The organism is Kordiimonas lipolytica, from assembly GCF_001550065.1.
Genome location: NZ_LRUB01000012.1, coordinates 173015 through 215202 on the forward strand (window position 1 = coordinate 173015; position 42188 = coordinate 215202).

Sequence of the window (42188 nt, forward strand, 5' to 3'; positions counted from 1 at the left end):
GACACTGGGTTGTTATAGATCATGATCGGCAACTCGGTCGCCGCCGCAACTGTCTGGTAATGAGTGATCACCTCCCGCGGCTGCGCCTGATAAACCATGGCCGGGAGCAACATAAGGCCATCAATGCCGATACGCTCCACATCCCGGGCATAACCCGCCGCCAGCTTCGATGTATATTCCGCTGTACCGGACAATAGCGGCACGCGGCCATCCACAACTTCTTTCGCCGCTGCGATTACCTGGCGCTTTTCATCTGCAGAAAGCGATACATTCTCACCCACGGTACCAAGCGCGATAATGCCGTGAACGCCGTCCTTGATAAGGCCATCGATCACGCGCTGCGTGCTTTCGATATCCAGGCTTTCGTCATCTTTGAACTGAGTGGTTGTTGCAGGGAATACTCCAGACCAATCAATCATCTTCTTGTCTCCAGACTAGGGAACGCCTGCATTTCGGCGTTCTATAGGGTTTTGTTGACGGCCGGTTTTTATGCGGCCTGTTTCAGATTTGAATTGTGTATATTGTATACAATATGCTATTTCAAGCCTGTTTCTTATGCCCTGGTATGTTTTTTCGAAAGGCCTCCGATGGACAATCCCGCCCCCCTTAGCCAAAAGGTACTCACCCACACGTATGGGCTTGATTGCGAAATTGCCGTCATCGGTGCCGGGATCATTGGCGTATGCATAGCCATTGAGCTGCAGGCGGCAGGCCATGATGTCTGGCTTATTGACCGCAAAGGCGTGGCCGAGGAATGCTCCTATGGGAACGCGGGCCATATTGCGGTCGAACATATCTTTCCGCTGTCTTCCCCCGCCACGCTCATGCAAGTGCCGAAAATGCTACTTCAGCCCAACGGGCCGCTTTCTATTCGAGCTGCCTACCTGCCACAGCTGATGCCGTGGCTGATGCGCTTCCTTTGGGCGGGGCGACCTGTGCAGGTGCGGCGGGGCACAGAGGCCATCGCGGCCTTGAACGCCCGCGCACTGCCGGCATACAGAAGCCTGGACGCACGCTTTGATCTGGGTGGCCTGCTGGTTGAGGACGGCACGCTTGTGGTATTTGAAAGTGAAAAAAACCTCTCAGCCGCCTCACGCGAACAACGCCTACTGACGGATTTCGGCGTGGAAACGGCGCTGATGGACGCCACAGAGCTCAAGGCCTTTGACCCGTCACTAAGCCCTGCGCTGAAGGGCGCCGTATGCTTCCCCGCCTCTGCGCACGTTACCGATCCGGCGGCGCTGGTGCGCATGCTGGCGAGCCGCTTCACCCAAAGGGGCGGGCATATTGAAAGGCAGGCCGTTACCGGCATGGACCACAGCCCCACCCATTTGGGGCTGACCACAAGCAGGGACCGGGTGCGCGCGCAGAAAGTGGTGATTGCGGCAGGCGCCTGGTCCCACCAGCTGGCGCGCATGCTGGGGTACAAGGTCCCCCTGGAGACCGAACGCGGCTATCACCTGATGCTGGACGAGCCCACTGTGATGCCGCGGGTGCCCACCACCTATCACGAGCGCCGCTTTGTCGCGACCCCGATGGACGCGCGGCTTCGCCTTGCCGGACGGGTGGAGCTTGGCGGGCTCCAGCTGCCGCCCAATATTAGGCAGGCTCATGCGCTGATGCCGCAGGGACAAGACTTGCTGCCGGACCTTCAGGCCCAAGGCGCCACGCCCTGGATGGGCTTTCGCCCCACGTTGCCGGACAGTCTTCCGGTAATCGGGCCTGCGCCTAGGCATAAAGGCGTCTATTTCGCCTTCGGCCATAACCATATGGGGCTGACCCACGGGGCGATTACAGGGGAGTTGATGCGGGACTTGATTGGCGGAAAGGTACCAGGAATTGACCTGACGCCCTACCGGATAGACCGGTTCTAGAGGCTATTCTTCCGCCACAACAGGGTCGACATAATCGCCTTCGCCCAGGCCTTCGAGCGAACTTGCGAAGCGTTCCACGGTCTTGCCCGCCTTTTCAGCATTGTCGAATTCGGCTACATGGAAAAGCGCGTCGCCTTCATTGACAATCGGTAGGTTGGTGCGCCCGATGACAACACCTTCTTTGGTGGCCTTGATTTCGCTTTCCTCATCCCCCAGCCAGTCACTCAGGTGCGCCAGCCGGTCGCCTTTTTCAACATGACTGCCGAGCGCGATCGGGTTCCTGATCAGGCCCGAACGTTTCGCCCGCACCCAGTGGGAGGTCTCTGCCTCCACCGTCACATGCGGGCGGCGCTTGATCGCACGCTTGATCATGCCCACAGCCCCCAGAACGTTCAGAATGCCGCGCACACCGGCAGAGACTGCCAGCTTTTCAAACCGCAGCGCTTCGCCTGCCTCATAGAGAAGCACAGGCACGCCTTGCTCCACCGCGTGGCCGCGCAACGACCCGTCCCGAAGCGTGGCATTCACGATCACGGCCGTGTTGAACGCGCGCGCCAAACGGGCGGTTTCCGCGTCCTCCATGTTGGCGCGGATATGCGGATAGTTGGTGCGGTGATTGGCGCCGGTATGCAGGTCGATGCCATAGTCGGCGCGCTCAAGAATTTCTGTGTTGAACACATGGGCCACGCGGGCCGCAAGCGAGCCGTGCTCAGAGCCGGGGAACGACCGGTTCAAATCGCGCCGGTCAGGCATATAGCGGGTATGGTTGAGGAACCCGTATACATTGACCACCGGCACACAAATGAGCGTGCCGCGCAGGCGATTGAGCGCCTTCTGTTTCAGAAGCTGGCGAACGATCTCGATCCCGCCGATCTCGTCGCCGTGGATGGCCGCCGAGATGAACATGGTGGGGCCATCTTTCCTGCCATGCACGATGTGAACCGGCATGGAAAGCGGTGTGTAACGGCTTTGGCCCGGCAGCTCCAGCGCCAATGACGCCCGACTGCCCGGCTGAACCTTATGCTTCCCGAACGTAAAAGGCGCACGGCGCGCGGCGCGCTCGCCGCTCATGGGCTTAGCCCTTCCCTTTGGTTTGGGTACGGTTCGGGCCTGCCTTCTTCTCGATGCACTCGATGATCTTGCCCGCAACATCAATGCCCGTGGCTTTCTCAATGCCCTCAAGCCCCGGCGAGCTGTTCACTTCCATGATCACCGGCCCGTGGTTGGACCGCAGCATGTCCACGCCCGCGACATTCAGGCCCATGATTTTGGCCGCGCGCACAGCGGTGGACCGCTCTTCCGGCGTGATCTTAATGGTGCGCGAGCTGCCGCCCCGGTGGAGGTTAGACCGGAACTCACCCTCTGCGCCCTTGCGCATCATTGACGCCACAACCTTGCCGTCGATCACCAGGCAGCGAATATCAGACGCGCCTGCTTCCTTGATATATTCCTGCACCAGAATGTGCGCCTTCAGCTTGCCGAACGCCTGGATCATGGACCGCGCCGCATCACGCGTATCTGCCAGCACAACACCCACGCCCTGCGTGCCTTCAAGAAGCTTAATCACCACAGGTGTGCCGCCAACCATATCGATCAGGTCATCCGCTTCGCTGGTGCCGTTTGCAAATGCTGTTACCGGCAGGCCAACGCCGCGACGCGACAGCAGCTGAAAACTCCTGAGCTTGTCGCGCGAACGGGTAATCGCCACTGATTCGTTGAGCGGATAAACACCCGCCATTTCAAACTGGCGAAGAACTGCAGTCCCGAAGAAGGTAACCGATGCGCCAATCCGCGGGATCACGGCATCATAGCCCTTAAGAATATCGCCTTTATAGCGCATCTCAGGCCGGTGCGAGGCGATATTGATATAGACCTTCATTGTGTCGATGGGGTCCATCTCATGTCCGCGTTCCTTTGCTGCCTCCATCAGGCGCTGGTGCGAATAAAGATCAGGGTTACGGGTCAGAAGTGCGATACGCATGATTTCTTCTTCCTTGGCATTAGCAATTAAAGTTCGGGTCGTCCGGCTCTCCGAGCCCATAGGACAGACCGCTGTCTACTAGACAAAATCCCTTGAGCGCCTGGCGCCCGATCAGCATCCTGAAACCCATGTCGTCCCGGTTGGTGAGCGTCAGCTCAACCTTGCGGGAGATCGGTCCCAGTTTCAAAAGCGTCTTCACAACATAGCGAATCTCTTCATGCCCGCTTGAGCTTCTAACCGCCCGCTCATCAACAATCGGCGCTTCACAGCGGATTTCAGGCCGTTTGTGTTTCTGCACGGGGTGCAGGCGAAATTCCGCCCAAGGGGCGCCATCCTTCATGAATTTCTTCACGCGGTAGGCATGGATGGCGCTTGTCTTGGCACCTGTATCGATCTTGGCCTTGATACGGTCCACGCCCAGATCCGGAAGGGTCGCCCATTCGCGCCAACCGATGATCAGTTTGCTTCGCATTCCCGTGCCTCCACGCATGCCCCGAGGGTGGGACATCCGCCCCGCTCAATCAATGGGAAATTCAAAAATTCAATTTTTGGAAAACTCGAAACAGATGGGACCGTTTGGTCTGGTCACCTTTTCACGCCCCCATTATCCGAAACAGATAGGGTTTGGAAAGGGAAAATTACCAAGTGAGGGGGAAAAGGCGACGACGAGTACGGATCTCTATTCCCTGAGGCCTTTTTCTGGCGTATGAAATTCTTTGGTGCCTGTGGGTCGCACAGCACCTTTTGGGGCTGCCTAGCGGCAGGAAATAGCGCTGAGAGGCGCTTTTTTGAGAGTTACACACTATGCAGAATGGGTCCTTCATCGAATGGGGCAGACCTGTACCTTGGTTTCACGCACCGACAGCCACAAACTCAAGGTTCAATTTTTCCAGCTTGGGCGGGCGCTTTGTAATGCTGGCTTTCATTGGCGACAGCAGCGACCCGAAGGGGCGTGCTTTCTCCAATGCCCTGACAGAAGCAAACTTGCCGAAGAATGAAAATGAACTGGTCCTGTTTGCCGTCAGCCGCGAGGAACAAGACCTGCATAGCGACAGCCTGAAGCCCCTGTTCAAACGGGGCCGCGTTTTCCATGACCCGGACATGGAAATTGCAAAATCATACGGCACGACGCAGGAAACGGAAGAAGGCCTGGCGTTCACAGGCGCCTGGTATCTTCTTGACCCAACACTGCGCGTCTATGGCAGGGGCGCGCTGGAAGAAGTCGACAGGCTTATCGGCATGATCAGGTCCCTGCCCCGGGCCAATGACCATGCGGCGACAAACCAGGAACCCTGGGCACCGGTTTTGCTGGTACCCCGCGTGCTGACACCCAAGTTTTGCAGACACCTGATTGACCTTTACCGACAAGGCAACCCGAACCAGTCAGGTTTCATGCGCGAGATAGAAGGACGCACCGTGCCGGTGATGGATTCGAGCTTCAAGCGCCGCAGTGACGCGCACATCACGGACGCAAAAACACGCAACACAATCAATCGCGCCATCGCGCTAAGGCTGAAACCGGAAATCCAGAAAGCCTTTCAGTTCAACGCCACTCGGATCGAACGTTACATTGTCTCGCGCTACGCTGAGGAAGACAAAGGCTTCTTCAAGCGCCACCGCGACAATACCACAAGCGGCACAGCGCACCGACGCTTTGCCGTCAGCATCAATTTGAACGCGGAAGACTATGAAGGCGGCGAACTGATGTTCCCTGAATTCGGCACCCGCACCTATAAGCCGCCAACCGGGGGGGCTGTGGTCTTTTCCTGTTCGCTCCTTCATGAGGCGACACCGGTCACAAAGGGGGAGCGCTTCGCCACATTGCCATTCCTTTATGACGACGCGGCAGCGGAAATCCGCGATCAGAACCGCGACAAGATCGAGAGTGAAACATTGGTTGTGGGTTAGGATGAGGGCGGACAAAACCCCGCCCGAACTTCCCTAAAAAATGCAGGCGCCGAAGGCGGGGAGACGCTCGCCCGGCGCGGCGCCATTGAGGCTGAAGCGTGCGCCACCTGACACACCTGCTACCGGCCAGTCCTGTGGCTTTCCTGAAAGATTGAAGACGCACATGAGGGTTTCTCCCTCATGGGTGCGTTCAAAAGCCAGCACGGGCTCGGGGGCCTCCAGGAACCTGATCCCCCCTTTGATCAACGCAGGTTCGCCCTTGCGGTATTTGAGGAACGCCCGAAGGGCATTCAGCACTGAGGCTTCATCGCCTTCCTGAACACTCACCGCACGCGCCGCGTGGCGTGGGTCCACCGGCAGCCAGGGCTCGTGACTAGAGAAACCTGCATGATCGGCATTTGCTTCCCACGGCATGGGGGTCCGCGTGCCGTCACGGCCAAGCGTTGATGGCCAGTTGGCAATGGCTTCCGGATCTGTCAGGCGCTCGAACGGCACATGGGCCTGTGGCAGCCCGAGCTCCTCCCCCTGATAGAGGCATACACTGCCACGCAAGCTGAGGATCAGCATATTCAGCATTTTGGCAAACGCCGGATTGTCTTCGATTGCTGTCTCAGTCGCCCAACGGGAGACCGCGCGCGGCCTGTCATGATTACTGAAGGTGAAAGACGGCCAGCCCATGCCCGGCGCGTCCGGCCAGGCCTCAACCGCCTCGCGGATCACCTTCGCTGATAGGGTGTCTGCCTCAAGAAATTCGAAGCTGTAAGCTGTGTTAAGGCCCGTTTCCCCGCGGGTGAACAGTTGCATCTCTTCCAGCGCGCGCTCGCCGCCCACCTCGGCCACGGTGAAGGTGCCTGGATATTCATTCATCAGCGCGCGCACGCGCTCAAGGAATTTGGGGATGTCTGCGTGGCTCTGATTATAAAGATGCTCCTGCAGGTCAAACGGCTTGTCCCCCCGATATTCATAGGCCTTCGGGTTGTCCCGAAGTTCCGGGTCATGCATCATGAAATTGACCGCATCCATGCGAAAACCGTCCACACCGCGATCAAGCCAGAAACGCCCGGCTTCCAGAAGCGCATCCTGCACGTCTGGATTATGCACATTCAGGTCTGGCTGGCTTTCAAGGAAATTATGCAAGTAATACTGGCCCCGGCCCTCGTCCCATGTCCAGCTAGAGCCCATGAAAACAGACATCCAGTTGGACGGCGGGCCACCGTCAGCCTTGGCATCAGCCCAGACATACCAGTCAGCCTTGTCGCCCGTGCGCGCCTTGCGGCTTTCCTGGAACCAGGGGTGCTGGTCCGACGTGTGGCTATAGACCTGGTCGATGATTACCTTCAGGCCAAGGGCGTGCGCGCGGGCAAGCAGCGCGTCAAAATCCGCCAATGTGCCAAAGATTGGGTCGACATCGCAGAAATCGGCAACGTCATAGCCAAAATCTTTCATGGGCGAGGTGAAGAAAGGCGACAGCCAGATGCCGTCGACCCCCAGCGACGCGATATGATCCAGCTTGTCAGTGATACCCTTCAGGTCACCGACGCCGTCACCGCTCGCGTCCATGAAACTGCGCGGATACACTTGATAAATTACCGCCCCGCGCCACCAATCGGTGTCCGCCTGAGCTGCCTGGTTCACGCCATTATCACTTTTATTATGCTGCGCCAAAGCCATCAACCAAACTATCCCGTTACTTCCCTACCCTGCCGGGCTGCCTTCCTGGGCCTACTCGTCCTTCTCGCGTAGGATCGACATAAACATATATTTGCACATTTTTGCAATCTATTTTCAAATTTTTTCACAAAAAATTCGACATTCACAATGAGGGATAGTAGCCAGAAGTCCGCATATCTCCATTATAAACAATAGTTTACATAAATTCCGCACCTAAACCCTGCTAAAGCACACCGCTGCGGAGCTGCCCAGAACATCGAGCATCTTTGCAATTTTTGTTGCAATTTTCATTTTTTGCTTTATTTTGCAAAAAAGATGGAATCAGGGGCAGCCGCTTGGCACCTTCCACGTGCTTCCTCCCCTCCCTTGGCACCCCTGGTTCCGCCAATCGTTTCGTTTCCTCGGAAGCTGATGGCCCTGCTGTCCCGGGCATAGGCTTCCAACAGTTTAGGGGCCTCTTTGTGGGCCACAGGCTTGGGGCAGGTGACCTCCCACTCCATGCCTACCACAAGGAGCACATCTTCACCCCGGCAGCGCAGGCTGACCGGGGTGCTTTTTTTCAGCAACAGAATGTTTGAAGAGCTACGCCACAGCGGCGCCGACAAGCGCCGCATATTCGGCTGTGATCAGGTGCACCGGAATGGTTTCCACATAGGCTGACTGTGCGCCCTTGGCGACAAAGCGGCGCAGAAGATCGCTTGGTCCGACCATGTCGGCAATCTTCGGCAGGATGCCGCCGCCCAGGAACACGCCGCCCCTGGCGCCATGCACCAGCGCAATATCACCGGCCGTCGACCCGACGATAGACAGGAAAAGCTGCACAGCGCGCGTGCAGGCAGGCGCCCCGCCTTCAGCGGCGAGCTTTGTGATTTCCGCAGGACTCAGGTTGCGGTCTCCGCCGCCGCCATAATCCACCAGGAATCGGTATATACGAGCGATGCCTTCGCCGCACAGGAAGCTTTCGACAGACACATAGCCAAGCTCGGCCCGCAGGTGCTCGGTCAGGTCATGCTCAAGGCGTGACCCAGGGGCGAAAGCCATGAAGCCGCCTTCGGTGGACACAGTGTGATAACCCTTGCCGTTCGGCACCAGAAGCGCCACACCAAAACCGGTACCCGGCCCCATGACAGATATGGGGGCATCCGGGTCTGCCTCACCATTCTTGAGCGTGACATAATCCACACCCTCCTCAAGGAACGGACAGGCGCGGGCAAGCGCACCGAAGTCGTTGACAAACTTGACCACCTCCAGGCCGTGGGTGCTCTCAATTTGATCGGCATCCACTTCCCAACCCAGGTTGGTCAGTCGGCCCTTCTTTTCCGTGGTTGGCCCTGCAATGGCCAGTTTGGCCTCGCGCGGGACAGGCGATTCGATTTTTGCGATATAGGCACCCAGCATCTGGCTGAGGCTGCCAAATTCGCGGCAAGAGAAGACAATCACCTGGTCGATATCCGGCTTGACCTGCCCTTCACGGAAGGTCGCAATGCCGAACCGGCCATTGGTGCCACCGATATCGGCAACAATACATCTTTTGGTCTCTGTCATACCCCTTCCCTTTCGGGTGCGGCATCGACACCAATCGCCACCGCAAAAACACCGCGCATCAACAGCCCTTTCCCATCAGCCGGGATGCAAAAAATCAAAACTGAACCTTCACTAGTAGCCAGAAAAGACAGCGCTGTCAATCACAGGTGTTCTCTTTAAATTTATGGGGTTGAGGCAGGCGAACTTCCCAGAACGGCCTTCTAGCGAAAGCATAGAAACTGCAGTGGTCAGCTTGGGCACCCTGAGCGGGGCACTTAAGGGCACTACCGGTGGCCGAAAGCGCGAAAAAGGGCACTATGGCCTGTGCCCTTTTGAACCATGCCGTACGAAAATGGGCACTATGGCGCGACAAAATGTGCCCATATGCCTCAAGGGGCTTGATCTTGTGCCCAGCCTTTGCTCATGTTGCCTACATCAGATAGAGGTGGCACCACAACTTCAGGCCGCCCAAGGGGAGACAGTTTCAGTGCGGTCGGTGTCAATCTTGTTGGTTTTGATGCTTGCGGGGTGCGGCGCATACGGCGCCAAACCGCTTCAGACGCCCGAGGCGCAGGCACTGAATGCCGGCAGCCTGAACGCCTATCATCTCTCGCTCTGGCCTGGCCAGTGCGCTTTGGTGTTGCGGCCGCGCACGGAAGATGGCACCCCTGCACAAGCCCCGATATTTGCCCAGACAGAGGACAATGTCACCATGGTTGTGGAAGGCCGCCAAATGACACTCAGGCGTTCCGAAACTTCTGAGGAACGTGTGGCTGATATCCCGCGTGGGCAAACCTTCACTGCCCCAACCCTGAAGGCAAAACTTATGCTTCGCCAGAGTGTTAGCGAAACAGGCGCCCCCCTTCAGGGTGTCCTCTCCCTGACCAAGCCGAACGGTTGGTCCACTGTGATACCGGTGGATGGTGGAAGGCAGTGCAGGCAATGATGGCGGATGTTGATCCAATCAGGTGCGACCTGTTTGTCATTGGCGGCGGCATCAATGGCACCGGCATCGCGCGCGACGCCGCGGGGCGCGGACTGAAGACCGTTCTGGTAGAACAGACCGACTTCGCGGCAGGAACATCGTCGGCCAGCTCCAAACTGATCCATGGTGGCCTCAGGTACTTGGAACATTACGAATTCCGCCTGGTTCGGGAGTCCCTCAAGGAGCGGGAAACACTGTGGCGTATGGCCCCCCATCTGGTGCGGCCGCTCAGGTTCATCCTGCCGCACCATAGGGGCCTGAGGCCGGCATTCATCCTGCGCCTGGGGCTTTTTCTCTATGACCACCTGGGCGGTCGGAAGCTGCTCAGGAAAACCAAAAGCCTGAACCTCAGGAAAGACCCAAAGGGCACGCCGCTCAAAAGCCGATTCAAAAAGGGGTTCGAATACTCCGATTGCTGGGTGGATGACGCCCGGCTTGTGATTGCCAACGCGCTCGCCGCCAAGCGCCGGGGGGCTACGCTTCTCAACGGCCACCGCTTCCTTGATGCTGTGCGGGAAGACCGGGATTGGCGCATCCGCGTTGAGGCGCCAGGCGGAAAAGTTATTGAATTTCAAGCAGATGCACTTGTAAACGCAGCCGGTCCGTGGGTTGAAAAAACGCTGCGTGACTGTATCATGTCTGAAGACGCACACAGCCACGCGCGGCTGGTGAAAGGCAGTCACATTGTGGTTCCGGCGTTTTATGACGGGCCGCGGTGCTATACCTTCCAGAATCCGGACAAGAGGGTCATTTTCGCGATCCCCTATGAGGAAAAATATACACTTTTGGGCACAACCGATGTGCCCTTTTCCGGCGACCCGGCAAAAGTGGAAGCCAGCGAGGCTGAGATCAATTATCTGTGCGCTGCGGCCAGCGAATATTTCGAAAAAAGCGTGCAGCCTGAGGACGTTATCTGGTCCTATGCCGGCATCCGACCGCTTTATGACGACGGCGAGGTGAACCCTTCCGCCACCACCCGCGACTATCACCTTGACCTGGACACCCGCGAAGACACGCTGCCCCTGCTGTCTGTCTTTGGCGGCAAGATCACCACCTATCGCTGCCTGGCGGAAGAGGCGATGGAAAAGCTTTCGCCCTTCCTGACGTTCTCCCTGGATGACTGGACGGGCTATACACCCCTTCCCGGCGGCAGCCTGCCAGAAGACGTCACCCCCGCCAAAGCGCTCAAGCATTTCAAGGCGGAGATGCGCACCCGCTTCAGCTGGCTTGAGGGCGAAACCGTCGACCGCATGTGCAATGCCTACGGCAGCCGCATCCGGACAGTCCTGGAAGGCACCGAAAGCCTTGACGGCATGGGCACCCATTTTGGCGCCGGGCTCTATGAAGCCGAGGTGCGCTATCTGATGCGCGAGGAATGGGCCCGCACCGCAGAGGATATCCTGTGGCGCCGGTCAAAGCTGGGCTTGCGCCTGAGCAAGAACGAGCAAGCCGCGCTTGCAGCCTGGATGTCCGCAAACACGGACTAGGTACTAGGCAAACGACCGAGCGGCGGCCACAGCCTTATACCACTTGCCGAGCATCGCCTCCCGCTGGCCGAAGCCGCCTGCTGGAACAAAACGCCTCTCGCGCTGCCACTGGGCTGTGAGATCACTGAAACCTGAATAGAGCCCGGCCTGCAATCCCGCCAGATAGGCAGCCCCCAGCGCTGTGGTTTCCATCACCTTTGGCCTGTCCACCGGGAGCGCCAGCAGGTTTGCCAGCATCTGCGCCAGCCAGTCATTGGCCACCATGCCGCCATCAACCCTGAGAACCTTTGGGCTGATGCCGTCTTCCGCCATGGCGCTAAACAGGTCATGCGTTTGGAAGCACACGCTTTCAAGCGTCGCCCGCACGATCTCTGCCCGGCCGGTCGCGCGGGTCATGCCGAAAAGGGCGGCGCGCACATGCGGGTCCCAGTGAGGCGCGCCGAGGCCCGTGAAGGCCGGCACCATATAGACGCCGTGATCATCCCCGGCCTGCCGCGCCAATGCTTCACTGTCGCGCGCATGGTCCAAAACCTTGATACCATCCCTGAGCCACTGCACGGCTGCGCCCGCGATGAAGATGGAGCCCTCAAGCGCGTATGTTGCCTTGCCCCCTATCCGGTAAGCGACAGTGGTCAGCAACCGGTTCTTCGACGGCACAAGATTTTCGCCTGTATTCATCAGCACGAAGCACCCGGTGCCGTAGGTGCTTTTGATCGCGCCCTCCTCGAAACAGCATTGCCCCACGGTTGCTGCCTGCTGGTCCCCCGCCACCCCCAGGATGGGAATAGACCGCCCAAACAGGTCGGCCGTCGTCTCGCCAAAATCGGCGCAGCTGTCCAGCACCTCAGGCAACACATTTTCGGGCACACCGAATATTCGCAACAGACTTTCGTCCCACTCTTGCGTGCGGATGTTGAAAAGGCTGGTGCGGCTGGCGTTGGTGGCATCGGTGACATGGCGTTTGCCGCCAGTCAGTTTTGCAATCAGGAAACTGTCAATGGTGCCCCAGGCGAGCTTGCCTGCGGCAGCGTGTGCGCGCACGCCGTGCTCATTTTCCAGCAGCCAAGCAAGCTTTGTGGCGGAAAAATACGGGTCCAGCAGCAGGCCCGTTTTGTCCTGCACTTCGAACTCATGGCCTTCGTCCTTCAGCCTTTGACACACGCCTGCTGTACGCCGGTCCTGCCAGACAATTGCATTGTGAACCGGCTTTACACCGTCCCGTTCCCACAAGACGGATGTCTCGCGCTGGTTGGTGATGCCGATGGCCTTGACCGTAAAGCCTTTGGCTTCCGCCTCATTAAACGCGGCTTGTGCTGTCTTGATGCTGGTGTCCCAGATCTCATTCGCGTCATGTTCTACCCAGCCGTCAGCCGGGAAAATCTGGCGGAATTCCTGCTGGGCCACGGCGACAATATCGCCATTCAGGTCAAACACGATGGCACGGCTGCTGGTCGTGCCCTGATCCATCGCCAAAATACAATCCGGCATATGCCCCCCCTAAACAAAGTCTTCAACGGCCAAAAGAAAACCGGCCCCTGCCTCCACTGGACTGCAGTGTGGCAGAAGCCGGCTTTCGCATCAATATGATGCTGTTTGGCCTTAAAGCGCCTTGAAACGAATGGCGATGCCGCCACCTGCCGCCATCGGCAGTTTCAGGCTGTCAGCCGCCGTGACGCGCTTCTTCTCGATCACCATGGCGTATGGGTTGGTATCCCAGTCTGCGTCATCACCATCGCGGTAAATCTGCGCCTCATAGGCCCGGTCCGCATCAAGGAAGTCGAGCGAAACATCCAGCGTGCGCGCGTCCTCATTGGTGACGCTGCCAAGGAACCAATCATCCCCGCCGCGCTGTTTGCGGGCAAAGGTAGCATGCTTGCCAATGTCACCCGTGAGCGCCTTGCTCTCTGACCAGTCCGTTGGCACGTCGCGGATAAACTGGAAGGCATCCATGCGCGCTTCATAGTTTTCAGGCAGGTCAGCTGCCATCTGGATCGGGCTGTAGATCACCACATAAAGCGCCAACTGTTTGGCAAGCGTGGTCTGCACCCGGTTGTCCGGCTGTTCTTTTTCATAGTGCAGGTCGAAAATACCAGGCGTGAAATCCATCGGGCCGGACAGCATGCGCGTGAACGGAATAACAGCCGTGTGTGAAGGCGGGTTCGGCGGGCTGCCCCAGGCGTTATACTCCATGCCGCGCGCACCTTCGCGCGAAATCCAGTTCGGATAGGTGCGGCGAAGGCCTGTGTCCTTGATCGGTTCATGCGAGTTGATGGAAATCTTGCGCTTGGCGGCTTCCACCAGAACCTTTTCATGATGGCGCGACATCCACTGGCCGTCATGCCATTCATAGAAGACCTTGCCGCCTTCTTCGCGGGCAATTTCACCCGCATCGGCCACATAACCGGTTTTCACCTGGCGAACGCCCATCTTTTCGTAAAGATCGAACGCCTCTTCCAACTGGTTTTCATAGTTGGTAACACCGCCGGAGGTTTCGTGGTGGCCGATGATGCGAACGCCGCGTTCCTTGGCGTAGGCCGCAAGTTTCGGAAAATCGAAATCCGGATAGGCTTCGGTGAAATTCATCAGGTTCCAGTTATTGAACCAGTCACCGTCCCAGCCGATGTTCCAGCCTTCAACCAGCACGCCCTTGAAGCCGTATTTCGACGCGAAATCGAGATACTTCATTGTCTCTTCGGTGGTTGCGCCATGCTTGGGGCCAGAGCCCCAGGTGTTGATCGCCAGGTGCATGCCCCACCAGATGCCGACATACTTGCCGGGCTCCACCCATGACACATCACCAAGCTTGTTGGGTTCATTAAGGTTCAGGATCAGGTTCGAATCCAGAAGGCCGGTTGCAGCTTCTGTGATCTGCAGCGTCCGCCAGGGCGTTTTAAATGCGCCGCTTAGCTTCACTTTGGCGCCGTCCGCCCAAGGGGAAAGGTCCGCCTTGAAAGTCTGGCCTTCGGTGCGCAACAGCGACATGCCGGAATAATCAACCAGCGCTGCTTCATGCAGGCTGACATGCAGGCCTGATTCTGTGCGGAACGTCATCGGCGTATGCGCGATGGTTACCTCAGAAAGCGGGGTTTCATTGTAGATATATTCATACCGGTTGAACTCGCGGGACGGTATCCACCACGCAGTCGCCGCTTCGGCCACTGAAATTTCAGTCAGCTCGTCCATGATCTCGGCCTTGCCGAAATCGCCTTCATAGCGAAAGCCGACGCCGTCGTCATAGAGGCGGAACACCACGGTGGCGCTGCGGCCATTCCCTGCCGCTTCGGCGACCGTGGCCCGCATTTCATTAAAATGGTTGCGAATGAACTGACGCTCACCCCATGGCTGCTCCCATGTTTCATCCGAACTGCTGGCGGTGACGCTCTTGATCTCCAGATCATCTGCAAACGGCGCCTGGGTGCGGAACTTGAAACCAAGCCTGGACGGCGCGATGACGGGCTGGCCGTCACGTTCGATGCTGTAGAAAGCGCCCTCGGGGCCTGCCTCCAGAAGAACGGTCAGCTTGCCGTCCGGGGATGAAACGCTTGCAGGACTTGCACTGACGGCGAATGCCACACCCAGCACAAGAATCAAGAGCGCAGAAAATTTACGATGCATGAAAATGCCCCTCACTGTTAACCGGATATGGGCGCGACCATAGGGCCGCGACGTCCGGTGTACCTTCCCAATATAACAGCTGTGCTTCGCCCAGGGGCATGGGTCATTTTGATTATTGAAAGCACATATATTTTCCAGCCTGACTTTTATCATGACTGTCATGCATGAGTCCTATAGATGAAAGACAGCGCTGTCAATATATCTGCGAAGGCCCTATTGCGTCCCTCGAAGCTTGCCAGCATACTGCGGAAAACGAAAGACAGAGGGGACAACCATGACCAAACGCCTACCGGAAGTGCTGGAAGAAATGCGCCAGGCGCTTCTGGGCCGCAAACCCGGCCACAGCTGGGCTACAAGCGCAAGCGACGTCTATAGCGCGACACTTGGTGGCCTCAAGAATTTCAGTGGCGACACGCTTGGCAAAACTGCGCAGAATTTCAACGAAGCCATGCCCTATATCGAGCGCGCGGGCTATGACGTGACGGAAATTGAGGTCGGCCTGGGGCTTGACCCCAAGATCGTGCCGCACCTGCACCTTCGGGAACTGATCAGCGACGAAGAAAAGGCAGCCCTGCTAGAAGAAACCAAAGACAAGAAACTGATCAATACGATCCTGAGCTCCCTGTTCCGGGCCAGTGCCGCCAGGAGCAAATTGAATTTCAAACGCTTCCATTTCACCAGTATTGAGCTGGAACTGAGCATCCTGCCGACGGTTGTTCTGAAGTTCAGCCCGAATGAGGAAACCGCAAAAGTAAAGCCCGAAGACCTTTTGGAGCATATCGAGAGCCAGGCGGAGAATCAGGCAGAAAACCGGACAGAAAACAAGCCAGGGGAATAGCAACTATTGCTTGAACGGGATGTCCCGTGCCAAAGTGTCACATTGATTTGAGGCTGTATTTTCAGGATATGGTCGTTTGCCGCATCTGGAACATGCGTTAGGGATAACAGAGGATATCATGGCCCAAACAGCCACTGCATACCGGGACGAAGCGCCGATTGCCGCGCTTCTTGAAGGTCAGCCGCTTTTCCGCGGCATGTCCCCAGAATTGCGCGCGACATTCGCGCAAGCCGCGCAACTGCAATCCCTGAACAAAGGCAGCGTTCTGTTTCTGCAGGACGACGAGGCCGAGTGGTTCTATCTGATCATATCCGGCTGGGTGAAGCTTTTCACCGAAACCATGGACGGCGATGAAGCCGTTATTGATATGGTTTCAAATGGCCACCTGATTGGAGATTCGGCGATCCTGGAAGACAGCATCCACAGCTTCGGTGCGGCCGCCGTGGAACCTGTGAAGGCCCTGCGTCTGCCAAGCAGCCTCTTGAAACAAGCCATCACCGATGACCACAAGACAGCCCTAGCCATGCTTGGCGCTCTGTCGCGCCACCGCAAGCGCCAGTCGCGGGAAATTGAAAGCCTGACCCTTCAGAATGCGTCCCAGCGGATTGGCTGCTTCCTGTTGCGCCTGTGCGACCCAAACGGCCAAATGCCGCTTGAGCTGACACTGCCTTACGACAAGTCACTGATCGCGGCGCGCCTGGGCATGAAATCAGAGACTTTCTCGCGTGCACTCAACAAGCTGCGCAAGGAGACCACCCTGTCGATCAAGGGATCGATGGTGACAGTGTCTGATCTTGATGAATTGTCCGTATATGTTTGCAGCGCTTGCTCCAACGAGTTTCCGTGCAAGGACCTGCACGGCTAACGCCTGCTTTTGACCGAAGCAGTTTCAGTCAATCCCTTTTCAGCCAGGTCATTTCCGGATAGTCAGCCAGTCCCAGTCGATCAGCGACGGGTTATCGATATATTTGTCGGGGTGTGCGACCACATCCTCCAGATAGCTCGCGCTCAAGCGCATGACCGGTGGGTCTTCGGCGACTTTTCCGGTCGGCTCGCTATTGATCTTGCAGGCCTCAAGGGTCACGCACTTATGTGCCTTGGGGGCGTCGTCAACAACGGCAAGTTCAACAGTCCGCCCTGACAAAGCCTGCTCCCCGGCCTGCCATATCTGGCTATAGGGGAACCGGTCCCGGTTCTTTTGCATCGCCTGATTGCAAATCTCCAGATACTGCTCAAGCAGCCCATCGTAGGCACCGGAATTTCCATTTTTCGACACAGGGACCCTCCAACTGTCACTTCTGGGCCAAATAATCATAAAAAATCGGGCATGTAGTTGATTTTCGTCAAATGACGAAAGCGCCCTGAACGCTATAGCTTTTCTTGGACAAAAGACTGGAGAAGCCCACAATGCATGATCGTGAGACCTTGCAGCAATCACTGCTGAAACGAAACAAGCAGGTACCGCGTTACACAAGCTACCCCACAGCCCCGCACTTTTCAGAGGCGGTGAATGGGGAAAGCGTGGCAGCATGGCTTCAGGAACTCGATGACAGCTGCGACCTGTCGCTCTATTTCCATGTGCCCTTCTGCCGCAAGATGTGCTGGTACTGCGGCTGCAATACCAAGGCCACGAAACGCTATTCTCCGGTCGACCAGTATTTAGAGTATCTCCTGAAGGAAATCGACCTCGCCGCCGACAAGCTTTCGGGCGGCCAGACAGTGAAGCATATCCATTTTGGCGGCGGGTCACCCTCCATGCTGAAACCGATGGATTTCGAGCGGTTGATGGCTGCCGTGCGGTCACGCTTTTCCGTTGCGAAAGACGCTGAGATTGCCATCGAACTGGACCCACGGGAGGTCAGCGAAGCCAAGGTGGCGGCCTATGCCATGGCGGGTGTCACGCGCGCCAGCCTCGGCGTACAGGACTTCCATGAGGACGTGCAGGTAGCAATCAACCGGCGCCAGCCTTTCCATGTCATCTATGATGCGGTCAACCTTCTCAAGGCCTACGGCATCAAAAGCATCAATATGGATCTGCTCTATGGCCTGCCGCACCAGACGGCAGAGTATCTGCGGGAAAATGTTGATTTCGCTTCTGCGCTTGGGGCGGACCGCATCTCGCTCTTTGGCTATGCCCATGTGCCCTGGATGAAAAAGCATATGCGGCTGATTGAAGAAAGTGCCCTGCCCGACGGCCCTGCGCGCCTGAAGCAATTTGGTGTCGCCAAGCATCATCTGGAGCGGCGCGGCTATGTGGCTGTTGGCCTCGACCATTTCGTGCTGCCACGCGACCCCATGGCCAAGGCGCTTGAAGCCGGAACACTCAAACGCAACTTCCAGGGCTATACCACAGATGCCGCCAGTGCACTCATTGGCTTTGGGGCCTCGGCGATCAGTTCCCTGCCCCAAGGCTATGCTCAGAACACACCTGCAACACGCAGCTATTTTGAGGCGCTGGACGCAGGCCGGCTTCCGTCCGCAAAGGGCAAGGCGCTTTCTGGCGACGATAAGATCAGGCGCAGCATCATCGAGCACCTGATGTGTTATTTCGAGCTGGACCTGATCCGCTTCTGTAAAGAGCACGATTTGGATATCGGCCAGTTCGATGAAGCCATCGAACAGCTTCAGGGCCTTAAGATGGAAGGCCTCGTTACCTTGAGCGAAGGCATGATCCGTATCCCGCGCGAGGCACAACAGGCCGTGCGGCTGGTTTGTGCCGCCTTCGACACCTATCTGACCATCAGCCCAGCGAGACACGCGCAGGTCGCTTAAGTTTCCTCACCTGCGCATAAAACTCAGCCGCCCCATCTCTGGAGCGGCTGATTTTTTGTCTGGTTAGTTGTGGCTGTCTTAGAAGCGACGGCCAAAGCCGATACCGAATACCCATGGGTCCAGATCAACGTCTGCTGTTACCGCCCCGCCGTTGATGCTGACGTCTGTGTTGAGCCAAAGCTTCTTCACGTCCAGGTTAAAGAACCAGTCGTCGTTGACATCAATGTCGACACCTGCCTGAGCGGCCAGGCCAAAGCCATTGTCATAGTTGATGCTGGTCAGGTCACCTGGGTCGCTGCTGTAGAAGAAGGTGTAGTTCACACCCGCACCCAGATAAGGGCGTACGGAGTTTTCCGCATTGAAGTGATACTGCATCAACAGGGTTGGCGGCAGTGCCCACGTATGGCCCAGATCAAGATCACCAAGATCTGTACCTGTGGCGGTTACATTGTGCTTGCTTGTCGCCAGAATCAGTTCCGTGGACCAGTTTTCCGTCCAGAAATAGCTGATATCCAGCTCTGGCACCAGCGAGCTATCCACATTGGCTTGGCCGCCAATAGACGTGGTGCTGCTTTCGTCAGGCGCTACATCAATCAGACGCACCCGAATTTGCCACGGGTTTTTCACGTCGTCTGCCATGGCTGCGCCAGCTCCAAGCTGGAGGGCTGCGGCGCAGGTCAATACTTTCACAAAATTCGAGATACGCATGTCTTTTTCCTCGTGTGTTTCCATCGGGAAATTGATAGGAAATCGTGCGGCTTCTGCCCTTGATAAAAGTCAAGTTTTTACTTTTAAATCAAACCGATACGCTACTTTGGGTGCGACATTTCGTCCGCTTCGTCCTCGTCATCATCGAGGAGGATCCGGTGCGCTGCGCCTTCCAGGTCATCATACTGATTGTTCCTGAGGCTCCACAGGAAGCCGGCAAGACCGGCAAGGCCCAGTGTGAGGGCAATAGGGATCAGATAAAGCAGTATATCCATTTAGCCATCCTTGCGCAAATTGAGCCGGAAAGCATTCAAAATCACAACAAGCGACGAACCCGACATGGCCACCGCCGCCACCAGTGGCGTCACGAAGCCAAGCACGGCAGCCGGAATGGCGATAACATTATAGATAGCGGCCAGGGCGAAATTTTCCTTCACCAGCCGCGTGGAAAAAACAGCATGATCATAGGCCGTCAGCACAGGCCTGAGCCGGTCACCCTGAAAGACAATATCGGCGGTATTCTGTGTGATGTCGATCGCACTGGAAGGCGACATGGACACAGCCGCCGCAGACAAGGCCGGGGCGTCATTCAGCCCGTCGCCGACCATCAGCACGGTGCGGCCGCTGTTCTTCAGGTCCGCCAGATAATCGCATTTACCTGCCGGCCTCACACCCGCTTTCACCTTATCAATGCCAACAGCCGCGCCTACTTCTTGCGCCACTTCCGGCCGGTCGCCGGACAACAGATGCACATCAAGCCCGCGCGCCTTGAGCGCCGCGACCGTCTCACCCGCATCAGTCCGCAATTGATCGGCGAACTGGAAACGGGCCTTGGGCACACCGTCCACCGCCAGCCATAGCTCAAGCACGGCATCGCCTTCACCGGATGTCCCGCCACACCACGCTCGACTACCAAGCCTGACCTCAGTGCCGGCCACCTGCGCCTCCATGCCGTGACCCGCCACTTCCTGAGGGTGGACCTCTGTGACATCGCCGTCATAGGCATCTCTAAGGGCCCGTGCGAGCGGATGCTTGCTGTGAGCCGCAAGAGACGCGGCAAGCGCGAAATCCCCGGCCGAGGCATCATGATCCTTCAGTTCCGGGTGCCCGACGGTCAGGGTGCCCGTCTTGTCAAACACCACCGTATCGATGCCTGTCAGCTTTTCGAGCGCGTCACCGGATTTCAACAGCACACCGGCCCGCATCAGCTTGCCGCTGGCCAGCACCTGCACCACAGGGACAGCAAGCCCAAGCGCACAAGGGCACGTGATGATCAGGACCGTCACTGCGTGCAGAAGCGATTCCTGCCACGGGGCAGACATGAGAAGCCACCAACCAATGAAGGTCAGCGCGCCCATGGCGTGCACAACGGGGGTATATAGCCGCGCCGCCTTGTCCGCCAGCCGGACATATTTCGCCCGGCCCTGCTCTGATGTTTCCATCAGCTTGACGATCTCGCTCAGGAGGCTTTTTTCGCTGGCTTTGGAAACCCGAACCTGCAGGGGTGCCGACAGGTTCACCGTGCCGGCGAACACTTCCGACCCCTCGGAAACGACTTCCGGCACAGTCTCGCCGGTAATCAGCGACATATCGACAGCGGAGGCACCGCGTTCGACAACCCCGTCAGCCGCAATCGATTCGCCAGTCGCCACAAGAACAAGTGTGCCCGGCTTCAATTCCTTGATCGGCACCTGGGTCACCTTGCCGCCTTCCAGCACCGTCGCCACACCAAAAAGGCGGGATAAAAGCTTTGATGCCGACTCGCGCGCCTTGCCTTTGGCACGGGCATCCAGATAGCGGCCGATCAGCAGGAAGAAGAGCAACATCACGGCGCTGTCGAAATAGACATGCTCACCCTGGCGCAAGGTTTCCGATATGCTCATGACACACGCCAGAATGACGGCGAGCGAAATAGGCACATCCATATTGGTATGTTTTTCCTTCAGAACCGCCCAGGCAGACCGGAAGAAAGGTTGGCCGGAATAGATAACGGTCGGCAGGGCAATCAGGGCAGACACCCAGTGGAACAGTTCCTTTGTTGCAAGCCCCATGGTCTCTGAACCTGTGGACCACAGGCCGATCGAGATCAGCATCATATTGCCTGCTGCAAAACCCGAAACCGCGATGGCGCGCAGAAGCGTACGCTCCTGACTGGCGGCCACGGTATCGTTATCATTGAGGGCATGCAGCTTATAGCCAAGCTTGGTCACAACACTGCCGAGCGTGTCGCCGCGTTCGCGCGGACCGTCCCATGTTACGGTCAGTCGCTCGGTTGACATATTAACCCGGGCGCCTGTCACGTCCGGTTCAGACGCCAGGGCATTTTCGATCAAGCGAATGCAGGAGGCACAGTGAATGCCTTCCACGCCCAGTGAAAGCGTATAGCTGCCATCTTCATTATCGTGGGCGAGCAGGGAATATGCGGCCTGATTATCAAGCGTGCTGGCGGCAGCGTGTGCGGCCTCACACCCCGGGCAACAAAAGTCTGCGCCGCCGCTGGTTTCGGTGCCGCACTGTTTGCATAGCGTTACTTCGCAACAACTACCCGTTTTGCTTGCTGATACTGCTTCTGTTGCCATTCGACAAAAATCCGTACTTCCCACTGGCCTGGCTCGGGGAAACTCACCGCGGCTTCGTATGTACCGGCGCCCGACTGTTCCAGGTTCAGCTCAAAATCCATTCCAGCCTGTGTTGGACGGCTGATCTCGGCCCGGACCGATGCACCATCGATGAACCGTGATTCGGCGTCGCTGAGGGTAAGCATAAGGCTGGAGCCTGCTACAAGGTCAAGCTCTGTCTGCCACCCAAGCGCATCCTGCTTTTCGGCGGCGGCTACAGTCTCATTATAGCGCAACCCTTCCTCATACGCATGTTCGGTGACCACGCCTGGGTGAGTACTGGTTGCCAGATAGACAAAAATTCCGTCCAGAATGGCCAACACCACGAAGAAGCCGACGATGGACCAGGGAATCCAACGGCTGCTTTTCTCAAGCTCTTCTTTGGTCATTGCAGTCATCCTATTGCCTCCTGCTGGCAAAATGGCTGTCGACAGCAACAGTCTCGCCCGCCTCATTGCCCGTAGCGCCCACTTCTTCAATGATAAATCGGAAGTTCTGTCGAGCGGGTTTTTGTTTCGGTGCCGTTACAAACACACGGAAATGCCCAACACTGTCGGCAAATACATGAAGATTGTCTACCTGTACGTCACCTGCCCCCTGGGCGCGGATAGTCGCGCCTTCAAGGCCTTCGACAGACAGCCGGAAATATTTGTCGTCATATGACTTGTTCAAAATCTTGACGTTATAGCCATTGCGTACAGTGCCATCAGACAGGGGCACAAACAGCGGATTCCGATCATGCAGCACATGTAGGTCAACAGGCGCCCGGTTGATCAGGGAATAAAGCATGACACTCCCAACCACAGCCAGGATAGCCATGTACCAGAAGGTGCGAGGCCGAAGAAGGTGGGTCTGCACTGTCTTTTCAATCAGGCCAGACCGGCGCTGTTCCTGATTGTGGGTGGTGTCATAGCGGATCAGGCCACGTGGCAGGTCAACCTTGTCCATAATGTTGTTGCAGGCATCCACACACAGGCCACAGGCAATACATTCCATCTGCAAACCGTCGCGGATATCGATCCCCATTGGGCAGACCTGCACACAGGCCGTACAGTCGATACAATGACCGCGCCCTTCCCAGCTTTCGCCTTTCTTGTGCTTGCCGCGTTTCTCACCGCGATCCTCGTCATAGGTGATGATCAGCGTATCCTTGTCGAACATGGCCGACTGGAAGCGCGAATAGGGGCACATATACATGCATACCTGCTCGCGGGCGAACCCGGCCATCAGGTATGTGGAAAATGTCAGGGCCATGATCCAGCCCAGGACCGACATGGGCACATCCAGGTGAAGGATATGTTCAAGAAGCGTTGGCGCATCATTGAAATAGAAAACCCAGGCACCGCCCGTCAGCAGCCCGATCAAGAGCCACAGGGAATGGGTAACCAGCATTTTCCAGATCTTGCCCAGGGTCCAGGGCGCCTTTTTGAGTTTCATACGCGCCGCGCGGTCACCCTGTACGATCCGCTCCACCCACACGAACAGGTCGGTCCAGACGGTCTGCGGGCAGGCATAGCCGCACCAGACCCGGCCAAACAGGCTGGTGACAAAAAAGAGCGCCACCGCCGCCAGAATGAGGATGCCCGTCAGGTAATAGACTTCCTGCGGCCATATCTCGATAAAGAAGAAATAGGCACGCCGGGCAGGCATATCGATAAGGATAGCCTGGTCCGGTGCGTGCAGCCCCCTATCCCACCGGAGGAAAGGTGCAAGATAATAGATGGCCAGGGTAATGACCATGACCACCCATTTTACCTTGCGGTATTTTCCCCATACACGCTTTGGGAAGATGCGCTCTTTCTTTTCAAAAAGCTTGATAGGGGCTGCACTGTCACTCATCGGAAGATGCTCCTGTTACTCTTCGCCGCCACCCAGCGAATGCACATAAATGGCAAGCTGCCGGATTGTGCTTTCGTCAAGACGGGCAGCCCATGCAGGCATTACACCATGCTTCGGCCGACGTATCTGTGACATGATGTCCCCCTTGGTGCCGCCATAAAACCAGATGGCGTCTGCAAGGTTCGGCGCACCGAAATCACGGATGCCGGTGCCGTCCATGCCGTGGCATGCCGCGCACTGCTGCTCAAAGAGTTCTTTGCCAGGACCATCATACCCCGACCCCGAAGTGAAGCTCAGCACATAATCGGAGATATCGCTGATTTCCTTGGTGTTCAGCATGTCGCCAAAGGCGGGCATTTCGGAGTAACGGGTTTCGTCGTGCTCGCCGCGAATGCCGACCCGAATGGTTTCATGGATCGTATCCACATCACCACCCCAGAGCCAATCATCGTCCAGAAGGTTCGGATAGCCAGCAGACCCGCTACCGCCAGTCCCGTGACAGGTGGCGCAATTGTCCTTGAAGGCAGATGCGCCGCCAGCAACAGCAAAGGCATAAAGTTCTTCATCATCTCTGATTTCATCAAAAGATGCAGCATTGAAGCGATCCAGATATGCACCACGGCGGGCCACGATCTCTGCCTGGCTTTCTTTCAGCTGTTCATACTGCGTCCAGCCTAACTTGCCCTTTGTGCCACCGCGTTCGCCGTCACCCGACAGGGTTGGCCAAGCTGGGTACACCACCCAGTAACCAATGGCCCAAACGATCGAAATCAGCAGGACAATCAGCCACCAGCGTGGGGCCGGGTTGTTCAGTTCCTTGATGCCATCCCATTCGTGGCCGGTGGTTTCAACACCGGTGAAGTCATCTTTCTCAATGTTGTTGTCGCTCATGCGTCGTCCCCTTCAAGAGGAATGAATCTGTGGTTTTCGATGACCTGCTTCTTGCTTGGACGGAACGCCCAGTAGGCAATCCCGCAAAAAGCAGAAAAGAAGAAAAGGAGCCCGGTCATGCCGGCGTTGTCAGAGACCCAGTCGATCATTCGCCGCTCCTCTTCGTGCCGTCATGGGTATAATCCTTCAGCTCTGCCATCGTTCCAAGCACCTGCAAATAGGCAATCAGGGCATCCAACTCGGTGGTATTGGCGTTGCCATCGAAGTTGCGCATGTTCACCTTGGAATAACGTTCAGCCAAGCCGTCGTGATAGTCACTCTCGTCCTGGGCCTGTGCCATTGCGTCATTATAGGCGTTGGCGATCTGCTCGTCGGTATAAGGCACACCAACCATCCGCAGCGCTTCCAGATCCCTGCCGATATCAGCCAGGTTAACGCCTTTTTTCGCCAAGTGTGCGTATGCGGGCATGATGGATTCTGGCACCACATCCTGCGGACGCGTCATGTGCTGGACGTGCCAGAGATCGGAATATTTGCCGCCCACACGCGCCAGGTCTGGGCCTGTACGCTTGGAGCCCCACTGGAACGGGTGATCGTACATGCTTTCCGCCGCCAGCGAATAGTGGCCGTAGCGCTCTACTTCGTCGCGAAGCGGACGGACCTGCTGGCTATGGCAGTTGTAGCAGCCTTCGCGCAGGTAAACGTTGTAGCCCGCAAGTTCGAGCGGCGTATATGGCCGCACGCCCTTTACCGGTTCAATCGTGGTTTCCATACGGAACAGTGGCACGATCTCGATGATGCCCCCGATGGAGATGGTGATCACAACAAAGATCAGCATCAGGATCGAGTTTTTCTCAAGCGCAGTATGTTTCTTAAGCATGCGCTGCCTCCTCAGACTTCAGGCTGCTTGCAGGAACGGTGTCCCCACGGACAGTTTTGATGAGGTTGTAGACCATGATCAGTGCACCAGTGAGGAACAGGATGCCGCCCAGCGCCCGGATCAGATAAAATGGATGCATCGCCATTACGGTCTCGACGAAGCTGTACTCCAGGAAGCCCATGCTGTCATAGGTCCGCCACATCACGCCCTGCATGATGCCGGACACCCACATGGCCGCGATATAGAGCACGATACCGATGGTGGAGACCCAAAGGTGGGTATTCACCAGCTTGAGCGAGTAGAGCTCTTTCTTGCCCCAAAGCTTTGGCACAAGGTGATAGATCGCACCGAAACTGATGAAGGCCACCCAGCCCAGCGCACCAGAGTGCACGTGACCGATTGTCCAGTCAGTATAGTGGCTGAGCGCGTTGACTTCCTTGATCGACATCAGCGGCCCTTCGAAGGTGCTCATGCCGTAGAAGGCAAGCGAGATGATCATGAACCTGAGGACCGGGTCCTCGCGCAGTTTGTGCCACGCACCAGAGAGCGTCATCATGCCGTTGATCATGCCGCCCCAGGAAGGCATCCACAGCATGATCGAGAAGGTCATGCCAAGGGTCTGCGCCCAATCCGGCAGCGCTGTGTAATGCAAGTGGTGCGGCCCCGCCCAGATATACATGAAGATCAGCGACCAGAAGTGCAGGATGGACAAGCGGTAGCTATAGACCGGACGCCCCGCCCGTTTCGGCACGAAATAATACATGATCCCCAGGAAGCCTGCAGTCAGGAAGAAGCCCACAGCATTGTGGCCATACCACCACTGGATCATTGCGGCCTGTACGCCACCCCACAGCGGATAGGATTTGGCGCCCAGAAGCGATGTCGGGATGGAGATGTTATTCACCAGGTGCAACACGGCAACCGTTACGATGAAAGCCAGGAAGAACCAGTTGGCCACATAGATGTGCGGCTCGCGGCGGTTCTTCAGTGTCATCAGGAACACCACCAGATAGGCCACCCATACAAACGTCAGCCAGAGGTCAGCGTACCATTCCGGTTCGGCATATTCCTTACCCTGTGTCACCCCTGTGACATAGCCAAGCGCCGCGATCACGATAAAGAACTGATAGCCCCAGAAGGTGAACTTGGACCAGCCATCGCCCCAAAGCCGGGTACGGCAGGTGCGCTGCACCGAATAATAGCTCGTGGCAAACAGGACGTTACCGCCAAAGGCGAAGATAACGGCTGATGTGTGAAGCGGACGCAAGCGCCCAAAGGTAAGATATTCACCGAAGTTGAGAGCGGGGAACGCCATCTGGAGTGCGATAAACACCCCGACCAGGAACCCCACCACGCCCCAAAATACCGACGCGATCGTGAAAAGCTTCACGATATCGTCGTTATAGTTCGGTTTTTCTGAAAGCATATTCATGTTTCCATCCTTAAAAAACCATGCTGCTGGCTATGACAAACAAACTGATACTATTAAAGACCATCACACCGCGAACGGCCGTGGCCATGTGACGGGGCCAGCGCTTACGTGCAAACCGTCCCCCTGACCCAATAAGGAAAAGCGCGGGCATGGTGCCCACGCAAAAAGCGCCCATGGCCATCGCGGCCGCAAGCGGTTCGGCAGTTGCTGCAACTGCCGTCAGCGCTGCAGCCAGAAGGCCACAAGGCAAAAATCCAAGAATAACACCGAGCGCATACCGGTGAAAAACCGAAGGCGCTTCAAAGAAAGGCCGGGCGGCGCGCCCAACCATGGCGCCCATGCGCCCAAGAAACCGGCCCAGCACAGGGGGCCACACCCTGGTCTTCATGCCAGGAAAGGCCGCCGCCAGGAACAGAACCGCAGCAAGACAAAGCAAGCTCACGGTAATCGTCCGCTGAACCGGAATCTCAAAGAGATAACCAGACAGGCTGGCGGCCAGCGTGCCGAGAATCATATAGGTGGTCATCCGACCGAGGTGATAGGGGAGCAACAGGCCACCGGCGGCGCGCTTCAGGCGCCTGTCCTGCCCATCGTGCTGGCTGCCCGGCCCCGCAGCACCTACCTGCGCAAGCACAAACGGCCCGCACATGCCGACGCAATGCGTCAGACTGCCCAGAAGCCCGCCCAGAAACAGGGTAACCATAACGCTGCCATGATCTGTTATGGCAGCCTGGCAATATTGGATAAAAAGCTCCACCCGCGTTGCCTTTTGTATTTAACCAAACATGCCGTCAACATACCGATTTCTTCTGTCGGCATATTGACAAATGTCAAATACTGGGAACTCTGCGACAGCATGTCTCACTTTTGCTGCCAGTTACTCGAAGCAAGAGGGTGGGATTATGCCAGCAAGGCGGGAGCGGGGCAAGGAGCCTGCATGCTCCGCCCCGAAATTTCTTTTAGAATCAGAGACCTATAAAAGGCTGAACCATGCGCCCAACAAGGCTGTGCAGCCGGATGGGGGCATCTGTGACCACAAGGCAAATACAGTCTTCACCTTCATCAATCATGGGGCGGTGATCGGTCACGTCACTGTCCGCCAGCTCGAGCAACCCCGGGGCATAGCACTTGTCGCCGACATGATAGCTGCCGCGCAGCACAAGTGTCATCTCCAACCCCTTGTGGTCATGAGCTGGCATCTTGGTGCCGCCCCGGGCGCGCAGGAGCCAGAGTTTTTCACCGTCCGGGCCTTCGGCCAGCTTATGCTGGTACATGCCGGGACCCATCATGCGCCACTTGAGATCGTCAAGCGGCTTGTCCAGGTAGGACCGGAGAGATATCGGCAAGTCCGCATCGGAGGTCAGGCTTACGGCCGAGGCTTGTTCTTCAGCCTCAGAAGGAACATCAATCAGCGACATCAGGTCGTCAAAGGAACTATCGACCCTCACTGACGATGCATCCTGACCATCCAGAAGCGCCCCGCCAACAGCTTCCGCATCGGCAACCCGCGCTTTGAGGCCCGGATGATAAGCCACATGACTGGCCACCAGCAGTGCCCGTTCGTCCGACAAGGCACCCGCCGCATAAGAAACCAACCATTCATCTGGGATAAGCCCGTACTGCTGCGTCATCCCGTTTCTCCTAACTCACTTCGCATGGCGCCGAACGCCAATCTGATTCTTGATTTAACCGTTCCCAGAGGTAGCGACAATTTCTCGGCAATCTGGGAATGGGACAGTTCTTCGAAAAACGACAGGTGGATAACCTCCTGATATTTCGGCTTCAGCCCCGCAATTGCCTTTGAAACCATTTCTGCCGTCTGGTTTTCCATCACAGGCCGATCTGTCTCGTCATCTGCCTGCATATGGTGCAGGTGATCATCGGCATTCACTTCGGGATATTTGGCGCGACGCCGAAAATCGATGAAGGTGTTTCGGGCAATGCGGAACATCCAGGTAGACAGCTTGGCCTTGTCGCTTTGGAATTGGTGTGCCTTGCGCCAGACCTTGATCAGCACCTCCTGCATCAGGTCTTCTGCAACCTCCGCAGTCACGCCCATCGACATCAGATGCGCCTTCAGGCGCGGCGCATAATAGGTGAACAAGACCTTGAAAGCAGCCTTGTCCCGATGCTCTGCAACCCGGGCCATCAACTGCTCGTGCGGCAGGCTTTCCATATCTGTTTCAGTACTGATATCCACCACCCCTGTTGAGCGTGGACGACCAGCATCAGCCCCATGCTCACGGTTATATTTCCCAACCATCATCGGGAACATTAACGCGAGAATCGGGTTGTGACCAGCCTCGTCAATATATTGCGCCTGTGCTTTCATGCTTGTGTTACGCACCCTGGCCAAGACCGGATCACACAAGCGCAACGAGAAAAGAAAATCGGCCCCAAAATGCTAAACGCCCCACCATACGGCAGGGCGTTCGCTCTGTTTCCAATTTGGGCCAGAAGGGCTAACTTCAGGAGTGAGCTTCACCCAATGTATTGGCACGAACAATAGCCGCGGCCTCTGCCAATACCGCCGGGTCGCCAATATGATTCGCGAGCAACAGTATGAGCTTTGCATTCGCTTTCTCGCTTTGCTCGTCGCTCATATCGCGGTGCATGTCCGTCAGGGCCTGATACACATCGTCATGCTCTTTCAGGTTCTGCGTAAGGTTCAGTGACGCCATATCAACTCTCTCCCAAATTCGCGGTTGCCAGGTCGCGCGCCCGCCGGATCTTGCCAGCGTCCAGCTGCTTCCACCTGGCAGTGACATATTGGTCAGGCCGGAAAAGATAGGTGCTACCCTCTTCTGCCCCGAGCCGAGCGGCCAACAGCCCCGTGTCGTCATTAAGCACGGGGAAATCTTCATCTTCGCCGGTGCCTACCAGCAGCACTTCTACCGGGATAGTCTCATCCGAAAGCGCCTTCAGGCTTGCCCGCACCTGTGGATCGAGCCCAGCCTGGCCGGTAAAGATAACGGCCTTGAACTGCCAACCGAGTTGGTTGATGAACCACCCTGGTTCGCCGTCCACCACAATCGGCGCATCTATGGAGTTGGTTCCCGGCGTCACGCCACCGGCCCATGCGTCCTCGTCCGGCGTATTCAGGCAGGACTGCGGGTAAGGCACTGGCATGGACAGCCTGCCTGAGTTCACAAAGCCCCGCACACAGGGCTGGTCTTTTGCAAGCTCAAGCGTTGCATCCCGGAAAACCATGGATGCCCTGCTTTTCGGCGTGATGAAATCCGTTGAGCGGGTGGAATTGAGGATGTTGATTTCGGCTGCCAGCGTACGCTCTTCATCATAGCTTCGGATCAGGCCTTCCCCGGCCTTGCCACGCAGGACAAGGTCCAGCTTCCAGGCCAGGTTGTCGGCGTCCTGGAAGCCTGTGTTGGCACCACGCGCCCCAAAGGGAGATACCAGGTGCGCTGAATCGCCGGCAAAAACCACATGGCCATGGACCATGTTTTTCACCTGCCGACAATTGAAGGTGTAGACAGAAATCCATTCATATTCGAACTCGATATCGTCGCCCAGCATCGCCTTGATCCGCGGCGTGACATTTTCGGGTTTGACGATTTCCTCGCGATCGATATCCCACCCCACCTGAAAGTCGATCCGCCAGACATCATCCGGCTGCTTGTGCAACAGCACCGACTGGCCGGGGTTGAAAGGCGGGTCGAACCAGAAGTGCCGTTCGGTTGGCCGCTCCGCCTTGAACTTGACGTCCGCGATCAGGAAATTGTCCCTGAAGGTCTGCCCTAGGAATTCCATGCCCAGCATTTTCCGCGTTGGGCTGTGGGCGCCGTCGCAGGCAACCAACCATTTGGCCGCCAACCTGTAGCCCCCTTCTGGGGTCTCAACCTGGACTTCCACGCCATCCGGGCCGTCAGTAATGCCGGTAACTTCATTGCCCCACCTGATATCCACATTATCCAGCTTCTCAAGCGCTGCAATGTTGAACTCTTCATTGTAATATTGCTGGATGTTGATCATCCCGGGGAATTTCTGGTCTTTCTCCGGCAGCAGATCGAAGCTGTAAACCGGCTCTGGGTCATCCTTGAAAAACACCCTGCCGATGTTCCAGCTGACTCCTTTTTCCACCATGGCTTCACCAAAACCCAGGCGGTCCATGATCTCAAGCGGTCTTTTGGCGTAGCAGATGGCCCGCGAGCCATCTGAAAGCTGTGTCCCCCGGTCAACAACCACAACGCGGTGCCCCCGAAGTCCAAGATCAAGCGCGGTCGCCAAGCCAATCGGCCCGGCACCAACCACCAGAATGGCCGTGGTTTCAGTTTCACCGCTTTTCACACTTGCAGGAACTTTGGCCGGGAATGAAGGGGGTACATATGGCATCAGATTGTCCTTACCGGGAAAACCCTGTTGTTAGTCCTGCAATTGAGCCCAGACCTCGCGGTCCCGCTCTGCCGTCCAGATGCGGGGCCAGTCGGTACCTTCGAACTCATCCCACAGGCGCTGTACGTTAAACGGCAGGCAGTGCTCGAAGATCGGCCAGGCGCCGAACTTAGGCTCAAGCGCTTTATGGGCCGCCTCAAAGGCATCCTTCAGCGTACCACCGTTCTTGTGGGCGCCGCCCACTTCGCGGATCATGGTCTTGAGGAACTCGCGCGTTTGTTCGATCGCCGCATCGACTTTGTCGCGGCCGTGCGCCACAGCCCCACGGCCACCGATCAGCGCTTCCGCGCCGTAAGCCTTGACCTTGTCTAGCGTGTCAGAGGACCAGTCCATATGGAAGGCGTCACCGGTGTAGAGCGCCGCTTCCGCTTCCACCAGGTCACCTGCAAACAGGATTTTCTGCTTTGGCAGCCAGGCGACAATGTCACCGGCTGTATGGCCACGGCCGCAGTGCTCAAGCACAAGGGTGCCGCGGTCACCGCCCAGTTCAATCTCAAGCCGGTCATTGAAGGTGATGTCAGGATACGTAAGGCCCGGAATGGAATCAGGCTCCTTGAACAGCCGTGGCATACGGCCAAACTCGCTGTCCCAATCTTCCTTGCCGCGTTCATTGATCAGAAAGGCCGTTTTTTCATGGGCGATAATGGTTTCCGCCTCAAATGCAGACGCCCCCAGAACGCGCACCGCGTGATAATGGGACAGCACAAGATATTTAACGGGTTTCTGGGTATGCTCGCGCAGCTTCTTCAGCCATTCGCCAGCCGCAACAGGTGTCGCCCGGGCCTCAAACGCGACGAGGAAATCCTCCCCTTCAATGGCCCCGATGTTCGGGTCGCCTTCCGCTGTCAGTGCATAGACACCGTCGGCCAGCACCTCAAGTGTCTCAACTTTTTCACCTAAATCCGCCGATGAAGCAAAAGCCTTCGCCATGCTTGTCTCCTGTAGTTTTGCTTTAATCAGTTATAATCGAATTCTAATGTGCTGCCTGTCCCTTCGCCATGGGACAAACAGCTGCAACCGACGCCTTATGAGGCGCGCCTGTTCCTGAGGCACAGCGAAAACAGCTCATTCTGTGACGAGATATTCAGCTTCGCATAGGCCCTTTTCCGGTAGGTTGCGACACTTGTGGGCGCGATATCAAGGTCCAGGCCGATCCCGGCCGTGGTAAAGCCCAGAAGAATGCGTTCGCACACCTGTTTTTCCCGCTCGGTCAACACGTCAAAGGCCGCAACGTCAGACGACACCATATTATGCACTATGCTTTTGCGAATGATGTTTTCGCTGCCGTTATCCTGGAATACAAGACCCCGCGCCTTTGAGAGCTCATAATGCTTGGCGACAAGGGCCGTCACCAACGGCATGACCGCACAGAGGGCATCCCATTCATCGTCGGTGTATGTGTCTGAGCCCGCCAGACGGTAGAAATTGCAGTAAACCTTGCCGTCTTCCACCTTGCCCACAGCCGCGGCTTTGTCGATCAGGCCGCTACTATCGAAGAAATGGTTCTTGTAGGCCGGATCATAGCCCTGGCTCATGCCCTGACGGCGCTCCAGCGTATGGTATCTTTTATTCTCCAGCTTCTGGATGTCCTGATAGTTCGGGTCTTCCGTGTGAAACTTTTCGACATAGGCGCGCGCCAGCTGCTCGGCGGCATCTGCTGGCATTCTGCTGTGGGTGAACAGATGACCTGCCTCACCGCTGTTGGTGTAGGTAAAGACTACGCAGTGATCCACGGGCACGACAGCTGACAGGAAGTCGATCATGCGGCCTTCGAAAATCTCCTCCCCCACGGCGCGGGTAAGCTTGGCCACCTCAGCCAGCAGGTCGGCAGTGGCCGGGCAGTTTTTCACAAGGTTCGCAAAGTCTGTTCGTGTAGTCACATCTAATGTCCTGAAGGTTTGGCGATATCGGCCCCCAATTCAGATTCGAGCAATTGGCGGTCAAATGTTTCCCTATCCGCACGGGCCTGACCGGACCGATCAAAGTAGGAAATAACCATGACCAGAAGGAACGTGATCGGCATGCTTATGACCGTCGGATAGGTGTAAGGGAAGAGCGCTTCTTCATATCCAAGAGCCGCCACCATCACACCGGGGCTGGCCACAATCAGCCCCACGCAAAGCGCAAGCCCCAGATACCCGCCCCAAACAACACCGCGGGTTGTCAGGCCTTTCCAGTAGAGCGCCAGAAGAATGATCGGGCAGTTCACACTTGCCCCGATGGCCAGCGCGAGAGCTGCTGTCACGGCGACATTCTCGCCCTCGAAAGCGAGCCCCAGGCAAATGGCCAGTACGCCGATGGAAATGGTTGCTGCGCGTGTCACATAGACTTCGCGCTCATCAGACAGTTTACCGTCTGAGAAAACCTGAGAATAAAGGTCATGCGCCACAGTCGCCGCGCCTGAAAGCGTGAGGCCAGCGACAACAGCAAGTATGGTCGCGAAACAAACCGCTGCCATGAAGCCATAGACAATATCGCCGCCTGCAATGCGGGAAAGATGGATGGCCACCATGTTGGCGCCACCTATGAGCGACCCGTCTTCTCCAAAAATGGCTGGGTCAGTTGCAAGCAGGAAAACAGCACCAAGGCCGATGATGAGAATTAGGATATAGAAATATCCCATGATGGATGTGGCATAAAAGACCGATTGCCGCGCGTCGGCTGCATCTTTCACGGTGAAGAAGCGCATCAGGATATGCGGTAGGCCCATGACCCCAAAAGCCATGGTCATGGCAACGGTGGCCACAGCGACGGGGTCGCCACCAAACCAGCCTGTGGTGCCCAGTATCCGCTCGCCAAGCGGACTGATTTCCGCCGCCTGTGTCATCACACTATCCAGGGAAAAGCCTGTAGTCTTCATAATGGCATACGTCAGATATGTGCCGCCCAACAGCAAAAGGCTGGCCTTGATGATCTGCACCCAGGTTGTTGCGACCATACCGCCAAAGGCCACATAGATTGTCATCAGGAGGCCGACAATCAGCACGGCCCACATATAGTCAATGCCGAACAGGACCTGAATGAGCGTGCCCGCGCCCACCATTTGCGCGATCATGTAAAAGATCACGATACAGAGCGAAATACAGGACGCCATGACCCGAACCGGCTTTTCCTCCAGCCTATTGGAAAGAACATCAATGAAAGTGATGCTGCCCAGGTTCCGGAAGCGTTCCGCAACGATCATCAGAATGAGCGGCCAGCCCACCATAATCCCAACGCCAAGAACAAAAGCATCCTGCCCACGGAAATAAATAGCGCCCGTGATGCCGAGGAACGTGGCTGCCGACATGAAGTCACCAGCAATGGCCATGCCGTTCTGCCATGGCTTCAAGCCACCGCCAGCCACCAGGAAATCCCGTCGGGAATGGACCCGCTTGGCGGCCCACCAGGTAATCAACAATGTTGTAATAACAAAACAAATGAACGTAGCGACAGCGGTAATATTGAGGGACTGGCCCTGGCCCGCCGACGAAGCGTATGCGCCAGAAGTGGCCGCTTGCACTGCGGAAAAAATCAGAAAAGAAGCTAACGCCTTTAAACTTGAAAGAATATTCTTACTCATCAGGCTCCCCCCGCTTGATATGTTCAACATGGGGATCAAGGTGATGTCGGCACCACCAAGTGTATAGTCCTGAAACAGCTACGCCGAGTATGACCATAATCACCGAAACAAGAAACACCGGTATGGTGGCGCAGATGCACCCATCAAACTGATGCTCCAATATTGAGGCTCTAGTAGACTGCCTTCAGATGCAATGTCTGGAGGAATGTATGACTTCCTATACTGTTACGTCGCTGGTGGATCGGCGACGGGAAATTATGCGAGAGCAAGCTTGGCTTCATCGTGAAATCAAAGCCACCGAAGAGGCAATAGTTCACATTGATGCAGTCATCCGGCTTTATGATCCAGGCTACGACTTCTCGCAGCTGAAGGCAAAGAGGCCAGTTACCGAGGATGATGTCTTCCGGCCAGGTGAAGTGCCGCTGCTGGCTCTGGATTTCTTACGCAACGCCTCAGAAGCAGTTTCAACAATAGACCTAGCCAAACATCTGTTGGAGCTGAAAGGATCTCCCCGGCTTTCGCCAAAGCGCTTCCAGTCTCTGTCGGCCAAGATACATGCGGCATTGCAGACGCAATTTCGCAGGGGAATTGTTGAAAAGGCAGGCCAGAGCCGCACACGGTCTATTTTATGGAAAATCAAGCGTCAGTAGATTGGATCGCGTCGCTATACTCAAAGCGCGCTGAGCTGGAAAACAGGCTGTCATACCTTAAAAGCCTGGTGGTGGAATCTGAGTGCGTCCCTGAGCCACCCAATCGCCGCCCAGAAGGCGAATTCAGGTACCTTGAACTGCCTGTCAAACTGGACAGTGTCATGCGCGAGCGTGCAGGCCCAATCTCTACGACTGAGCTTACGAACCTTTTGGTGTCCGATCGGAAGGTTGATGAACAGACGTGGATGCTGACGAACCGGAATGTATCGAGACTTCTGAACTCAAGGGTGAAGATGGGAATGGTTCGAAAACTGGGGCGCGTACAGGGAGCTAATGGAGCTCTTTTGTGGGAATGGATTGAGTAGGGCAATGAAATGCCTTGATCTCCGCGAGCGTCATGCTCTTGCCGCCACTGATCCAGTGGTTCAGATAGAGACGAACATCATGCATGCCCTCTTGGCCATTCCGAAGCATGTGTTCAAGTGGCGAAATATCCTCAAAGCCCGAGTTTGAGCGGGATACCCAGCCATAGTAATTATTTGGGTTTGTGAAAATGGTACGCAGGTCGGTGTGAGTTCCCAGCATGTAGGAAACCCGCATGAGGGTGTCGTTTGATATTTCGCCAACGTCGCCCGCTCGCCACGCTTCAAATTGCTCTGCATCGGCTTGGCCCAGAAGGGTCATAAGGGTGGCATCAGAGATGTTCCATTTCTCGGCAAGCCGGAAGCACATTTTAATGCCCACCTTGTTCCGGTGAAATTTGTCTTTAGGCTTCTTGCTCATAGAAATTCCTCGATGCAGCTTTCAAAATTCAGATTAGCTATACCGCTCGTTTCTGCCAATAACCGATCCAGGTGCGGCTTGCAGGCGTTGCAAGCGCCATTTCCGTGACCTCAGAGAAGACAGTTCCATTGTCCACCCGTTTGCGATCAGAACGGTACGCAATCTCACTAGCGTATTGGCTCAAATAGCGGTTAGAAATCCGGTGATACTGGCCAATCTCTGCACGGCGCATGCGGGCATGGAAGCTTTCGGCCTGGTTGGTGCAAGCAATGCCATCTGAATACGACCAGCGGTGATTGATCCGATAAACTTCATAGCGGGCATGCAGCACATCATAGGCCCCATGCTCGTCGGCAAAGACAACACTGTCTTGAGCGATGTGCTTGCGGGCAATATCCAGCACGTCATCCGTGTTTTCGGAAGGGATAACTTTGGTAACTGTTGCCCCCCCGCGTTGCACAAGGGTCAGCACACATTTCTTGCGACGCTTTTTCGAAGGCTTACGGCCTTCACGTCCGCCGTTTGATGGACGAACATGGCCACCATAATAAGCACCATCAATCTCAACTTCACCGGACAAAGTAATATCAGACCGCGTGCCATCGATGGCTTCCCTAAGTTTATGCAGCAGCACGAAGGCGGCTTTATAGGAAATGTCCACATCGCGAGAAACCTGCAGTGCTGAAATACCCTTCACCGCGTTCACAAACAGAGCAATGACAGCAAGATAATCGCGAAGCTCAAGTTTGGCGCTGTGAAAGATCGTGCCGCTGGTGATGGAGAACTGTTTACGGCAGGCCGCGCATTTGAACCGGCGGCGGGTTTTAATGAGATAGCATTTATCGTGACCACAATGAGGGCACACCGCTTCGCCTTCGGTGTCTGGCCAGCGAAGCATAGCGAAAGTGGCGAAGGCTTCATCTTCGCTCATACGCATCACTTCCTTTACAGAAAGAGTGCGGGCTTTCGCGCTTTTTAGGAAGTGCTGTGGCACTGGCCTGTTGTCCCTAGCGTCATCATTATTGATGACCCCAACATACCGCTTCAAAACAGGGCTTGCAAGCGAAAATGTCATCAAATATGGTGACGTTTGTTTTTGCATTGTATGGAGCCTTCTATGGGGGACTTAACGGACGAACAATGGCGGGAAGCATTACGTCTTTGGCTGAAAGCGAAGCTGGCAGAGAAGGGAATGGGGCTTCCTGAGCTGGCAAAGCGACTGGCTGACATGGGTGTTGAACTGGATCGGCGGACCCTTTCAAACAAGTTGAACCGGGTATCCTTTACCGCTGCGTTCTTCTTGCAGGTACTTGAGGCACTGGGCGAAGAAGGTTGCGAGCTCAAGGATATCGCGACTTACCTTCAGTCGTCAGAGTCCAGGAGTTGATACCGTTGTCCGTTCGCCTTTACCAACCCGCGCTTCATTAGCCTTTCCAGCACATCTTTGACCGTGGGCCTGAGCAAATCATGCCCTCTGGCACGCGCCCATTTTATTATGCTGGTAACTGACATCGAACCGTTAGCTTTCAAAGCTTCGATAACAGGCCCTTGGGTTGGCTGCTTTTTGATGCGATATGCTGTGCTGGGTCGAGAACCAGAATTGTCATTGGAGACAAAAGCGTCGCCATCCAGGGCAGCCGCAGCAGCGAAAAGACCGTCGGAAAGACCATTGGCATAACTAGAGGCGTTTTGGGCCTCTTGAGCCATTTCCAGAAGTACAGCGGCGAGCTGCTTTGGATCAATTGTCATTTGAACGCCCCCTTCGTTTTCGCTCGTCACGAATAGCTCTGGATACAGTCCATTGCATGACGCCAAAAAGGTGGGCGATTTCTTTTTGTTTAAGGCCTTCTTCGGTATGCAACCGATACATTTCGGCCTTTTCTGGGGGCGAGACTGAGGGTTTGGGCGGCATTGATGATCAGCTCCCATGATCTGCATAATTGAATCATTGAAATAGCAGACAATATATGGAAGCTTCGTGCACCTGAGGGTTGGTTGAAGCTTTCATGCATAACCTGCCTATGCCACCTAAGGCGTTGCTGCGCCTTAGGTGGTTTTTATTTTCCGGCTACGTTCTTCAAATTCACTACATTGCTTTCCTCGCGGTACCAGAGGTCTTTGGTTGAAGTCTTATGTCGTGTGGCGGCACCCTTCTCTTCCAATTTCGTGAGCTGCAGGTAGACAGCTTGTTGAGATGGATGAATGCCATGTTTAGCACAGCGCTCGGCCAATTCAGCAGTGGTTGTCGCCTCAGATGGAGTCGTCGGGAGTAGCTTCGGAAGTATCTGCCACTCTTCTGTTGAAATGCGGTTCCGCCTGGTGCTTGAATCGGATTTCTTGGCTTTTGTTGAAGCAGCTTTTTTCTTCTGCTTAGGCGCAGGCCGTTTTGATTTCTCGGCGGGCTTTGACGCGGCTTCTTTAGCAATAGCCTGGTCGTATTGTTTGACGGTCTTTTCGAGGTAGGCGTATTCCACTCGCAACTTATCCTTTTGGGACACAAGGCCATCCTTAGTCGCCAAGATTTCACTCAAACGCTTGTCAACGGCACCAATCTGCTGGTCCATCAAACTCATTTGATGATTCAAGATTCTCATCTGTTCTAATACGAACTCTCTCATTGATCTGGGAGGCTCCTTAGTTAACGATTGATCGTATAAAACACAGAAAGTTATGAGTGAGGAACCCCCTATTTTATGCAGAACGGAGGCTCGCTCGCTGATCTAAATTGGCATAAAACATATGTTTTTCCTATTGTAAGCCTGAAATCCCTTGAGCCTCATTACTCCGGGCCTAATCCCGATATACAATTTTGAGTGAGGCCGGATCGCCGTAAGCGGTGATTTTCCCCCACGTCTATATGGGAGCCAGTGACGCTGCTCTCAATCGGGCTATTGTGTTCACACCGGGTGGAGGAACTCGTTGGTTTCAATGGCCTTGAGGGCGGCTTTGAGCGATAAGCCCTGGTGGACAGGGAACCATTGGCCGGTATGGCGATGCCATTGGACATCGAACCTGTTTTGGCCGATCCAGTCGATGCGAACGAAGGGTGCATCGAACTCCTCACCGAGGTTCTCAGGAAAGCCCGACCGGTAGCGTTGCAGGAAGCGATACTTGCTGCCATGCCATTTCCCCTGGATATCGACGGGGTAATTGAAGGGTGTCTGATTGACGACCGGCAGGAAGCGCAGCTTTAGGACGGTGTCGATAAAGGTCTGGCATGTCGCGGTAATAGTGGCCTTTTCATTGGCTGACAATGTCATGGGGCACCCTCTGTTGTCGCAACTTTCCTGTTCCAGGGCAGCAGACCTTCGATGTCGGCCTGCCTGTGGCCGGTGACGATAGCCGAGAATGTCTGAGTGAGCCAAGCCTGGGGATCGACGGCATTAAGTTTGCAGGTCTCAATCAGTGACGCGATGACAGCCCAGTTCTGGGCGCCGACATCATGACCGGCGAAGAGGGCATTCTTCCGGTTCAGGGCAATTGGCCGGATCGTGCGTTCGACGGTGTTGTTATCGATCTCAACGCGCCCGTCTGTCAGATACAGGCTCAGCCCGTCCCAGTGCTTGGTGATATAGCCCAGTGCCTGTCCGAGCGGGGATTTGCCCAGCACCCGCGCCTGGCTTTGGTCAAGCCATATCTTGAAGGCGTCCATCAGCGGTGCGGCACGCTCTTGTCTGACCGCGAGGCGCACGTCAGCACTCTGGCCCCGGATGTCGGCCTCAATTCGGTAGAGGACGGCGATGCGCTTCAGGCCCTCTTCAGCGATCGGGGCAACATTGTTCTTTGCCACATCCATCAGCTTGCGGCGGGCATGAGCCCAGCAATAGGCGAGGTTGAGCGGCGCCTCCGCCCGTCTAGCAAGGCGGTTATAGCCAGCATACCCGTCCACTTGCAGTGTCCCCCTGAAGCCTGAGAGCATATCCTCACCATGCTGGCCACTTCTGCCCGGTGCATAAGAAAGGCCACCCCGGGTGGACCCTCGCCATTCCATGGCCGGTCGTCGCGCGCCAGCGCCCATAGATAGCCGGTTTTGGTCTTGCGCCGCCCGGGGTCCAGGACGGGCACCGGCGTCTCGTCCATGAAGAGTTTCGATGATCGCTTGAGCTGATTGAGCAGGCAGTCATACACGGGCCTGAGCTCAAACGCTGCCCGCCCGACCCAGCCAGCGAGTGTCGACCGGTCGAGCTTGATGCCCTGCCGGGCATAAATCTGGCTCTGGCGATAGAGCGGGAGATGATCGGCGTATTTGGAGATCAGAACCTGGGCCACTGTGGCTTCCGTCGGTAAGCCCCCTGGGATCAGGCGGCCTGGCGCAGGCGCCTGGACGATACCATCCTCACACGTCCGGCAAGCATAGCGGGGGCGGCGGGTGACGATCACCCGGAACTGGGCCGGGATGATATCCAGCCGTTCCGACACATCCTCGCCAATCGCATGCATGTGGCAGCCACAGGCACAGAGAGTGCTCTCGGGTTCGATGACCTCATCAATACGTGGAAGGTGCTGCGGCAGACTGGCGCGCTCACTCTTCGGCTGGCGAACCTTCTCCACAGCCTGGGCGGCGGTCTTGTCTTCGGTGGCGATGGCGACAATCCCAACCTCGATATCCTCAAGCGCCAGGTCATATTGATCCGGATCGAGCTTCTCGGAACGCCGCCCGAACATGGCTGCCCGGAACGCCTTCACCAGCGCCTCAAGCCGGGTGATGCAATCCTCCTTGGCGGAGATCACGCCTTCCTTCTGGATGATCACAGCTTCCTTCGCGGCAAGCTCTGCTGCCTGGGCGATAATCATCGCCTTCAGGGCTTCGGTATCATCGGGAAGGTCGGTCTCTTTGAACATGATCAGACCATAGCAAAACAGCGGCCCGAGCGGCAGGATTATTGTTTCCCTGAGTCACTCTGCCGCAGCTATCCAGAGACTTTGTCAGACCTTCGGTGTCCTCGCCCGGAGCGGCGTCACCCGCCGCCAGTCGAGACCGGCGAACAAAGCCTCAAACTGGGCATGGCTCAGCGTCATCATGCCCTCGTGCACCTCGGGCCAGGTGAAGCTGTGCTCTTCCAGCCGCTTGTAGGCCAGCACCAGACCGCTGCCGTCCCAATAGAGAAGCTTCAACCGGTCGGCCCGCTTCGCCCTGAACACAAACACCGTGCCCGTGAAAGGATCCTTCCTGAGCTCAGACTGGACCAGCGACGCCAATCCGTCGTGGCCCTTGCGGAAGTCCACCGGCTTCGTCGCTACCAGGATACGCACCCGATTGGATGGGAAGATCATGCCCCAAGAGCTCCGAGCGCCTTGGCGATCTCGGCAATCCGCGCCGCTGGCGTTGCACCGTCAAGCCGTACCGTAACACCGCCCGAGATGACATCGACCGTGCCAGCCAGGATGGGCGCAGACCCCGACCGGGACGGCGCATCGTCCTCCACACAGACAGGAGCAAAGAAGCCGACCTCGTCATCCTCCGGCAGCACCAGCTTGCCCTGTCGCGCCAGGCGTCGCCAGGTCGACAGATGGTTGGGACGAAGGTCATACCGCCGAGCAACACCATCTACCGTCGCGCCCGCCCTCAACGTCTCCGCTACAATCCGCGCCTTCACCTCATCAGGCCATCGCCGCTGACCCTTCGGCGTCATGACAATCTGCGAAACGACATCACTCTCACGCTGTAGCTCCATATGGCCTCCCATGGACAAAATCACTCCCTGCACCTTGTGGCAGATCATGAACTCATACGGAACGTGGGGGAAAATCACCGCTTAC

The 42188-nt window shown here is 56.5% G+C and carries 43 protein-coding genes and 1 pseudogene (1 of these 44 cut by a window edge); 10 read left to right on the forward strand and 34 right to left on the reverse strand.

Going from position 1 to position 42188, the window contains the following annotated elements:
* A protein-coding gene (locus KORM41_RS06880; RefSeq protein WP_068146544.1) for a dihydrodipicolinate synthase family protein crosses the window boundary here: on the reverse strand, positions 1–419 show its beginning. Its footprint begins 499 nt before the window's first position; 419 of the gene's 918 nt are visible here — the first part of the coding sequence; the start codon lies at positions 417–419; its stop codon lies off the left edge, out of view.
* Between the two features lie 168 nt (positions 420–587).
* Between KORM41_RS06880 and KORM41_RS06885 the strand changes: the two genes are divergently transcribed.
* Positions 588–1874: an NAD(P)/FAD-dependent oxidoreductase gene (locus KORM41_RS06885; RefSeq protein WP_068146547.1), complete on the forward strand. Its 1287-nt coding sequence runs from the start codon at positions 588–590 to the stop codon at positions 1872–1874.
* A gap of 3 nt (positions 1875–1877) precedes the next feature.
* On the opposite strand, the gene KORM41_RS06890 is transcribed toward KORM41_RS06885, so the two are convergent.
* Genes KORM41_RS06890 through KORM41_RS06900 form a run of 3 tightly spaced genes read right to left on the reverse strand, consistent with a single transcriptional unit; the run spans position 1878 to position 4327 of the window.
* Positions 1878–2945, reverse strand: coding sequence for a succinylglutamate desuccinylase/aspartoacylase family protein (locus KORM41_RS06890; protein WP_068146552.1), 1068 nt, complete (start codon positions 2943–2945; stop codon positions 1878–1880).
* A 4-nt stretch (positions 2946–2949) separates the two neighbouring features.
* A complete protein-coding gene (gene rimK / locus KORM41_RS06895) occupies positions 2950–3855 on the reverse strand; it encodes a 30S ribosomal protein S6--L-glutamate ligase (RefSeq protein ID WP_068146555.1) in 906 nt (301 codons plus the stop codon).
* A 19-nt stretch (positions 3856–3874) separates the two neighbouring features.
* Positions 3875–4327: an ATP-dependent zinc protease family protein gene (locus KORM41_RS06900; RefSeq protein ID WP_068146558.1), complete on the reverse strand. Its 453-nt coding sequence runs from the start codon at positions 4325–4327 to the stop codon at positions 3875–3877.
* Between the two features lie 440 nt (positions 4328–4767).
* Between KORM41_RS06900 and KORM41_RS06905 the strand changes: the two genes are divergently transcribed.
* The gene (locus KORM41_RS06905) at positions 4768–5763 is read left to right on the forward strand and encodes a 2OG-Fe(II) oxygenase (RefSeq protein ID WP_331709188.1); all 996 of its coding nucleotides are present in this window, start codon (positions 4768–4770) and stop codon (positions 5761–5763) included.
* A gap of 33 nt (positions 5764–5796) precedes the next feature.
* Here KORM41_RS06905 and KORM41_RS06910 read toward each other — a convergent pair whose 3' ends face one another.
* Together KORM41_RS06910 and glk are read right to left on the reverse strand one after the other, a co-directional pair.
* Positions 5797–7434 (reverse strand): alpha-glucosidase family protein, encoded by a 1638-nt coding sequence (locus KORM41_RS06910; RefSeq protein ID WP_082719815.1) that lies wholly within the window; start codon positions 7432–7434, stop codon positions 5797–5799.
* Positions 7435–8016: 582 nt separating this feature from the next.
* A complete protein-coding gene (gene glk / locus KORM41_RS06920) occupies positions 8017–8979 on the reverse strand; it encodes a glucokinase (protein ID WP_068146567.1) in 963 nt (320 codons plus the stop codon).
* A 466-nt stretch (positions 8980–9445) separates the two neighbouring features.
* Between glk and KORM41_RS06925 the strand changes: the two genes are divergently transcribed.
* Both KORM41_RS06925 and glpD read left to right on the forward strand, forming a co-directional pair.
* Positions 9446–9904, forward strand: a complete 459-nt coding sequence (locus KORM41_RS06925; RefSeq protein WP_068146570.1) for a hypothetical protein — start codon at positions 9446–9448, stop codon at positions 9902–9904.
* Positions 9901–11430, forward strand: coding sequence for a glycerol-3-phosphate dehydrogenase (gene glpD, locus KORM41_RS06930; RefSeq protein ID WP_231727180.1), 1530 nt, complete (start codon positions 9901–9903; stop codon positions 11428–11430). Before KORM41_RS06925 ends, glpD begins: the two co-directional genes overlap by 4 nt.
* Positions 11431–11433: 3 nt before the next feature.
* On the opposite strand, the gene glpK is transcribed toward glpD, so the two are convergent.
* Entirely contained in the window at positions 11434–12918 is a 1485-nt protein-coding gene (gene glpK / locus KORM41_RS06935; RefSeq protein ID WP_068146580.1) for a glycerol kinase GlpK, read from the reverse strand.
* Between the two features lie 111 nt (positions 12919–13029).
* Positions 13030–15045 (reverse strand): glycoside hydrolase family 97 protein, encoded by a 2016-nt coding sequence (locus tag KORM41_RS06940; RefSeq protein ID WP_068146583.1) that lies wholly within the window; start codon positions 15043–15045, stop codon positions 13030–13032.
* A 274-nt stretch (positions 15046–15319) separates the two neighbouring features.
* Here KORM41_RS06940 and KORM41_RS06945 point away from each other — a divergent pair, with 274 nt between their 5' ends.
* Positions 15320–15883 (forward strand): hypothetical protein, encoded by a 564-nt coding sequence (locus KORM41_RS06945; protein ID WP_068146586.1) that lies wholly within the window; start codon positions 15320–15322, stop codon positions 15881–15883.
* Between the two features lie 118 nt (positions 15884–16001).
* Complete coding sequence (locus KORM41_RS06950) at positions 16002–16748, forward strand: Crp/Fnr family transcriptional regulator (protein ID WP_068146591.1); 747 nt, start codon at positions 16002–16004, stop codon at positions 16746–16748.
* A 48-nt stretch (positions 16749–16796) separates the two neighbouring features.
* Here the strand turns inward: KORM41_RS06950 and KORM41_RS06955 are convergent, their stop codons facing one another.
* Positions 16797–17159 (reverse strand): hypothetical protein, encoded by a 363-nt coding sequence (locus tag KORM41_RS06955; protein WP_068146595.1) that lies wholly within the window; start codon positions 17157–17159, stop codon positions 16797–16799.
* Between the two features lie 131 nt (positions 17160–17290).
* Here KORM41_RS06955 and hemN point away from each other — a divergent pair, with 131 nt between their 5' ends.
* Entirely contained in the window at positions 17291–18655 is a 1365-nt protein-coding gene (hemN, locus tag KORM41_RS06960) for an oxygen-independent coproporphyrinogen III oxidase (RefSeq protein ID WP_068146598.1), read from the forward strand.
* Between the two features lie 78 nt (positions 18656–18733).
* Here the strand turns inward: hemN and KORM41_RS06965 are convergent, their stop codons facing one another.
* The 17 genes from KORM41_RS06965 to KORM41_RS07040 form a co-directional block, all read right to left on the reverse strand.
* A complete protein-coding gene (locus KORM41_RS06965; RefSeq protein ID WP_231727182.1) occupies positions 18734–19387 on the reverse strand; it encodes an OmpW/AlkL family protein in 654 nt (217 codons plus the stop codon).
* Positions 19388–19464: 77 nt separating this feature from the next.
* Positions 19465–19638 (reverse strand): cbb3-type cytochrome oxidase assembly protein CcoS, encoded by a 174-nt coding sequence (gene ccoS, locus KORM41_RS06970; RefSeq protein ID WP_068146600.1) that lies wholly within the window; start codon positions 19636–19638, stop codon positions 19465–19467.
* Positions 19639–21942 carry a heavy metal translocating P-type ATPase gene (locus KORM41_RS06975; protein ID WP_068146603.1) on the reverse strand — a complete coding sequence of 768 codons (2304 nt, stop codon included), beginning with the start codon at positions 21940–21942 and terminating at the stop codon, positions 19639–19641.
* A complete protein-coding gene (locus KORM41_RS06980; protein WP_068146606.1) occupies positions 21891–22379 on the reverse strand; it encodes a FixH family protein in 489 nt (162 codons plus the stop codon). Before KORM41_RS06980 ends, KORM41_RS06975 begins: the two co-directional genes overlap by 52 nt.
* 1 nt (position 22380) lies before the next feature.
* Positions 22381–23820, reverse strand: coding sequence for a cytochrome c oxidase accessory protein CcoG (ccoG, locus tag KORM41_RS06985; RefSeq protein ID WP_082719817.1), 1440 nt, complete (start codon positions 23818–23820; stop codon positions 22381–22383).
* A 15-nt stretch (positions 23821–23835) separates the two neighbouring features.
* Positions 23836–24711, reverse strand: coding sequence for a cytochrome-c oxidase, cbb3-type subunit III (gene ccoP, locus KORM41_RS06990; RefSeq protein WP_068146610.1), 876 nt, complete (start codon positions 24709–24711; stop codon positions 23836–23838).
* Complete coding sequence (locus tag KORM41_RS21535) at positions 24708–24860, reverse strand: cbb3-type cytochrome oxidase subunit 3 (RefSeq protein ID WP_082719818.1); 153 nt, start codon at positions 24858–24860, stop codon at positions 24708–24710. Before KORM41_RS21535 ends, ccoP begins: the two co-directional genes overlap by 4 nt.
* Positions 24857–25591: a cytochrome-c oxidase, cbb3-type subunit II gene (ccoO, locus tag KORM41_RS06995; RefSeq protein ID WP_068146613.1), complete on the reverse strand. Its 735-nt coding sequence runs from the start codon at positions 25589–25591 to the stop codon at positions 24857–24859. The genes KORM41_RS21535 and ccoO overlap by 4 nt, the downstream gene beginning before the upstream one ends.
* Positions 25584–27023, reverse strand: a complete 1440-nt coding sequence (ccoN, locus tag KORM41_RS07000) for a cytochrome-c oxidase, cbb3-type subunit I (RefSeq protein ID WP_068146617.1) — start codon at positions 27021–27023, stop codon at positions 25584–25586. The genes ccoO and ccoN overlap by 8 nt, the downstream gene beginning before the upstream one ends.
* Before the next feature lie 10 nt (positions 27024–27033).
* Positions 27034–27780, reverse strand: a complete 747-nt coding sequence (locus KORM41_RS07005) for a sulfite exporter TauE/SafE family protein (RefSeq protein WP_068146620.1) — start codon at positions 27778–27780, stop codon at positions 27034–27036.
* 208 nt (positions 27781–27988) lie between these two features.
* Positions 27989–28654: a ChrR family anti-sigma-E factor gene (locus tag KORM41_RS07010; protein ID WP_068146633.1), complete on the reverse strand. Its 666-nt coding sequence runs from the start codon at positions 28652–28654 to the stop codon at positions 27989–27991.
* The gene (locus tag KORM41_RS07015) at positions 28651–29355 is read right to left on the reverse strand and encodes a sigma-70 family RNA polymerase sigma factor (protein ID WP_068146635.1); all 705 of its coding nucleotides are present in this window, start codon (positions 29353–29355) and stop codon (positions 28651–28653) included. Before KORM41_RS07015 ends, KORM41_RS07010 begins: the two co-directional genes overlap by 4 nt.
* 136 nt (positions 29356–29491) lie before the next feature.
* A complete protein-coding gene (locus KORM41_RS07020) occupies positions 29492–29704 on the reverse strand; it encodes a DUF2783 domain-containing protein (protein WP_068146644.1) in 213 nt (70 codons plus the stop codon).
* A 1-nt stretch (position 29705) separates the two neighbouring features.
* Positions 29706–31373 (reverse strand): FAD-dependent oxidoreductase, encoded by a 1668-nt coding sequence (locus tag KORM41_RS07025; protein ID WP_068146646.1) that lies wholly within the window; start codon positions 31371–31373, stop codon positions 29706–29708.
* A gap of 30 nt (positions 31374–31403) precedes the next feature.
* On the reverse strand, positions 31404–32363 hold the full coding sequence (locus KORM41_RS07030; RefSeq protein ID WP_068146648.1) for an MBL fold metallo-hydrolase: 960 nt from the start codon (positions 32361–32363) through the stop codon (positions 31404–31406).
* 95 nt (positions 32364–32458) lie between these two features.
* On the reverse strand, positions 32459–33313 hold the full coding sequence (locus tag KORM41_RS07035; RefSeq protein ID WP_068146650.1) for a LuxR C-terminal-related transcriptional regulator: 855 nt from the start codon (positions 33311–33313) through the stop codon (positions 32459–32461).
* Positions 33314–33315: 2 nt separating this feature from the next.
* Complete coding sequence (locus KORM41_RS07040; protein WP_082719819.1) at positions 33316–34995, reverse strand: sodium:solute symporter family transporter; 1680 nt, start codon at positions 34993–34995, stop codon at positions 33316–33318.
* 209 nt (positions 34996–35204) lie between these two features.
* On the opposite strand from KORM41_RS07040, the gene KORM41_RS07045 reads away from it, so the two are divergent.
* Together KORM41_RS07045 and KORM41_RS22180 are read left to right on the forward strand one after the other, a co-directional pair.
* On the forward strand, positions 35205–35645 hold the full coding sequence (locus tag KORM41_RS07045; RefSeq protein WP_068146656.1) for a hypothetical protein: 441 nt from the start codon (positions 35205–35207) through the stop codon (positions 35643–35645).
* On the forward strand, positions 35624–36010 hold the full coding sequence (locus KORM41_RS22180; RefSeq protein WP_231727184.1) for a hypothetical protein: 387 nt from the start codon (positions 35624–35626) through the stop codon (positions 36008–36010). Before KORM41_RS07045 ends, KORM41_RS22180 begins: the two co-directional genes overlap by 22 nt.
* Here KORM41_RS22180 and KORM41_RS07050 read toward each other — a convergent pair.
* A complete protein-coding gene (locus KORM41_RS07050; protein ID WP_068146657.1) occupies positions 35976–36428 on the reverse strand; it encodes a DUF2384 domain-containing protein in 453 nt (150 codons plus the stop codon). The genes KORM41_RS22180 and KORM41_RS07050 overlap by 35 nt on opposite strands.
* Before the next feature lie 37 nt (positions 36429–36465).
* Positions 36466–37365: an IS1595 family transposase gene (locus KORM41_RS07055; protein ID WP_231727193.1), complete on the reverse strand. Its 900-nt coding sequence runs from the start codon at positions 37363–37365 to the stop codon at positions 36466–36468.
* A 180-nt stretch (positions 37366–37545) separates the two neighbouring features.
* Between KORM41_RS07055 and KORM41_RS07060 the strand changes: the two genes are divergently transcribed.
* A complete protein-coding gene (locus tag KORM41_RS07060) occupies positions 37546–37815 on the forward strand; it encodes a DUF6471 domain-containing protein (protein ID WP_068146660.1) in 270 nt (89 codons plus the stop codon).
* On the opposite strand, the gene KORM41_RS07065 is transcribed toward KORM41_RS07060, so the two are convergent.
* The 6 genes and pseudogenes from KORM41_RS07065 to tnpA form a co-directional block, all read right to left on the reverse strand.
* On the reverse strand, positions 37791–38177 hold the full coding sequence (locus KORM41_RS07065; protein ID WP_068146664.1) for a helix-turn-helix domain-containing protein: 387 nt from the start codon (positions 38175–38177) through the stop codon (positions 37791–37793). The two genes, KORM41_RS07060 and KORM41_RS07065, sit on opposite strands and share 25 nt — an antisense overlap.
* A 308-nt stretch (positions 38178–38485) precedes the next feature.
* On the reverse strand, positions 38486–39046 hold the full coding sequence (locus KORM41_RS07070; protein ID WP_068146667.1) for a hypothetical protein: 561 nt from the start codon (positions 39044–39046) through the stop codon (positions 38486–38488).
* Positions 39047–39325: 279 nt separating this feature from the next.
* Positions 39326–39688 carry a DUF3024 domain-containing protein gene (locus KORM41_RS07075; protein ID WP_068146672.1) on the reverse strand — a complete coding sequence of 121 codons (363 nt, stop codon included), beginning with the start codon at positions 39686–39688 and terminating at the stop codon, positions 39326–39328.
* A pseudogene (tnpC, locus tag KORM41_RS07080) lies at positions 39685–41270 on the reverse strand (IS66 family transposase). Before tnpC ends, KORM41_RS07075 begins: the two are co-directional and overlap by 4 nt.
* 84 nt (positions 41271–41354) lie before the next feature.
* Positions 41355–41702 (reverse strand): IS66 family insertion sequence element accessory protein TnpB, encoded by a 348-nt coding sequence (gene tnpB / locus KORM41_RS07085; RefSeq protein WP_068146674.1) that lies wholly within the window; start codon positions 41700–41702, stop codon positions 41355–41357.
* Positions 41699–42103 carry an IS66-like element accessory protein TnpA gene (gene tnpA, locus KORM41_RS07090; RefSeq protein WP_197421011.1) on the reverse strand — a complete coding sequence of 135 codons (405 nt, stop codon included), beginning with the start codon at positions 42101–42103 and terminating at the stop codon, positions 41699–41701. Before tnpA ends, tnpB begins: the two co-directional genes overlap by 4 nt.
* Positions 42104–42188 lie beyond the last annotated feature (85 nt).

What these genes read in the sequence shown, in the direction of transcription:
- KORM41_RS06885 (WP_068146547.1), top strand. Translation starts at nt 588, where the DNA reads ATGGACAATCCCGCCCCCCTTAGCCAAAAGGTACTCACCCACACGTAT.
- KORM41_RS06890 (WP_068146552.1), bottom strand. Translation starts at nt 2,945, where the DNA reads ATGAGCGGCGAGCGCGCCGCGCGCCGTGCGCCTTTTACGTTCGGGAAG.
- rimK (WP_068146555.1), bottom strand. Translation starts at nt 3,855, where the DNA reads ATGCGTATCGCACTTCTGACCCGTAACCCTGATCTTTATTCGCACCAG.
- KORM41_RS06900 (WP_068146558.1), bottom strand. Translation starts at nt 4,327, where the DNA reads ATGCGAAGCAAACTGATCATCGGTTGGCGCGAATGGGCGACCCTTCCG.
- KORM41_RS06905 (WP_331709188.1), top strand. Translation starts at nt 4,768, where the DNA reads ATGCTGGCTTTCATTGGCGACAGCAGCGACCCGAAGGGGCGTGCTTTC.
- KORM41_RS06910 (WP_082719815.1), bottom strand. Translation starts at nt 7,434, where the DNA reads ATGGCTTTGGCGCAGCATAATAAAAGTGATAATGGCGTGAACCAGGCA.
- glk (WP_068146567.1), bottom strand. Translation starts at nt 8,979, where the DNA reads ATGACAGAGACCAAAAGATGTATTGTTGCCGATATCGGTGGCACCAAT.
- glpD (WP_231727180.1), top strand. Translation starts at nt 9,901, where the DNA reads ATGATGGCGGATGTTGATCCAATCAGGTGCGACCTGTTTGTCATTGGC.
- glpK (WP_068146580.1), bottom strand. Translation starts at nt 12,918, where the DNA reads ATGCCGGATTGTATTTTGGCGATGGATCAGGGCACGACCAGCAGCCGT.
- KORM41_RS06940 (WP_068146583.1), bottom strand. Translation starts at nt 15,045, where the DNA reads ATGCATCGTAAATTTTCTGCGCTCTTGATTCTTGTGCTGGGTGTGGCA.
- KORM41_RS06945 (WP_068146586.1), top strand. Translation starts at nt 15,320, where the DNA reads ATGACCAAACGCCTACCGGAAGTGCTGGAAGAAATGCGCCAGGCGCTT.
- KORM41_RS06950 (WP_068146591.1), top strand. Translation starts at nt 16,002, where the DNA reads ATGGCCCAAACAGCCACTGCATACCGGGACGAAGCGCCGATTGCCGCG.
- hemN (WP_068146598.1), top strand. Translation starts at nt 17,291, where the DNA reads ATGCATGATCGTGAGACCTTGCAGCAATCACTGCTGAAACGAAACAAG.
- KORM41_RS06965 (WP_231727182.1), bottom strand. Translation starts at nt 19,387, where the DNA reads ATGGAAACACACGAGGAAAAAGACATGCGTATCTCGAATTTTGTGAAA.
- ccoS (WP_068146600.1), bottom strand. Translation starts at nt 19,638, where the DNA reads ATGGATATACTGCTTTATCTGATCCCTATTGCCCTCACACTGGGCCTT.
- KORM41_RS06975 (WP_068146603.1), bottom strand. Translation starts at nt 21,942, where the DNA reads ATGGCAACAGAAGCAGTATCAGCAAGCAAAACGGGTAGTTGTTGCGAA.
- KORM41_RS06980 (WP_068146606.1), bottom strand. Translation starts at nt 22,379, where the DNA reads ATGACTGCAATGACCAAAGAAGAGCTTGAGAAAAGCAGCCGTTGGATT.
- ccoG (WP_082719817.1), bottom strand. Translation starts at nt 23,820, where the DNA reads ATGAGTGACAGTGCAGCCCCTATCAAGCTTTTTGAAAAGAAAGAGCGC.
- ccoP (WP_068146610.1), bottom strand. Translation starts at nt 24,711, where the DNA reads ATGAGCGACAACAACATTGAGAAAGATGACTTCACCGGTGTTGAAACC.
- KORM41_RS21535 (WP_082719818.1), bottom strand. Translation starts at nt 24,860, where the DNA reads ATGATCGACTGGGTCTCTGACAACGCCGGCATGACCGGGCTCCTTTTC.
- ccoO (WP_068146613.1), bottom strand. Translation starts at nt 25,591, where the DNA reads ATGCTTAAGAAACATACTGCGCTTGAGAAAAACTCGATCCTGATGCTG.
- ccoN (WP_068146617.1), bottom strand. Translation starts at nt 27,023, where the DNA reads ATGAATATGCTTTCAGAAAAACCGAACTATAACGACGATATCGTGAAG.
- KORM41_RS07010 (WP_068146633.1), bottom strand. Translation starts at nt 28,654, where the DNA reads ATGACGCAGCAGTACGGGCTTATCCCAGATGAATGGTTGGTTTCTTAT.
- KORM41_RS07015 (WP_068146635.1), bottom strand. Translation starts at nt 29,355, where the DNA reads ATGAAAGCACAGGCGCAATATATTGACGAGGCTGGTCACAACCCGATT.
- KORM41_RS07020 (WP_068146644.1), bottom strand. Translation starts at nt 29,704, where the DNA reads ATGGCGTCACTGAACCTTACGCAGAACCTGAAAGAGCATGACGATGTG.
- KORM41_RS07025 (WP_068146646.1), bottom strand. Translation starts at nt 31,373, where the DNA reads ATGCCATATGTACCCCCTTCATTCCCGGCCAAAGTTCCTGCAAGTGTG.
- KORM41_RS07030 (WP_068146648.1), bottom strand. Translation starts at nt 32,363, where the DNA reads ATGGCGAAGGCTTTTGCTTCATCGGCGGATTTAGGTGAAAAAGTTGAG.
- KORM41_RS07040 (WP_082719819.1), bottom strand. Translation starts at nt 34,995, where the DNA reads ATGAGTAAGAATATTCTTTCAAGTTTAAAGGCGTTAGCTTCTTTTCTG.
- KORM41_RS07045 (WP_068146656.1), top strand. Translation starts at nt 35,205, where the DNA reads ATGACTTCCTATACTGTTACGTCGCTGGTGGATCGGCGACGGGAAATT.
- KORM41_RS22180 (WP_231727184.1), top strand. Translation starts at nt 35,624, where the DNA reads ATGGAAAATCAAGCGTCAGTAGATTGGATCGCGTCGCTATACTCAAAG.
- KORM41_RS07050 (WP_068146657.1), bottom strand. Translation starts at nt 36,428, where the DNA reads ATGAGCAAGAAGCCTAAAGACAAATTTCACCGGAACAAGGTGGGCATT.
- KORM41_RS07055 (WP_231727193.1), bottom strand. Translation starts at nt 37,365, where the DNA reads ATGCGTATGAGCGAAGATGAAGCCTTCGCCACTTTCGCTATGCTTCGC.
- KORM41_RS07060 (WP_068146660.1), top strand. Translation starts at nt 37,546, where the DNA reads ATGGGGGACTTAACGGACGAACAATGGCGGGAAGCATTACGTCTTTGG.
- KORM41_RS07065 (WP_068146664.1), bottom strand. Translation starts at nt 38,177, where the DNA reads ATGACAATTGATCCAAAGCAGCTCGCCGCTGTACTTCTGGAAATGGCT.
- KORM41_RS07070 (WP_068146667.1), bottom strand. Translation starts at nt 39,046, where the DNA reads ATGAGAGAGTTCGTATTAGAACAGATGAGAATCTTGAATCATCAAATG.
- KORM41_RS07075 (WP_068146672.1), bottom strand. Translation starts at nt 39,688, where the DNA reads ATGACATTGTCAGCCAATGAAAAGGCCACTATTACCGCGACATGCCAG.
- tnpB (WP_068146674.1), bottom strand. Translation starts at nt 41,702, where the DNA reads ATGATCTTCCCATCCAATCGGGTGCGTATCCTGGTAGCGACGAAGCCG.
- tnpA (WP_197421011.1), bottom strand. Translation starts at nt 42,103, where the DNA reads ATGGAGCTACAGCGTGAGAGTGATGTCGTTTCGCAGATTGTCATGACG.